Source organism: Enhygromyxa salina (assembly GCF_002994635.1).
In the GTDB taxonomy this organism is placed as follows: Bacteria; Myxococcota_A; Polyangia; order Nannocystales; family Nannocystaceae; genus Plesiocystis; species Plesiocystis salina_B.
Genome location: NZ_PVNL01000059.1, coordinates 1 through 57,671, shown reverse-complemented (window position 1 = coordinate 57,671; position 57,671 = coordinate 1). Strand labels below are relative to the sequence as shown.

Genomic DNA, 57,671 nt, shown 5'->3' with positions numbered 1-57,671 from the left:
GGCAGATCGTGTTCGGCTTCGAGGTCGGACCCGCGACGTTCATGCGCTCGGTGATGACCGTCCAAGCGGAGAGCCTGCTGATGGGCGGCTCGCTCGAGGAGGGCACGCTGATCTATCCCATGGCGGCCGGTGACATCGTCGCCGCCACACGAGACGGACTCGGGCGCGCGCTCGCTGGCATCGCCGAGCCGCAGGGATTGCTGCTGTTCAACTGCGCCGGCCGGATGTTGGAAGCTGGGGCGCGAGGGCTCGTAGCGCAGCTTGGGGCCGCGATGCTGCCGATTCCGGGCGCTGGCTTCACCACTTACGGTGAGCAATTTGGCGCGGTACAGATCAACCATACGCTGACAGGCTTGGTGCTCGGACAAGCGACATGACTGAAGGTCCCGATGAGCAGATCCGTGCCTTGCAGGAGCAGCTCCGTGCAGCGCAGGAGGTGATCGAGGCGCTCTCGGCCCGCATGGCCCGGGACGCTCAGCATCGCGACCCCGACGCGCTCCCGCTCCACAAGGCGATCGCCTCGCTCGAGAACACCGTCGAGCTGCGGACCCGCGAGCTCGCCCGGTCCGAGGCCCACTACCGCGCGCTGTTCGATCACGGGCCCAACCTCGCGTTCATCATCGACGACCTCGGGATCATCACCAGCGCCAACGCGATCGCAGCCCGACTCCTGGACGGCGAGCTGCTCGGGATGCCGCTGATCGAGCTGTTCGAGGGGTCGGCCCGCGACGTGGTCGAAGATCTGCTGACCGCGGACGCGGGCGAGGCAGATGAGATCGAGATGGTCGGTGGTCGCGTCGTCGACATCACCGTCGCGCCGGTGCCGGGGTTCGGCCACACGCAGGTGATCGTTCGGGATGTCAGCGCGCGTGTCGAGCTTGGCCGCCAGCTTCAGCACGCCCGCCGCCTGGCGGCGATCGGAGACCTCGCGGCTGGGGTCGCCCACGAGATCAACAACCCGCTCGCGGTCTTGCAGCTCGGCCTCACCGATCTCTCGCAGCGGGTCCCGGACGCCGCTCGGGCGGCGATCGACGAGCTGCTCGGCCACACCCGACGGATCGCCCGCATCGTCACCAACCTGCGTGCCTTCGCCGCGCCCGAGACCCCCGAGCGGACCCGCGTCGAGGTGCTCGGCGTCGTCGAGGCCGCGCGGCAGCTCGCGGGTGTCAGCGGCGAGCCGCTCGAGCTGACGTGCACGGTCGAGTCGCCCACGCTCAGCGTGATCGCCGACCGTGCCCAGCTCGAACTCGTCATGGTCAACTTGTTGGGCAACTCGGCGCGGGCGATCGCCGGCGGCGGAACCATCGAGGTCAGGGCCCGGGCCGTCGACCAGCGCGTGCTCATTCAGATCCTCGACGAGGGGCCCCCGATCCCCGATGACGTGCTCGAGCAGATGTTCACGCCGTTTGTCAGCGGCGGTGGTGAGCGGGTGGGCACCGGGCTCGGCCTGGCGATCAGCTGGGGGCTGATGCAGGACAACGAAGGCTGCGTGCGGGCGTTCAATCGGGCCGAGGGCGGCGTGTGCTTCGAGCTCGAGCTCCCGCTCGCGCCGGCTCTCGAGCCCCCGGCGCCAGCCCACCCACCGGACGAGCCGCCCAAGCTGCGGATCCTGTGTGTCGAGGACGAGCCCAGCTTGCTGCGGAGTCTGGTCCGGCTGCTCGGGCTGTCCGGTCACGTGGCGGTTGGGGTCGAGACCGCCGAGCTGGGGCTCGAGCTGCTCGCGAGCGAGCCCTTCGACCTGGTGATCAGCGACGTCCGGCTGCCCGGGATGAGCGGCGACGAGCTGCGGCGGCTGGTGCTCGAGCGCTACCCGGCGCTGCGCAAGCGCGTGCTGTTGATGAGCGGGTACTTTCCCGAGCGCGAGGACGCGTCGCCGTTCTTGCAAAAGCCGTTCAGCTTGCGACAGCTGACCGCGGCGATCGAGGCGATCCTCGCGGACTGAAGAGTGAGCGAGACGCTCGCGTGAGGTCGACCGTGGGGCTGGAGCCGGTCGGAGACTCGGGCCGAAAACTCGGGTGTGAACCGATCTCGGCCGCCCGAGACTACCCCCGCGAACCCCCTCTGAGAGCTTATCCATGCAAGATCGACGCACTTTGGCCTCCCCCTCTGTCTCCAAGCCCCGCCTCGCGGCCGCCGCGCTCAGCGCGCTGGGTCTGCTGACCCTCCCCGGGCTCGGCTGTGCCAGCGACGGCGGCGACTTCGACAGCTTCGGCGGTGAGACCGGCGGCTCCTCGCTGGGATCCGGGGTCGGCCAAGGCGGCGCGCAAGACTTTGGTCTGTTCCGCGAGATCCTGCTCGAAGGTGGGATCCCCGGGCCGGAGACGATCGACGACATGGGCTTCTTCGCCGAGCACCAGATCGAGATGCCTGCGCCCAACTGCGGCGAGAACGTGTGCATTCACGGGATGCTTGGCGTGATGGGCAACATGATCTCGGGCTCGAACTGCACGGTCGTGCTGGTCGGCATGAACACCCCGATCGACGCCGACTCGGTCGAGCGCCCGCCGCTGAACCTGGCGATCGCCGTGGACCTGTCGGGCTCGATGGCCGGTGAGCCGCTGCATCGGGTCCGCGAGGGCCTGCTGCGCATGCGCAACAGCCTGCAGCCCGAGGATCGCGTGAGCCTGATCGGGTTTGGCGACGACGCCGAGCTGATCGTCGAGCACGTCGCTGGCGACTCCGTCGAGCTCGCCACGGCGATCGCCGGGCTCGAGACCAAGGGCTCGACCAACGTCTACGCCGGCCTGCGCTCGGCGTTCGAGACCGTCGAGGCTCACGCGCAAGACGGCTACCAAAACCGCGTGGTGCTGGTCTCGGACGGGATGGCGACCGTCGGCATCACCAGCTCCGACAAGATCGAGGGGCTCGCGTCCTCGTGGGGCGACCTCGGGTTTGGGCTGACTACGATCGGTCTGGGCTCCGACTTTGACGTCGACTTGATGCGCACGCTCGCCGAGGTCGGGAGCGGCTCATTCTATTACATCGAGGACTACGCCGCGGTCGAAGAGGTGTTCGAAGAAGAGGTCCAGGCGTTCGTGATCCCGCTCGCCGAGGACGTGACGATCGACGCGACCGTGTTCGAGGGCTACGACCTGCGCAGGATCTACGGGACCAAGCAGGCCGACGTGTGGGGCAACCACGGTCACATGGACATTCCGATCCTGCAGATCGCTCACCGCATGAGCGACGACGACAACGAGAACGGTCGCCGCGGCGGTGGCGGAGCGATGATCCTCGAGCTCACGCCGACCGGTGACGACCCCGGCGAGGTCGGCCGCATCGAGTTCGAGTACCAGGTGCCCGGCAGCGACGAGATCGTCGAGCAAGTCGTCGAGATCACCTCACCGCTGGGCCCGTGGGAGACGCCCGCCGACGGGTGGTTCACCAACGACAGCGTCGAGAAGGGCTTCGTGATGTTGAATCTGTACGTCGCGTTCGAGATGGCGGCGACCCGCGCCTCGGTCGGGGATGATGCGGGCGCCCTGTCGATCCTGCGCCCGCTGGCGCTGAGCGTAGAGGCATGGCTGGCGGCGACGCCCGACGCCGACATCGAGGATGATCTGTTCTACGTGTACCGGTTCATCGAGAACATTGAAGCGCGCGGGAGCGTGACCAACTCACCCAACCCGGTCCCCCCGGAGCCGTGGCCGGCCGACTAGACCATATGATTGACCGGCCCACAGACGTTCCCCGCGGTGAGCGACAGCGGGATCGGGTCGAACCAGGAGGCCGAGGCCTGGCTGATCGAGCACCTCTGAGCGGGCTGGTCTCCGCCCGACCAGGCTCGCCCGCGCCGTGGTAGCGTGGCGTCTTGGTGTGAGCATGGCCGATCCGACCCACGATCCTCCCGCCACACGGCGCGTGCTCCCGGCTCGCGCGCTGCTCAGCCCCGCGTGGCTGCTCGCGCTCGCCGTGCTGATCACCAACGACCACTGGCTCAAGGGCGCGGACGTGATCCCCGCGTGGCTCACTGGCAAGCTCAGCGACTTCGCGGGGATGTTGGTCGCGCCCGTGCTGCTCGCCGCGCTGCTGCGGGTGCGGACTCGCGGGGCGCTCGCGGCCTGCCACGTCGCGGTGGGCCTGGTGTTCGCGGCGATCCAGCTGTCGCCTGCGTGCGCGGGCCTGTGGTCCGGGTTGATGGGTCTCGTCGGGTTCCCGTGGGTGATCACCTGCGATCCCACCGACCTGCTCGCGCTGCCCTTGCTCGGGCTCTCGTGGCAGCTGCTGGTCCCGCACATGGACCCCGAGCGCTCGCCGCTGCGACCGTTGCAGCGCAGCGCCGTCGCGGGCTTGTGCGCGCTGGGGCTGTGGTCGTCGGTCGCGACCACCGAGGGCGACGGCTGGGACGACGAAGGGGACGGCGGCTGGGACGGCAACTTCGAGAACGTCTACGGGCACGTCTATCTCAACAACACCAACGACACCCAGCTCGCGCTCCACATTCGCTACCGCCGCGGCGGCGTCACCCTCGACTGCGACGCGGTCGCGCAGGATCCCGGGCGGCTGCTGACGGCGGCCGCGTTTGGCGAGGCCGAGCACTGGCTGTTGCCGGCCCGCGCCAACGTTGGCGTCGAGCTCGACGGCCCGGGCTGCGACGCGGCCTGGATCGCGGGTGAGAGCATCGACCCGGTGATCTTGTTCATCGACCACGGCGCCAACAAGTACATCCCACGCTGGTATCCAGGCCAGATCGGGACTCAGGACGAGCTCCACACCGAGGGCCTCGGCGTCCAATTCGAGCCGGGCGAGCGCGCCCAGTGGATCGGCGGCGACGACATCCGGTTCACGCCGCGCACCGACGCGCCCGAGCAGCCTGCCAGCTGCGAGGCCCCGGCGACCGAGAGCCGGATCGAGTGGTCCGTCGAGGTGCCCGAGCTGCCGGCCGAGCTGCTGTCGGTCGAGGCCGGACTCGACGGCTGCTTCGAGCTCGAGCTGCGAGAGGTCGACCTCGTCGACCAGGAGCTCACGCCCGCTGGTGATCCCTACTTTTGGTACGTGTGCGCGCCCCCTCAGGCCATGCCCTTCGTGGTTGGAGACTTCATCTCGGCCGAGGCCAAGACGGGCGCCCAGGGTACCCGCGAGCTGACCCTGGTCCTGCTCGACGCCGGCGATTTGCAGCCGGCGAGGGACGTGAACGGCGTGTGGCTCCTCGATGTTCGGCTGCTGCGTGGCGGCAATGATCCCGCGTTCGTGGGGCCCGCCGTGGGCCGCGAGCTCGAGGCCCTGCCCGCGCCCAGCTGTCCCTGGCAGCTGCACGCCGGCTGCGCGACTGCAGAGCGCCACGTGCAGCTGCGGGTGGTCGGGGCCCAAAATCCCGTGCAGCCCGGGGTGCCCGTGAGCTTCTCCGACCCGGCGGGCCCTGGCGCCCGCGTGCACACCATGATCGTCAGCTACACCCGCGAGCGCGCCGTGGTCGACAGCGGCTGCGCGGATGGGGCCACGACGTTGAGTCACGACATCGACGTCGCCGTGATCGATGAGCCGCTGCTGTAGGCCGCTCGACATCGGGGCGGGCTTCACACAAACTCGCCGAGTGCGCGCGCTCGAGATTTTGCTGGTCAGCTGCCTGGCGACGGCGTGCAGCTTTGACTCGGTCGGCCATGGCGACGGCGAGCCCGGCGACGAGAGCGACGCTGCGACGACGACCGAATCATCCGGCGACGGTGATCCCGGCGATGGTGATCCCGGCGACGGCGACGGTGAGCCCGGCGACGGCGACGGTGATCCCGGCGACGGCGACGGGGACGGCGACGGTGAGCCCGGCGACGGCGACGGCGACGGCGACGGCGAAACGGGCGACGGCGACGGCGAAACGGGCGACGGCGACGGCGACGGCGACGGCGACGTGTGCGAGGGCGTCCCCAACTGCGAGATCGTCGACGCACTCCCGATCCAGGGTGGCGTCCTCAATCCCAGCCCCGGCGGGCCCGACGTGAGCCCGTGGAGCGACGTCGGCGGGACCCCGCTCATGGGCACCGCGGGCGGCGACACCCTCAACGGCACCGCGATGAACGACAGCATTGAAGGTCTGGCCGGCATCGACTCGATTTTCGGGTTCGGCGGCGACGACGAGATCTTCGCTGGCGACGACGACGACACGGTCCAGGCGGGCGACGGCAATGATCGCGTGCTCGGCCAGACCGGCGACGACGACCTGTTTGGGCAAAACCACGCCGACTACCTCGACGGCGGAACCGGCGACGACACCCTGACCGGCGGCGCCGACGATGACGTGCTCTACGGCAGCGTCGGCAACGACACGCTGGTCGGCAACACGGGCGCAGACTGGCTGTTCGGCGACGACGACGACGACACCCTCTACGGCGGAGCGGATCCCGATCGTCTGTTTGGCGGGAGCGGGATGGATCACCTGTACGGCGAGGCCGGCGACGATCTAATCGTCGGCGGCGAGGGCAACGACACCCTGTCTGGCGGGCCCGACTCGGACACCTACGTGTGGCGAGCGGGCGACGGCAACGACACGATCTCGAGCGACATCAGCGGCGACGACGTGATCTGGATCGGCAGCTACGGAGCCGCCGACGTGGTCCAGGCGCGGGTTGGGCAGGATCTGTGGATTGTGTGGCCCAACACTCGGCTGACGGTGACGGCGTATTTCTCGGGCCAGAACCTGGTCGAGCAGATCCAGACCGAGCTGCCGTAGTCGACACGCCGACGCGCTCAGTTGCAGACCGAGCCGACGTCCCCGCAGCAGTCGCCATAGTTGGCGCACTGCGCATCGCACCAGCAGCCGCTCGCGGCCTGGCCACCGCAGCTGCCCGAGCAGCTCTGGGCCGGCTTGCACTCCGCGAGCACGTCGGCGCAGCAGTCACCGTAGTTGCTGCACTGGTCGTCACACCAACAGCCGCCGGCCGCCTGGCCACCGCAGGCGCCGTCGCAGCTGTTCACGACGGGGTTGGGCTCCGGCTCCGGCTCTGGCTCTGGCTCCGGCTCTGGCTCTGGATCGCCAGCGTCGATCGGCGCCCCGCAGGTCGCCGAGGCGCCCGACAGCGGCCCCGCGTTGCAGCTAGGCCAGCTCCCACCCGCGGTCGCGGCGTCCTCTGGGAACCCCGTGCAGCCCGGACCGGGCGACCAGTTGCCCTGGGCGTCGTGGCACGGCGTCAGGTCCAGACCCGAGTCCTGCTCGAACCACGGCATCCCGCGGTGCATCAGCGAGTAGTACCCACCGGTCCCACAGGCCCCGCCGTACGACGTGATGCCAAACACCCGCCAGCTGCCGTCGGGGAGCTCGATGAACACCGGGCCGCCCGAGTCTCCCTGACACGAGTCTTTACCGTCGCCGCCGACGAACGCCTCGTTGTTGCTCGTGATCTTGTTGAGCTGGGTGTAGACCTCACGCTTGATCCCGTAAGGCCCGTTGTCGGCGTTGCCAAACCCGACCACGGCGACGGGCGCCCCGGGCTGGAGGATGTCGGTCTCGCAGCCCATCAAGGGCGGCACGATCGGGAAATTCGTGACTGGCGTGACGAGCTTGCAATACGCAAAATCGACGCCCTTCCCGACGCCCGTGTAGCCCGGGTAGATCTTGCAGTAATCGGTGCCAACATAGAAACCGTCGTTGTTGCCCGAGAGGTCATTGCCGAACCGAATCGAGCTGTAATTGGACCCGCAGTGGGCCGCATAGGCCACAATTTCGGGGTGGATCAGCGTGCCCGTGCACGAGCCGCCCAATGACACGGTCGTGGGCCAGCCACACGACACCACCGGGCCGCCGCCGTAGATCCGCTCCTCGTGCTCGGTCTCGCTCGGCTCGTCGTCGGCCTGGCCGGCGATCCCATCACCGCGTGTGGGCCGGCCGTCGTCCTCGAGATCGCAGCCCGGCACCGCCACCGCCAAGAGGGCCGTCAGCGACACTACGTTGCCGAATGTGTAGGTGCGCGTACCCAAATGTGCGTGTTTTCCGTTCACGCCCACCAGCATAGGGTACTCCGGCACGAATAGGTGGTTGAAGTGCACACCAGAGCAAATAAGTGCTCGCTATCTGAAAATGGGTTGTTGTGCCCACGCCCGATTTCGGGGACAGGTGTCATTCTTGCGATCTAGCTCGCAGTATACACAATCGTGCTCATAATCGCGCATGAAATCAGCTCAGTGTTCATGACTGGTATTTCAGTCGACGATCTCGGGCGGGGCATCACCCCACACGAGAGCGGTCCCGCGCGCGTGCGCGACGACCTACTACGCGTGGCGCCGCGCGATCCGGGAGCACGGCCTGCATCCCAGCGACTAGCCGTCAATTTGAGCCTGCAGCTGATCACGCAGCCCGAGTAGATCCGCGCGCAGCCAGTCCACCGCGGTCTGCCACTGCGCGTAGTCCAGGTCCGGGTCCTCCTGGACCGCCGCGTCGATCTGGTTGGCGTAGAAGTCCACGCGGCTGTCCAGCTCGTCCTGCGTATACAGCGTGTTCAGCAGCTCTTGGGCAGCCGCCGTCCACTCGTCGTGCCGCTGCGTGACGATGCGCCGAATGAAGTCGTCACACATCGCCGGGTAGCGCGACACCCCGCCAAAGGTGGGAATCCCAGCGCAGCTCTGGGGCACCTCGTTCCATGCTGGAGCGCCGTAATTCGTGACGATCGGATTCGGGTAATCAAAGGTGTGGTCGAGGTCCCACGGGATCAACCACACCCGGTCCGCGAGGCCCTCTTCGTACCAATAATAGTTGTGATTCCCCGCCGGCAGCCCGTACAGGCCAACGATGCCGTCCCAGTTCTCGATCGCCCGATCAACCGCGATGTAGCGCATCAACGCGTCGGCGTCCATCCACTGCTCGATCACGCCGTTGAAGCCCGCGTCGCCGCCTGCCGCCAGCGCCGACGCGAACGTGACCATCTTCGCCGCGCTCGGGTCTTGGTCTTCGTTGGTCTTCAGCGCGCCGAGGTACGGACCCTCCCACTGGTGAATCGGCCAGATCTCTTTATAGACGTTGCCGTCGCCGTCACTGGGGAAGCGATCGTCCGTGAAGCGGCCGTCGATCTGCTCGACGACGATGAACAGCCCCACCAGCTCGCCGTTGATCAGCAAGCGCGCGTGCACGGCTCGCGGCGCGATCACGCCATTGTCGAGAAACAGGTTGTAGCCAAGCCGATCGTGCAGCTTTGAGGTGTCGCCCCCACCCGCGCCCGACATCGCGTGGAAGTTCAGGCGCTTGAGACCGTAGAACAGCGGCCCCTCGCTGTACTCGGTGAACTTGAGCTTCATCGAGATCTTGGGGCAGACCTGATTGCCCTGGCCGTCAAAACACCAGTACAGGCTGCCGTAGCCGCCCTTGTAGCGCACGCCGATCGGACCCCAGGTCTGGCCCTCGAAGTGGAGCTGGGCGGGGACGTAGATCTCGGCGGTTGGGTCCTCGTTGAGTAGCGCCCAGTTGGGCGGTGAGATCTCGAGTTCGTACGTGCGCAGCTCGTTCTGGTCGAATACGTAGGTGGCGTCTGAATCGCCGTCGCCGTCGCCCGGGTCTCCGTCGCCGTCGCCCGGGTCTCCGTCGCCACCGGTGTCGGTCTCCCCGTGCGTGCCAGGTGCTGCCGGGCCGCAGCCGAGCGCGACCACCAGACCCACGATGAGGTATTGCGTGCGCACGAACCACGCTACCACACTCGCCCGAACGCGACCGCGATTCGCACCGCCACGTCACGCGGCAGTCCATCTGGGCTCACTCGCGCGTTCGCTCGGCCTCGCAATTCATGCGTCCTCGAACAGCGCCGAGACATCGGTCACCTCGCGGGCCCGATCCGCCCAGCGCTCGAGAACCGCGATGTCCTCGCATGCGCGAAGGCGTGCTTCGCTGTCCGCCTCACAGGCGACGCCGCGGACGTCGAGCAACGCGAAAATCAACTCGACGAGGGTCACGCGTCGACCTTCCTGCCGACCTTCCTGCCGACCTTCCTGCCGACCGGTCTCCAAGCCGTGCCTACAGCCGCGCAAGTAGGTCCCGCTGTTTTTCTCAATCTGCCAGATCTCGTGCTTCTCTTCCATGTTCAGCTCCTGTTCTATCGCTGCCCGCTCTCGCTCTGACAACGCAGCTAGTATCGTACCAATATACGAATGCCTTCGCTTCTCGGGAAGGCCCATGCACGCGCGCACTCCATTTTGCGCGGCCTCGCTGTCACCCGCGTGTCCGTGCAGGGCCCCAACCAGCACACCTGCGGTTGGCCACCGCATCATCTCCTCGAGACTGAGGCGCGGCACGGTGTCCACGTCGAGCAGCAGGCCGTCGATCCGAGGTGGTGGACCCACTTTCCAGTCACGAATCGCCGCCGACATGCGGCGGCAGTACGAGACGAACACCATCCAGGTCTGAAGCTCGTAGCTGTCGGCCAGGACGGCTTGATAGTACGGGAACCGCCATCGCTTGATGCGCTGGTACGCCCCCTGCGCCTCGACACCAATGACGATGCCGCGCTTGGGGACCTCGACCTCGTGAACCAGCACGAGGTCGGGGTAGCGCACGATGACCTTGTCGGGATCCTCGGGATCTTCGCGCTCGACTTCGCCCTGCCGGGGAGTTGGTGTCCCAGCTACGGGCCGCTCGACACCGAGAAGATCGAACGCGAGCCAAGGGTCGTGGCGGAACAGCTCGATGGTTCCTTGATGAAGCTTACCCAGCACATCTACGATGTCGGCCCCCGCAGATGTGCTTTGCAGCTGCTGCGTTAATTTTTTGCCGCGATGTTCGCGCCGCTTGGAGTGCGAGACCGTCGCACCGGCCAGACGCGCCCTACGGCCCGGTCCACTCGATCGCCGCGCTCTTGCAGACCGGCTCGCACCCGGCCCCATTCGGCCGGTGCTCGGTGTACACAAACGCCGCGCTGGCATCGACGATCGTCTGGTCAGCGTGGGTATGAACCACGTGAACCTTCGCGGGCTGCCCGTGGAACGACAGCTGCCACTGAAACTGACCCGGGATGGGGTCCTCCGTGTAGCCGACCGCCCCGTCCATCGTCATCTCGCGACCCTGCATCGCCGGACCGAAGCGGAGCTCGACCCCGTCGGAGCACTTGCCATACGCGGCCTCGGTCTCGCTGGTGAACTCGACCGTGCAGGTCTTCGCCTCGCCGTCGACCTCGATCGCAAACGCGTGCGAGCCGAGCGCGCCTCCGGCCGCCGTCAGCTGGGTCGTGATCTCGGCCAGGTCGGCGCAGCCCATCGACGTGCACATCCGCGGCTCGCCCTTGTCCGTGTCCGAGCTCCCCGCGTCGGGTCCGCTCGAGGTGTGCTGACAGCCGAGTCCGGTCAACGAGCCAAACAACGCAAGCGTGAGCGCGGACCGAGAGCGAGCGGACGAGTGGGGCATCGGGACATGATAGCCCAAGCGCATCCCGTCAGCTCTAGCGCGTCGCGTCGCCGGTCTCGATCGGCTCGAGTCGCCCGGTCGCGTACAGCAGCTTGATGTTGGCCCGCCGCAGGTCGATCTTCGCGTTGATGTTGCGCAGCGTCGCGTCGACCCGCTCGTACTCGGCGTCGAGGATGTCCGTCGTGGTCGCGTCGCCAACTTGATAGAGATCCACGGCGACTTGGTAGCCCTCGGCCGCGGACTCGGTCGCGCGCTCGACGTACTCGAGCTCCGCCATCACGCTGATCCGCTCGGCGTGGGCGGCCGCGACCTCGAGCGCGAGCCCGCGGCGGAGGGCCTCGCGCTGAGCGTCGAGCCCACGCTTGTTGGCGTCGAGCTCCTTGATCTTCATCTTGCTGTTGATCGCGTCGTTCATCACGAACGTCAGCGAGACCCCAGCCGTCCACGAGCCGTTGAACACGGCCTCGAGCGGGAAGAAGCGCTGGTTGGGGTTGGCGTAGGTGGCCTCGGCGAACCCATCCAAGCGCGGGTAGTAGCCGGCCCGCGTGGTCTTGATGCCGTACTCGAGCGCCTCGGTCGACGACTCGAACGCGCGCATTTCATAGCGCTGGTCCTCGGCCTCCTGAATCATGCGCTGCAGATCCGCGGCGTCCGCCAGCGGCGGCTCGGGGGTCAGCAGCTGCTCGCCGATCTGGTAGCGCTCGAATTCCGACTCGCCCATCTGCAGCGCCAGCGCCTGCTCGGCGAGCAGCCGAAAGTTCTCGGCGCGGATCGTCGCGGCGGTCAAGGTTGCGACCGCGGCGTCGAGCCGCATGACGTCGGCCTTGCTGGCGACCCCGGCCTCGAACGCCGCCTCGGCGTCGAGCAGCCGGGCCTGCGTGCGGGTCAGCGACTCCTGCAGCGCGACGGTGCTGGCGATCGTCCGCACCCAGTCGTAGTAGGCCAAGCGCGCGTCCTTTTGCGTGGTCAGGCGCTCGGCGGTGCTCGCAAGCTCGGCGGCTCGAATCTGGGCCTTGCCGGCCTTCTTGGCGGTCGGCAGCCGGGCGATGTAGTCGGAGATCGGCACGCCGATCTGGGCCTGCAAGGTGAACGCGTTGAGCGGGGGCGTGGGCAGATCGAACTCGAACGGAACCGCACCGACCGGCTGCCCCATCTGATCGACGACGCAGTTGAGCGGCGCGAGGTCACCACACGGCCCAAACCCGAGCAGGCCCTCGTTCTGGGCGCCAACGATGAAGCCACCCGCGCCCGTGTCGAAGTTGAGCCGCGCCTGCGAGAGCCGGGTGTACGTGGCGCTGGCCTCGACGTGGGGGATGAACTGATAGAGCGTCTGATCCAGGCGGGCCTCGGCGGCGGCGACCTCGGCCTGCTTGGCGGCCAGGCCAGGCGAGCGCTCGACGCTGCGCCTGGCGACCTCATCGGCGGTCAGCCCACCCGCGACCGGCTGCAGCGCGGCGACGATCGGATCATCAAACTCGGCCACCGGGGCGGCGGCCGGGCCCTCGACCGCGCTGGGCCCATCGAGGGTGTCGGCGGGCGGACCCGCAGGTGGTGCGACCGGCGGGTCGACCTTGGGCGGCGGGGCGGCGGCGAGCGGCGGCGCAGCCCAAGCCAGGCTTGGCGCGCCCGCGCCAGCGAGTGACGCGAGCAGGATCAACAGGCCACACGAACGGTTCATCACGGGCTCCATGAAAATCAACGATCACTCGAGCGAGCGCGGTCGCCTCACTCGGACGGCGCGTCGCTCGACGCGGGCGCGTCGGCCTGCTCTGGTTGCCCAGGTTCTCCGCTGCCGAACAAGCCCCAGACCCCAGACAGCCGGGCGACCATGCGCTCCGAGATGAGATACACCGAAGGGATCACGACCAGCGTCAGCAAGGTCGAGGTGATCATTCCGCCGATCACACACACGGCCATTGGCGCCCGGGTCTCGCCGCCCTCGGACAGCGCGAGCGCGATCGGCAGCATCCCAAACACGGTCGCCGCCGCGGTCATGAAGATCGGCCGCAGCCGCACGCGCCCGGCCTTGCTCAGCGCGTCCTCGAGGCTCGCGCCTTGCTTGCGCTCCTCGTTGGCGAAGTCCACGAGCAAGATCGCGGCCTTGGTGACCAGCCCCATCAGCATGATCACGCCGATGAAGCTGAAGATGTTGAGCGTCATGCCCGACACCCAGATCCCACCGAACGCCCCGATCACCGACAGCGGCAGCGAGACCATGATCACCAGCGGCTGCGTGAGGCTGTCGAACTGGGCGGCGAGGATCATGTAGACGAGGATCGCGGCGAGCCCGAGCACGGCGAGCATCGCCGCGAACGACTCTTCCATCATCTCGGCGTTGCCGATCCACCCGGTGTCGAGCTCGGGCGGGACCACCTCCGCGGCCTTCTGCTCGACGATCTCCATGGCCTCGGCGAGCGGCAGCCCGTCGAGGTCGGCGAGCACGACGATCTGCCGCTGGCGAGCCTGGCGCTCGATCTCGCTGGGTCCGGTGCTCTCGACGATGTGGACGACGTTGGCGAGATCGACCAGCTGCCCGGTCGTCGAGCGGATCGTGATGCCGTCGAGGCTGCGCAGCGCGTCGCGGTGGCGCCTGGGTAGCTGCACGACGATGTCATAGACGTCGCCGCCATCCTTGAGCGTGCCGATTGGATCCGCGGCCATCAGGCTGCGCAGGCTCGCGGCGATCTGGGCGACGGGGACCCCGAGGTCGGCGGCGCGCTCACGGTCGATCTCGATCGCCAGCTCGGGCTTGCCGCCTGTGTAGGTGGTGTCGACGTCGACGAAGCCCTCGATCCCGCCGATGTGCTCGGCGAGCTCGTCGGCGGCCCGGACCATCTTGTCCATGTCGCTGCCGCGGATCGTGAACTGGATCTGCTGCTGGCGGAAGCCCTCGCCGCCGAACGGGTCGATCATCTCGACGCCGACCTCGATGTCTTGCTCGGTGAGATCGGCGAGCCGCTCGCGGACCCAGGCCATGCCCTCGGCCTGCGACCAGCTGCGTGCCCGCGCGCCCTCGAGCGCGACGTTGATCCGCGCCTGGCTGACCTGGGCCGAGCCCGCGCCGATCGTGGTGAAGGTGTCGCGGACCCCCGGCAGGTGCTCGCGGACGTCGTGGGCGACGGCCTCGGCGATCTCGCTGGTGGCCTCGAGCGAGGTCCCGGTCGGCATCTCGATCGAGATCGCAAACTCGCCGCGATCCTCGGCCGGTATGAACTCGCCCGGGACCTGGCTGACGACCACGACCGAGAGCGCGAGCGTGCCGAGGGCCGCGCCGACCGTAACCCACGGCCATCGCAGCGCCTTGCGGACCAGCCACACGTAGGCGTTCTCGAACCCCTCGAACGCGCGATCAAACGCCCGCGCGAGCACGAACTTGCGGTGCGCGACCCCGCTCGCGCTGTGGCTCTGCTTCATGAACCGCGCCGACATCATGGGCGTGAGCGTGAAGCTGACGAGCATCGAGATCAGCACCGCGACGCTCACGGTGATCCCAAACTCGTAGAAGAACCGCCCGATGATCCCGGACATGTACGCGACCGGCACGAACACGGCGACGATCGACAGCGTGGTCGCGATGACCGCGAACGCGATCTCGTTGGTGGCCTCGCGCGCGGCCTGCATGCGCGGCTTGCCGAGCTCCTCGTTGTGCCGATAGATGTTCTCGATCACCACGATCGCGTCGTCGACCAAGATCCCAATCGACAGCGACATCGCCAACATCGTGATGTTGTTGAGCGTGAAGCCCAGGAAGTCCATGACAGCGAAGGTCCCGATCACCGAGGTCGGGATCGCCAGCGCCGAGATCAAGGTCGCGCGCCAGTCGTGCAGGAACACGAAGATGATCAACACGGTGAGCCCGGCGCCGACCAGCAGATCGACCTGCACGTCCTCGATCGCCTTGCGGATGAACGTGGAGTTATCGTTGGGGATCGCGTAGGTGACCCCGAGCTTCTCCAGCTGCGGGCCGAGCTCGATCATCTCTTCGCGGAGCCGATCGGCGATCTCGACGGTGTTGGCCCCGGACTTCTTGCGCACGACCAGGGCCATGCCCGACTGGCCGTTCAAGAAGCTGGCCGAGCGCGCCTCCTCCATGTCGTCGACGACCTCGGCGACGTCGCCGATCCGAACCGCCGCCCCGCCGACACCGGTGATCACGATGTCGGTGATCTCGGCGACGGAGTGGACCTCCCCGCGGGTCGTGACCGTGAACTCGCGAGTGCCCTGGGTGACGTGTCCGGCCGGCAGGTCGAGGCTCTGGGAGCGCAGCGCCTGGGCGACGTCGTCGACGGCGAGCCCGTAGCCGACGAGATCCGCGGGGTCGACCTCGATCCGGATCTGTCGCTCGCGGCCACCAATGATGTCGATGCTGCCGACCCCGGGGATCTGCTGCAGCTGCTGCTTGACCACCTTGTCGGCGATCCGGGTGAGCTCGGAGGTCGGCAGGTTCGAGGCCAGCGCGACCGAGGCGATCGGCGCCGAGCCCGTGTCGAAGCGCTGGATGACCGGCGGATCGATGCCCGGCGGCAGGTCGCGCTCGATCGCCGAGATCTTGTCCTTGACCTCCTGCAGCGCCTGTTCTGACTGGACCTCGAGCTCGAACTCGACGACGACGACGGTCACGCCCTCGAGGTTGCGCGAGGTCATGCGCTTGATCCCGGCGACGCCCTGGATCGCCTCTTCGATCGGCTCGGCGATCTTGCTCTCCATCGTCATCGGGTCGGCGCCCGGGTAGACGACGGTGGCGGTCACGACCGGGAAGTCGATCGCCGGATACAGATCCACGCCGAGCCGCGGGTACGCGAACAGCCCGAACACGACCAGGGCCATGATCAACATGGCCGCGAACACGGGGCGCTTGACCGATACGTCGACGAGCTTCATGGCGTGGTCCCTCTGCTTATCCGGCCCGGTTTTCTTGCGCGGCGATCATCGCCGTCGGGCTCTTGGCGTCCTGCTCGGGCGCCTGTTCAGCCGGCGCGGGGCTCGGCTTGGGCGCCTGGATCTCGACCTCGACCGACATCCCCGACTTGATGCGCAGATCCGGGTTGGCGACGTCGATGATCAGCTCGATCGTCCGCGAGCGTGGATCGACGGTGTCGCCGATCCGGGTGAGCGGGACCTCGAGGCGCTGGTCGAGGGCCGGGAAGTACACGCCGAGCGGGCTGCCGATGTCGATCTCGCGCAGCTTGAGCTCGGGCACGCGGACCCGCACCTCGACGGTGGAGATGTCGTCGATGACCAGCACGATCGTCGGCGGCATCATTGTCGCGACCTCGCCGACGTTCTTGTACTTCGCGGTCACGACCCCCGAGATCGGGCTCTCGACGCTGAGGTCGCTGGTCCGTGAGCGCGCCAGCGCGGTCCCGGCCTTGGCCTGCTTGACGCCGGCCTTGGCGGCCTCGACCCCCGCTTGCGCGCGCTCGAGGTTGGCGCTGCCGACCGTGCCGCGCTCGGCCAGCTTGCGGGTCCGCTCGGCCTCGCGCTCGGCCTCGGCGAGCTGCAGCTCCGCCGACGCGACCACCGACTGGGCCTGCGACACGGCCAGCTGGACCGAGGAGCCCTCGATCCGAAACAGCCGCTGGCCGGCCTCAACGGTGTCACCCTCTTCGACGGCGATGCTGGAGATCACGCCGGTCATGCCCGGCGCGAGCTCGACGTGGTGCTTGGCGCGGACCGTGCCGACCCAGCGGTGGGTCGAGCTCGCGTCGGCGTTGGCGGCTGCCGCCGCGTCGACCGGAGCCGTGATCTCGGCCCGTGGCGGCGCGGTCTCGCCGGTCGCAGCAGGCAGCGCCTCCCCTTCTTGTTGCTGATCGCAGCCGCTCAGCAAGACCAACCCAAGCGCCAGCGGTGCCAGCAATCCAATCTTTTTCATGTGCGTCATCGCGGTGTCGCCCCGTTCAAGAAGAGTTCCATAATCGTGTCCGTCCTCGTGCGCAATCCGGGCTGGCAGCCGCCGACGATCCACTCGGTGATCGCCCCGTGGATGAGCCCGCCAAACACCCACGCGAGGGTCTCGGCAGAGAAGTCAGGGCGCATGCGCTCGCCCGCCTCGGCGATCGAGCCTGCGAGCAGCCCCAGGAGCTGCTGACGAAACTCCTCGTCGCCAGCGTCGTTGGCCCGCTTGAGGTCCATCGGATTGGCGCCCAGCTGCATGTACATCGTGAACAGCATGCCGTGCTCCTCGAGGAACTCGAACATCACCTTCACGACCTCGCGCATGCGCGCCAGCGGATCTTCGACGCTGGCTTTTTCGGCCAGCGCTGCGGCCAGGCACGCGCGGCCGTCGTCCAGGATCGACTCGAAGATCTCTTCTTTGCTCGAGAAGTAGTTGTAGAGCGTGCCCGTGGCGACCCCGGCCTCGGTCGCAATGTCGGCGATCTTGGTCTCGTGAAACCCGGTCCGCCCGAAGATCCGCATCGCCGCCTCGACGATCGCTTCGCGGTAGACAGCGCGGCTCTCCTCTCGCACGGATCGGCGGCTGCGCTTGGATGGTTGTGCACTGGCCATGAGCGTTTGCGCGCGCGTGTGACACAAGCCACAAACAGCGTTTCGCGGCTCGGTTCATGATATGAATCCGAGTTCATGTCAAGGATGCGATCGGTGAAGATCTCGTTATGCTCGTGATTTCATATAGTTATATCAAACTCACGCGTTCTACGCAGCCCGTTCTAGACGCAGAGATCGGATCCGGTTCACGCGCACGAACCCAGCTTCACGCGCGATCGGACACGTCGAGCAGCGTCTGCGTGTAGCTGAGCACGTCGACGTAGCTGATGATCCCGACCAGCTCTTCGGTCGTGCGATCGACGACCGGCACCGCGCCGATCTTGTACTCGATCATCACGGCGATCACATCGCTGATGCTCTCGGCGCTGTCGACCGTGATCATGTCGCTGTTCATCGCCTCGCTGACCGGCGTGTCGAGGATGTCGTTGGCGCGGTCGCGATCGGCTTCGTCGAGGTACTCGATCTCGAGCATCACCGGGATCCGATACTCTCGCAGGTCGCGGTCGCTGAGGATCCCGACCAGCGTGGTGCCGTCGACGACGGGCAGGTGGCGGATGTCGCTGTCCTCAATCAGACGGATCGCATCACGGACCGTCGTGTCCGGCTTCACGGTGAGCACAGAGCGCGTCATGATGGCTTCGGCGGTCATGCGGCCCGCATAGCACGGCGTGAGCGGGTTCGGATCAGCCGGGAAACCGCGTCGCAAGAGTTGCGGCTGCGACAGGCCGACTTCGGCGCGGCCGGCTACTACGGCAGCGGCTCGCCGCCGGACACGTCGTACTCGATCAGGTTGGGATCCGCGGCGATGTCCGCCTCGTTCCACAGCATCGGCCGCCACTGCTTTTGCGAGAACAGCTCGGTCTGATCCTGATACCAGCCCGAGTCGACCTCGCTCGACTGCGAGTAGCTGAGCAGCGCGCGCCCGCGGGGGCCGTCGTCGGTGAACTCCATGCACATGATGAAGCTGGTCCCGTAGTTGACCTGGTAGCCGTCCTTGGTCAGATCGGTCTGATCCCACACGACCTCGGCGCGGGGGACCTCCGCGGTCAGGTCGCTGCGCAGCTGCGAGTGGGTGATCAGGTTGGTGATGCCCTCGGACGCGTTGCCGCCGTGGATCGGGACCGACTGCCCGCCCTTGCGGGTGAACTGTGCCTCGCCGAGCGGCGCGTCGAGGGCGACCCCGGCCTCGTCGAGGCGCTGCACGGCGCGGGCGAGCGCGTCGAGCGGAGCGTCGCCGTCGGCGAGGGTGTGGGGCGTGTCGACGGGATCGCCGACGTCAAACCCGGTGGCGAACAGGGTGCCAGCATCCTTGAACGCGGCGGCGTCGAAGTCACCGAGCACCTCGCGCCAGATCACGGCGCCGACGCTGTCCAGGTCGAGCTTGCCGTCCCAGGTTGCGAGCAGATCACAGGCTTCGGCGATATCGACGACCTCGCCGCCGCCGATGTCCCACAGATCGACGCCAGTGCAGCGCGCGACCAGATCATCGCGCAGCAGCTGCGCCGTGTAGCCGCCGTTGGCCAGCGCGGCCGTGGTCAGCTCGTCGAGATCGAGCTTGCCGTCGGCGCCCGCGAACCCGTAGCCCGCGTCGGGGTCGAGCAGATCGAGCAGCGTGCGGGCGTTCATCCGCGTCCGCATGCTCCGCGCCGTGCCCTCGAACCCGTGCAGCGGCGAGTAGCCGGTCAGCGGCGCCAGCGGGTTGCTGAGCCAGTGGCTGTCGTTGGCGTTGAAGACGAAGTCGCTGCGCTCGAGCTGCGGCATGTTGGCGGGCGCGATCAACCCGGGGCTGCGCGCGCCGGGATCCGCTTGCCACTCGTCGCGGCTGTCGCTGCCGTCGAGCAACCAGATGTCCTGATCCGCGAGGGCCTTGGTGAAGCCCGAGACCTTGCGCTCGGTCCAGGCGTCGATCGCCGCCTGCGAGAGGTTGGGCGTGGGGGTCGAGTCCATGTACCAGGCCCGCCCGTCGGCCGAGGCGGCCATGGTGTTGACCCACGGGATCCCGGCGACCTCCGTGTGGACCTGCTGAAACTCGCCCAGGCTGGTGCTCATGTTCATGCGCAGGAACTGCTCGATGAGCACGAAGTTGTCGATGTTGGCGTCGCGGTAGCTGAGCGCGAGCGCAGAGGTCCAGTAGAACGGCTCGAGCGCGGCCATGGGCCCGTAGTGAGTCCGCCACATCGTGCGGGTTTCCTGCGTGATCGTGCCGTCGTCCTCCATGACGTCGATCGTGAATTGCTCCGCCAGCATGTCGCGGACCTCGCCGTCGTAGTAGTACTTGGTCGGCTCGCCGGGCGGTGAGGTGATCTGGTAGAGCGTGAGCCGGTGGCCGTCGGACACGGTGTGGGTCCAGGCCACGTGCTCGTTGAAGCCGATCAGCACGCCCGGGACCCCGAGCAGGCCGACGCCGTAGACCTCGAACTCGCCCGGGATCCGCAGGTGGCTCTCCCACAGCTGCAGCTCGCCCTCCCAGGGAAAGTGCGGATTGCCCATGACCATGCCCCGACCGCTGGCGGTGACGTCGCTGCCGAACGCCCAGCCGTTGCTGCCGAGCTCGCCGCGGTGCGACGTGAGCGTGGAGAAGTGCGGGGCCGGGTCGGCAGGCGCGGCGCCACCGGGTGGCTGGGCCGAGCCGACCGCGGTGATCGCCTGGCGGCTGCTCGCGAGCAGGCCAAGGTCGATGTAATAGGCGAACAGATCAATGTGATCGAGCTCGGTGGGCACCCAGGCCTGGCCGTCACAGTCGCCGCCGATCTTTCCTTCGGCCAGCGCCTGATTGTAGCCTGCCGCGTAGCCCAGGATCCCGTCTTGCACGGTCTCGTCGAGCTCCGGGAATTGCTGCTGCGCGAGCTCGTAGACGTGCAGCTGCAGATACGCGAAGTCTGTATAGATGTTGACGTTGGCCTCGCCGGCGCCGAACCACCGCGCGCGTTCACTGCGGACCTTGATGATCTGATCCGCGAGCAGGCAGCCTTTGTCCTCGGTGAACGCATAGGCCTGGCCGAACGCGAGGCTGCCCCAGTTGTCCGCGGTGACGTGGGCGACACCGTGAGTCGTGCGGCGAATGTTGGCGGCGTAGCGCGCGTCGTCGCTGCTGGTCTCGCCCGTGCCGGTCTCCGCGGTCTCGCCAGCGTCGGCGGGCGCGTCGTCGCTGCAGGCGAGCGGGAGCAACAACAGCGCGAGCGCGCAGGGAAGACGGCGAGACAAGCGAAGCATCGGCGAACGGTAGAGTCGCGTGGATCGGCGGTCAACGGGCCGCGTCGAGCTCGGCATGGCACGCACGCGCTCTGCCTGGGCGCACGCAGCCGTGGGTGCGCTCGCCAGTGCTAATGCTGCGGCGCTGGAGATCACCGCGATTGTCGCAGGGGCTGCTCCTCACGATCAGCCTGGGGCGCGGCGGCGTGTCTGGACGATCGCTTGTAACGACGATGACGAGTTCGGCACGCCATGTCCGACCGACGACGACGGCATCGGCCAGGGCGAGCGTGGTCGCGGAGCCACGACGGTTCACCAAACAAACAGTGTTAGGAACAGCGGTCGGCTGACGGCTCGCTACGCGCTACCGGAACGCGCATACGCAACATCGCCGCGGTTGCCGAAGCCGCGCCACCGACCCCCTCGCTTCTCCCGTACGCCCTGAACCATTGTCTGCTAGCGTGTTCATGTGTTCGATGACAGCTTGACGGCAGGACGCCTCGAGCAACCGGCGCGACCCGACGGCCCCACGGTCACGCTTGGCGACAGCTACGAAGATCTGCGCGACGCGAGCCGCCACCGCCAGCTCGCGGTCGGCGAGCGCTTCGCGGGCTTCGAGGTTCGCGGGATCTTGGGCCACGGGGCGATGGGCGTGGTGTACGACGCATGGGACCCGGCCGCCGAGCGCCGCGTCGCCCTCAAGCTGCTGCGCTCGCCGAGCCGCCGCGCCGCCGAGCGAGTGCTGCGAGACGCCCGCGCCCTCGCGCGCCTGGGTCACCCCGCGGTCGTGAGGATCTGGGCAGCCGACGTCCACCGTGGCGCGCTGTACCTGGCGATGGAGCTGGTCGAGGGCAAGGATCTGCGCGAGTGGATGCAGACCCCGCGTCCGTGGGGCGAGGTGCTGCCCGTGCTGATCAGCGCCGGACAGGGGCTCGCGGCCGCCCATGCGGCTGGTGTGATCCACCGTGACTTCAAGCCCGAGAATGTGCTGGTCGGCTGGGACGGGCAGGTCCGGGTGCTCGACTTTGGCCTCGCAAGGATCTCGAGCGCGCACGCGGACCTGCTCGACGCTGGGGCGCATGCCGAGCCGGCCGAGCACGACGACCAGAGTGAAGACAGCGTCGGCGATGCAGCGGGTGAGGCCGGCTGCGGGGCCGGGCCACTCAGCGGCAGCTTCGCGGCGCTGCCGATCGACGCCGACGAGCGACCCGCCCCCGACGAGGCCGAGGCCCTGGCCCGGGTCCGGTACTTCGCGCCCGAGCAGCACATGCACGCGCGGGCCGACGAACGCTCGGACCAATTCGCGTTTTGTCTGACCCTGTTCGAGGCGATCCACGGCCAGCACCCGTTCCAGGCTCAGACCGCGCAGCAGCTGGCCCAGCGGGTCCGCGAGGGTGAGGTCACCCTGCCCGCCAAGGCCCCGCGCTGGCTCAACCGGGTGCTGCTCCGGGGTCTGTCCGTCGCGCCCGACGATCGCTTCGCAACCATGGAAGATCTGCTCGACGCGCTCGAGCGACACCCCTCGCGTCGGCGTCGGCACAAGCGGGTGGCCGCGATCGGGGCCATCGCGGTCACAGCCGTCGCGCTCGGGATCATGATCCCTCGGGCCGGGGCCGTCGACGCCTGCGCCAACGTCGAGCGTGAGCTCGACGCGACGCTCGGACCCGCGGCCCGAGACCAGCTCGCCGCTCGGTTCGCGCAGCTCGATCAACCGGGGGCAGCGGCGGGTGAGCGCGTCGTCGCGGAGCTCGGCGCGTGGGCCAAGCAGTGGGTCGAGGCACGCCAGGCGATCTGTCAGAGCCGCCACTCGCACCACGAGCCGACGGCGCTCGATCTACGCCGCGCGACCTGCCTGAGCGGTCAGCTGGCCCAGGTCAGCGCGCTCACGACCGCGCTCACGCACGCCGAGGACCGAGCGCTGAGGAACGCCGCGCGGACCCTCGCGGCGCTGCCCGAGCCACACGCGTGCACGGGCGATGATCCCCCGGACGCTCGGGCTCACGCCGAGGCTGCGACGCCCCTCGTCACCGAGCTCGAGCAGCTGCGCTGGCTGACGCTCGCGGGCGGCGACAGCCAGACGCGCGGGCGCGCGGAGGATCTCGTCGCCAAGCTGCGCGCGCTCCCGGCCCGCCGCGCGAGCGGGTCCCTGCTCGCCGAGTCGCTGATCTCGCTCGCGATCGCCGAGCGTGACGAAGACGCGCTGGTCGACGCCGAAGCCCACCTGCGAGAGGCCGCGAGGGTGTCGGAGCGGGTTGGGGCGGATCGTGTCCGGGCTCGGGCGATGGTCGAGCTGGGCTGGACCTTGGGTTCGGGTCTGAATTCGGGCCTGAATTCAGGTCTGGGTGCTGGCGTGGGTGCTGGTCTGGGATCCGGCCACGAGTCAGGCTCGAGGGCGACCGAGGCCATCGCCGTCCTCGAGCACACCGAGGCGCTGCTCGAGCGCATCGGCGATCCCACGTTCGAGCGTCAGCGCCAGCGCCAGGCGCTGGCCAAGGCGTTGCTGGCCGCGGGTCAGGCCGCCCGCGCGCGCGAGCTGTTTGAAGGGCTGCTCGCCGAGATGCAAGAGCGGGGCTTCGACGAGATCACCCGCGCCAGCGTGTCGCTCAGTCTCAGCCGCGTGGCCGCGTTCGAGGGTGACCTCACGCTCTCGCTGCGCCACGCCCAAGCCGCGCTGACCAGCTACGAGCGGCACGGCGAGCACCACAGTCCGCTGCTCGCCGAGGCCCTGCGCGAGGTCGCCCGGGCGCAGACGGCCCTCGGGCGCCACGAGGCCGCGGGCGCCAGCTTGACCCGCGCGGTCGAGCTGCGCCGCCAGCTGCTCGACTCGCAGCCGACCGCCGCGGCGCAGCGACACCTCGCCGAGCTGCTCATCGAGCTTGCGACCGTGCACAGCAAGCTCGGCGAGCGAGGACACGCCGCCCAGGGCTATCGCGAGGCGCTCGCGTTGATCCCCGAGCACGACTTTTCCAATCGCGCCCTGATCTTGCTGGAGCTCGGCGCGGATCATCAACGCGCCGCTCGCTGGCAGCAGGCGCTCGCGAACTATCAAGAGTCGCTGCGCCTGGCGGAGCGCGTGCACCCGATGGACAGCTCGCAAGTCGTGAGCGCGCGGCTCGGGGTCGGAAACGCGCTGCTCAACCTCGAGCGTCCGGCCCAAGCCCGTGAACCATTGCAGCGTTCCCTCGCCGATTGGCCGGCCACAATGGCGGGTACGGCACAAGCTGCACAATTGCGGTTCGACCTGGCCCAGACCCTCGCCGCCCTCGATGGCTGGGCGACGCCAGTCGAGACGCTCGCCCACGACGCCCACGCGATCTACATGCGCCTGGGCCTGACCGAGCGAGCCGCCGCCGTCGAGGCGTGGCGCGCCATGCATCGCCCCCCGCCAATGACGCCCTGAACGTCGTTCGCCGGGTCCTTTCGAGCCACTCGCGACCACGCGCATTATTGCTCAATCCATCGCGACGGCGCGCGTACAACTAGCCGCTGCATCGACCGAGCGGCCCGCCGCGAGACGAGCGACCATGCCGTGCAGGATATGAGAGTGGTTGAAAGACCACCCAAGACTACCCAATTGTAACATGCGAGTGCGTCAGCGAACGAACGCGAAGCGGCCGCCTATGGCAGAGTACCGAGTGCCCGAAGGGGTCTAACGCAATGGAGTTTGCTCCGCGCAGTGTTGAAGAGAGCGTCGCAGAAATGTCGGACGCGGGGGGCACCATGCTCGACGGCACGGTCGTCGACGTGTCCTCGACATTGATCACGCTCGGTCGAGCTCACGCCAATTTGGGCACGCGGTCGCTGTCCATGAACCGGATGGGGACCGACGACGCGGAGCTCTCGGCGGTGTCACTCAGCGAGTCCTCGCGCCGCTACGAGCACCTGCGGCTGCTCGGGCGCGGCGGCATGGGCCAGGTCGATCAAGTCTGGGATCACGACCTGATGCGCAAGCTCGCGGTCAAGCGGCTGCACCCCGATCGCGCCAACAGCAGCCCGGCGTTGCGACAATTCTTGTGGGAGGCGCGGGTCACCGCGCACCTCGATCACCCCAACATCGTGCCAGTCCACGACCTCAGCCTCGATGATCAGGGTGATCTCTACTTCACGATGAAGTTCGTGCACGGGACCTCGCTCGACGAGCTACTCGGTGCGCTCGCGCGGGTCGAGCAGGCCAACGCCGAGGGCACCGATCCAACCGCGGTGGACGAGGTGATCACCGCCGAGCACCTCACCGCGCTCCGGCGGGTCCGGCTGTTCATCGATCTGTGCCAGGCGATCGCGTATGCGCATGAGCGCGGGGTCCTGCACCGCGATCTCAAGCCCGCCAATGTGATGATCGGCCAGTACGGCGAGGTCCTGATCATGGACTGGGGCCTGGCCTATCCGCTCCCGGGGCCGGCCGGTGAGGGCCTGCGCGAGCTGCTGCCCGACCCGCTCATGGATCGCAAGCCGGCCTCGCCGCACCGCCCCACGGGCACGCCGCGCTACATGTCGCCGGAGCAAGTCCGCGCCCAGCCGCTCGATCGGCGATCCGACATCTACTCGCTCGGCGTGATCCTCTACGAGCTGCTGTGCCTGCGGTCGCCCTACTCCGCGACCGACTTCACCCGCTTGCTGTTGCAGGTGGCCGAGGGCGACGTGCAGCCGCTGACCGAGACCGGCCCGAGCGTGCCCGACTCGCTGATCAACGTGGTCAACCGGGCGATGGCCCCCAACCCCGACGATCGCTACCCGACGGTTCGCGCGCTGACCGACGACATCGAGGCCGTGCTCGACGCGTTCTCGCCGACCCTGGGCGCGGGCCAGAGCGGGTTTGGGGAGGTCATCATCGTGCCCCGGGCGATCACGCGGCCGGCCCCGCAAGCGGCCGAGCCAGAGCCAGAGCCAGAGCCAGAGCCAGAGCCAGAGCCAGAGCCAGCGGCCACCCCCGAGACCGAGCCCGAGCCAGCGCCAGAGCCAGTGGCCACGTCCGAGCCCGAGCCGGCGCCGATCCGCACCCAGCACATCGTCCTCACGCTGTGCGCCGGGATCGTCGGCGGCCTGACGATCGCAGGCTCGACAAACGCCCTGGCGGATCCGACCACGGGGACGCTGCTGGCCCTGACCCTGCTCGCGCTCGGGTTGCTGTTCTGGCCGCTGCGCGCCGCGATCTCGCGCTGAAAGACTCCCTCCCAGGCCGGCGTTGGGCGGCGACCCGCTCTCGCGGTCCCCGCCGATCGAAGCCTCCGCCATGTCCGAACCATCCCGCCCCCGCGTGATCCTCAAGGCCCTGCCCATGCTCCTCGTTGGAGTCGTCGGCGGGGTCTTTTGTTGCCAGAGCTCCCCAAACCCCGGCACCCCCGGCACCGGGGCCGAGCAGGCTGATCCAGACCCCAGCGGTCCCGGGGACGCCGTCGCGGGCAAGATCACCAAGATCCGCGGCAGCCGCGGGGTCGGCTCGCCAGATCTGCCCGAGGGCGCGTTCCTGGGCGAGGGCGCGACGGTCCACGCGGGGCAGTGGCTCGAGCTCCCGCGAGGGACCCGGGTCGAGCTCGAGCTGAGCGGCGGCCAGCGCCTGCGTGTGGACGAAGACAGCCGCCTGCGACTCCCGGGTGCGCGCGGCCCAGACCAGCCCGAGCAGATCGAGCTCACGCGTGGCCGCCTGGTCGTGCTCACCGACGCTGCCCCGCTCGAGGTCCTCGCGGCGGACGACCGCCTGCTCGTCGAGCGTGGCGAGGTCGAGCTGCACCACGCCGGAGACACCCGCCACTTTGGCGTGGTCCAGGGTCGGGCCCGGCTGCACACGGCCGGGCGCGAGGTTCCGCTGGGGCCGGGCGCGAGCATCTCGACGCCCGCGGCCCCGACCGCGCGACCGCTGACCCCACCCGACGAGACCCTGCTCGCGGCCGCGCTGATCCCCACCTTGAGCTTGACCCCGCTGCACGAGACCGCGTGGACGGCAGCGTTCGAGCGCAGCGCCCAGATCGTCGACGACATCCCCGAGGGCGTCGGCAGCCTGGTCGCGCGGCGGGCCGGCTCCCAGGTCGAGCGGCAGTCGCTGCGCCTGACCGAGCAGACCGTCAACGTCACGATCTCGGGGCGGATCGCGCGGACCGAGATCGAGCAGGCCTTCCACAACGACTCGGGCCAGACCCTCGAGGGCATCTATCAGTTTCCGATGCCGTCCGACGCGTCGATCTCGGATCTTCAGCTGCTGGTCGGCGACACCTGGATGCGCGGCGAGATGCTCGAGAAGCAGCGCGCGCGGCAGATCTTCCGGCAGATCGTCGACGCGACCGTGCCCCGCGATCCCGCGCTGTTGCAGTGGGAGCAGGGCAGCGTGTTCAAGCTCAACATCTTCCCGATCCCCGGCAAGGGTGAGCGGCGCATCAAGATCGCCTACACGCAGGTGCTGCCCGCGGTCGGCGAGGCGCTGCGCTACCGCTATCCAATGGGCGGCTCCGGGGCGACCGCGACGGAGATCGGCGACTTCACGTTCAACGTGAAGATCGACGAGGCCGGGCTCGACGCGGCGGCGCTGGCCAAGGTCACCACGCCGATGGCCGAGCTCGCGCGCGAGCACAGCGGCGGGCAGCTGGCGCTGTCGATGCACGAGCGCGACTACCAGCCCACCCACGAGCTCGGCGTCGATCTGCCGCTGCCGGGCGAGGAGCAGCGCCGGGTGATGGCCGCGACCCACCGCGACCGCGACGGCCAGGGCTACTTCATGCTCACGCTGCGGCCCGATCTCGAGCTCGGAGCCACGCGCAAGCCCGTCCACTACGCGTTCGTGCTCGACCGCAGCCACGGGACCACGCCCGAGCTGTGGTCGGCGGCGCAGGGCATGACCGAGGCCATGCTCGCGACCCTCGAGCCCGATGATCGGTTCACGATCCTCGCGTGTGACACGGCCTGCGATCAGCTCGAGGGCGGGATGCGGGCGATGTCGGGCGCGAGCTCGCGAGACTCGCTCGCGGAGGTCGACCGGTTCTTGAACCGTCAGCGGCTCGCGGGCGCCAGCGACATCGGCAACATGCTCGAGCGCGCGGGCGCCTCGCTCGGCGAGCTCGAGCAGCGCAACCAGCCAGAGCCGGCCGAGCAGGTCGAGCAGGTCGTGGTCTATCTGGGCGACGGCGTGCCGACCTCCGGGGCGCTCACGCCCGACGAGCTCGGAGCCCTCGCCCGCGAGCAGCTCGGCCACCTGCGCGTGCAGGCGGTCGCCCTGGGTGCGCGCTCGGATCTGCTGGTGCTCGACAACCTCGTGCGCCAGAGCGGCGGCGATCTGATCCAGACTGACGCCCGCGATGACCTGCAAAAGATCGCCCGCGAGCTGCGGCTGCGGGCCCAGGTCCCGGTCGCCCGCGACCTCGCGCTCGAGCTCCCGCCGGGTCTGACCGACGTCTACCCGAAGGCGATCCCGGCGCTCCGACCCGGCGACTCGCTGACCTTGGTCGGTAAGCTCGCCGACGGTGACGCTTCGATGCTGCGCGGCGACGTTCGGCTCCACAACACCCAGGGCCGCGACTCCGCGACCGCGATCGACGAGCGCTTCCAGGTCATGCTCGACGCGGAGTACTCCAAGCCCGGCGCCGCTGGTTCCCCTCAGCCGGGGCGCGGCGGGGTCGTTCACGCCCACCTCCCCCGCACCTGGGCCCAACACGAGATCACCCACCTCACCCAGACCGAGGGCGCGGCCGCGGCCGATCGCATCGTCGAGCTGTCGCGCGAGTACAACGTGCTGTCGCGCTTCACCGCCCTGTTGGTGCTCGAGAACGACCGCATGTTTCGGGAGTTCAACGTCGCTCGCAAGGCCGAGGACAAGGACAGCTGGAGCGACGAGCCAGCTGGCGGTGCCGAGGCCGAGCCCACGTCCGAGCCTGAGCCCGAAGCTGCCGTGCCAGCCGAGCCCGCCAAGGAAGCCAAGCCGACAGACTCGAAGGACGCCGCGGCTGCCGAGTCCAAGCCCAAACCCAAACCCAGCCCCACACCCAACGCCGCGCCCGCGCCCGCGCCCGACTTTGCCGACGAGGATCCCTTCGATGACCGCAGCTTCGGCCCGGCACCAGGCGGCGACTTTGAAGCCGAGGAGGCGGAGGGCGACAGCATCGACGGGCTGATCGGCGGCGGGTCCAGTGCGTCGGGCTCGAGCTCGGGCAAGGGCGGCGGCGGCTTCGCTCCGGCCCCGCCACCCAAGAGTGACGAGAAGAAGTCCAAGTCCAAGTCCAAGTCCGCGAGCCAGCCCAACCGGCGTGCCAGCAATGACTCATGGAACGGCGGCGGGTTGCCGGATCCCCACAACCAGCAGTGGGAAAAGCAGTCGCGTTGGCGTCCCCCGCAGATGTCGCTGCGCACCGCGGGCGGCCCAAGTGGCGGCGATCTGGACGTCATCGCCGAGCTTCAGCGCACCCGCGACGCCGATCCCGGCAGCCGCAAGGCCCACCGTGATCTCGTGCGTCGGGCGATCCGCGACCGGCATCCGCAGGCGCTCGCGTTCGCGGCAGCTTGGGCGGCCGCCGATCCTGATCACTCGCCCGCGCTGCTGACCCTCGCCGACGAGATCGCGGCGGCGGGTGATCCCCTGGCGCTGCGCGCCTACGCCAGCGCCGTCGAGGTCGAGCCGTTCTCGACCAAGCTGCACGGGCGCATGGCCGACGCGCTGACCCTCGCGGGTGACTTCGAGCGGGCCTGCTCCCACCGTCGCGCGCTGGTCAGCATCGATCCGGCCAACGGCGAGTTCGCGGCCGCGTACGTCGAGTGTCTGGCCGCCGCGGGCCGGACCACCGAGGCTCGCGCGGCGCTCGGCCGCGCCCGCACCAGCGTCAACTCGACCAAGGCCAAGCAGGCGCTGAGCCAGGCCGAGCGCGCGATCGATGCCCCTGTCGTGCAGGATCCAACGAGCCGCCTCCACGGCAACGCGGATCTCCGCGCCGAGCTGCGCTGGACCGCCGCCGAGAACCTGGACCTCGCGTTCATCGATCGTCGCGGGCGCAGGCTCTCGGTCCTGCGTCCGGAGTCCGTGCGCATCCGCGAGGAGCGAGACGGGGCGGAGCGGGTCGAGATCATGACGCTGCGCGAGGTCAACGGCACGGTCTTCATCGAGGTCACGCGACCGGAGTCCAACAGCGAGTCGCCGGTCCGTGCCAAGCTGACGATCAAGACCGCGACTGGGCGGCAGAGCTTCACGCTGTCGCTCGAGCCGGGGACCAAGCGGGTCGCCCTCACTCAGTGGGATAACTGATCGGGCGGATTGCGACGGAGCTCGAGGAACGGGGCCAATCGGCGCTCTAGTAGGCCTTCGTGCTGGTCCTGTCCTCGAGCCTCAGGCCGTCCCGGCCTCCGCGGCGGTGACGATTCCATTGGCGATCATCGCCTGGACCAGCTGGTCCGCGTCACGTCCCAGCATCTGCTGAACCACGCGAGCAAGATCCGCGGTGGTCTTGTCAACGGCGAAGGGCTGGCCGCGCAAGCCGGCGGCGAGGGTCATCGCCGTCAGCACGCTGCGCATCACCGTCTGGCGGAGCGAGCCGCCGAGCACCAGGGCGCGAACGGTCTGGGTGATGTCGTAGATCCGCTCGTGATGGCGCAGCATGAGCTCGGCGGTCTGCTTGCTCGGCGGCGGGCAGTCGGGTCCGATCACGAACACGAACACCAGCGGAATGCCGACAACACGGTGCTGCCGCTCGACCTCGACCGCGAGGCCCCGGGCGCCCGCGTCGGTGGGGTCGCGCCAGCGAACCACGAACAGCTCTCTGTCGACGAACAGCTCGTAGGGGGCGCGGGCGGACATCGGGGGAGTGTCCGATCGAACCGCGCTTCCACCAAGGCTCAAGATCGCGCCAAGATCGCGCCTCAGAGCGGGCGCAGGCACTTCAACAACAGGTCGTCATGGATCTCGGTGAGCGTGCGCAGGTCGATCCACAGCTGATCTTCTCGCGCCCGCCCGACCAGCGGTGGGTCCCCACGACGCAGCCGGGCCGCCACCTGGTGGGCCTTTCCGGGCGCGACCAGGGCTACGCTGGGGATCAGCTGGCCCGGCAGCGAGCCGCCGCCGATCGTGGCCTCGGTGTCCTGCACGCGATCCAGTGGCCAACCGAGGGCTTGGCACAGGCGCACGCCGCGTGTGCGGAGTTGCGCTTGGTCAATTGCGAGCATGTCGTGCAGGGGCAAGCGCGGCGAGCTGGCGCTGGCGTGGGCGATCGCGGTCGCGTGCAGGGCCGCGAGCGCCAGCTTGCCGCACCGCAGCGCGCGGGCCAGCGGGTGGCGACGACAGCGTGCGATCGCGTCGGCCGAGCCGGCGAGGATCCCCGCCTGCGGACCGCCGAGCAGCTTGTCGCCGGAGAAGCTGACGATCGTCGCGCCCTGCATGAGGTAGTCGCTCACGGTTGGCTCGCCGGGGGGCTGTCCCAGCGACCCGCTCCCGAGGTCGGCGATCAGCGCCACGCCGTGCGAGCCCGCGACCTCGGCGAGCTCCGCGAGCTGTGGCTCGTGCACGAACCCGGCCTGGACGAAGTTGCTCTGGTGCGCCCACAGCAGCGCCGCGGCGGGCCGGCCTCGCAGCGCGGCCACGTAGTCGCGCACGTGGGTGCGGTTGGTGCTGCCGATCGAGATCACCGGGACCCCGCCGGCCGCGGCCATCTCGGCCACGCGAAAGCTGTCGCCGATCTCGACGTGCTGCCCGCGCGAGAGCACGACCCCACCGGTCGGACCGCCACCCGCGAGGGCCGTGCACGCGAGCAGCAGCGCCGCCGCGCCGTTGTTGACGACGAGCGCGTCCTCGGCCTCGAACAGCGCCGCCAGCAGCGGCGAGAGCACCGCCAGCCGACTGCCGCGCTTCCCGTCGTCGAGGTCGAGCTCCAGATCGCAGGTTCCAGCCGCATCATTGACGGCGACCCGGGCCGCCGCCGACAGCGGCGCGCGACCGAGGTTGGTGTGCAGCAGCACGCCCGTGCCGTTGAGCACGGGCCGAGGGTGGACCTGCAGCCAGCGATCCAGCTGCGCCCGCGCGACGGCGGCGAGCGCATCGAGCTCGGCGACCGGCGGGCTGGGGTCGCGGGCGGCGTCGAGCGCCGCGACGACCCGAGCCCGCTCGGCTGCGATCGCGTCGACGACCACCCGCCGCACCAACGCGTGGCGCAGCCCGAGCTCGGTCAGCCGCGGGTGCTCGAGCACGCGGTCGACCCCCGGGAGCTTGCGCAGGTGGAGCGCGCGGAGATCCTGGGTCATCCCAGCACCAACAGCGCGGTCAGCAGCAGCGTGAAGGTCAAGGTCGCCACGATCGGCACGAGCAGCGAGGGCCGCCGCTTGACCGCCAGTTTCGCGGGGTTGGTCGCGGGCTTGGGACGGCGGACGGTGAGCTCGCCGCTGCGCGCGAGCAACCGGTCGACCCGCGCACCATGATGCTCGAAGCGCAGCCGCATTTCTCCGAAGGTCACGCGCGATCCATGCTCGAGGCTGGCCTGCGAGACACTCCGCCCGTCGACGATGAAGCCGTTCTTGCTGCCGAGATCGCGGATCATTGCGCCATCGGGCGTGACCACCAGCTCGGCGTGGCGACGCGAGACGTCGACATGGTCGAGCGTCACGTCGACTCCGACGCCGCGCCCGAGCACGTGATCCCCAAGCGAGAGGTCGTGGGCCCGGTCGTTTCGACCCTCGCCCAACTCGATCAGGCGCGCGACGAACTCCGACACGGGCGCAGTGTAGCGAAGCGTCGCGCGATCCGTGAATTCTCGGCGGGATCGATCAGTCCGACAGCTCGGGGGCCGGCACCCAGCGATCCTCGATGCGGCAGCTGACGCGACCCGCGAAGCTCCGCGCGAGCGCCCGGCCGTGTCCTCCCTGGCGTGCGCGACAGGCTTTGAGGGCGGCGCGGACCAACGCGCGCGGCGGTGGCTCGCAACGATCGGGCTGGGCATCGTTCGGTGCATCGCGCGGTCCAATCTCGACGCCGCCGCGCTCGAGCTGGTCCGCGAGCGCGCGAGTGAGTGGATCGGCGTCGGCGTCGGCGGTGGCCGGCTGGCGGTCGGGCGGATCGGGCGGATCGGGCTGGTCGGGCTGGTCGGGCTGGTCGGGCGGGTCGGGCTTCGGAGGAAATCGAGCGTCGAGGCGGCTGAGCCGGCGGACCTCCAGCAGCTCGAGCAGCCGGACCCAGGTCAGGCCCGAGTCGGTCGCCCGGTACAGGCACGCGCTCGCGGGGCGGCTGGGATCGGCGACCAACAGCGACGGTGAGCGCACGGTGCCGATCGCCACCCAGTCGAACGTGGGAGGCGCCACCTGTCGCCGCGTGAGGGCCCCGTCGAGCAATAGCCCGGCCGAGATCGCGACGGCCAGCAAGCACGCGAGTCGAGGCGGCAGCCAGTCGCGCGGCGGATCCTCGGCCGGCAGCGCGCGTCGCAGCCCGAGCCCGAGCAGCGCGGCGCCACACAGGGCGCCCGGACCCGCAGCCGGGAGCCGGCACAGCAGCGCGCTCAGGTCGAGGATCGGCGCCGCGAACAGCCGCGCGAACGCCAGCCCCAGCGCGCCGAGCAGGCCCGGGGCCACGCTCGCCACCAGGGCGGCCGGCATCATGAGCCCAAACAAGGGCAGCGCGATCGCGTTGCCGACCAGCCCATGCAGCGGCGCGACGTCGAAGTACAGCACGCTCAGCGGCGCGGTCACCCAGGTGATCCGCCAGCTCATGGCCAGCACGCCGAGCTCGCGCGGCGCCGTGACGATCGCCGTCATCGCGGCGAGCGACAGCGCAAACCCGGGATCGAGCAGCCAGCTGGGCTGCCAGATCAACATGGCCGCCGCGACACACGCGAGCGCGGTCGGGCCGTGGGAGGGTCGGCCCACGACCGTGCCGAGCTCGACGGCGGTCAGCATGGCCGCCGCGCGGACGGCCGACGCCGCGCCGCCCGTGAGCCCGACGTAGGCCCACAGGGGCACCCACGCGAGCACGCACGCGTGACTGGGCGAGACGCCGAGCACCACCGCCACCCGGCGCGCGAGGACCTGCAGCCACAGGGCCGCGACCGCGATGTGGAGCCCGCTGACGGCGATCAAGTGACCCAGCCCAGCGGCCCGAAGATCGTCGCGCAGCTGGGGTGGCAACGCCGAGCGCAGCCCCAGCCCAGCCGCGACGACCAAGCTCGCCGCCGCGTCGCCGCGCGTGGATGACCACGCGCGCTGACGCAGCTGCGCGACCCCCCGCCAGTACCCGTCGATCAGCCGACGCGCGCCGGTACGCGGCGGCGCGGGGCGCTGCCAGATCACCGGACCTCGGCCCAGATCGAACGCTGGCTCGCCCGCGCGCGCGCGGCTGTCGAGCGCGGTTCGCCAGGTTCGCGTCAGGGCCTCGGCCGAGATCGCGACTCGTTCGCCGCTGGACCGGGGGCACGCGTCGGGTGGCGCGACCACGTTGATCGTCGCTGGCCCAGCGCCCAACTCAGCGCCCGCGGGACCCCGCAGCTGCAGCCGGCAGCGCGGCCCGGGCTCGCTGGCTCCGACCACCTCGAAGCTCCGCATCGACCCCGACCAGCCCCGCTCGGCGACCCGCGCTGGCGGCCCGGCTCCGACGCTCGCACCGCGCAAGAGTCCGGTGCAAATGATCAGTCCGGCGAGCACGGCCGCCCGCGCGTCGTCACGATTGCCCCGAGCCCGACAGCGGAGCAGCACCGATACGAACACCCCGCCGAGCACCAGCGGCACCAGCGGGGGCCCGATTCGCGCACACACCCAACCAGCCGCGATCGCGGCGATACAGCCCAGCGCCACCAGTATGCTCCGCATGACCGGGCTATCGGCCCGCGCGAGCCCTGTTTGCACGTCTTTGCAGGGCCGCCGCGGCCCGAGGCCCGGAGTCCGCGAGCGCTGACGCACCCGGCGAAACGCCAGAACGGCACCAGAGTGGCTCTAGCGCACAAAACGCCATCGAGGTGCCCGCGCTTGTTCCACTTCGGCCCCGGAAACCCTACACTCGGCGACGGTCGTGCTTTTCACGAAGATCTGGACAGCCGTTCTCGCCATCCTGGCCACTGCGTGCCTTGCTGGGATGTATCTGCTCTCGACCGGTTCGGCCGGCGGCTTCACGGAGGCCGATGAGACCGCTGTGCGAGCGGTGACCGAGGCGGGCATGGCGGCGCTCGCGTCGGACATCAATTCGTCCACGGTCTCGCTTGGGCCGTCGCTGCTCAGCGACACGCGCTTGCGCGAAGCCCTCGACGGACCGGCGGTGCCGGTCGTCGACGACGACGGCCTCGAGGGCCCCTCGCTGCAGCAGGTGTTCGTGCAGGTCGCCAACGAGAGCCTGCTCAACGAGTACCCGCGCATGAGCATGGCGATCGTCGACAAGAGCGGCAACGTCCTGGCCCGCACGGGCCTCGCGCCAGAGCTGTTCGACGAGCTCGTGAAGATGGGGGCCATGGAGTCCGCGCTCGACAGCGAAGAGCCCGAGCTGCTGTCGGCGACGCTGGCCGGCAAGCTCCACGCGGTCAAGCTCTCGCGCCCGCTCGCCGACGCGGCGCAGCGACGGCTGGTCACGATCCGCGCCGTCGAGCTCGGCGGCGGCTCATTCTTCCGCGGCGTCGTCGGCACCCGCAACCCCGCGGGCCTGGTCCGCGACGGTGAGGTGCTCGGTGACGCGATCGGTGGCGCCAAGCACGAGGAGCTGGTGGCCTTCGTCACCCAGCACATGGACAGCATCCCGCCCGAAGGCGCGAGCGGCGTGTTCATGGTCAACAGCGGCAGCAACGCGCGCCTGGGCTCGGCCGCGCGGGTCCCCGGCCCGGCTGGCAAGGGCAAGAGCGGGACCCTGTTCGTGGTGCTGTCCAGCAACACCCTGGGCTCCACGCAGCAAGACATGGCGACCGCGCTTCAGGTCGCGCTCGACAGCGGCGGCCTCGAGCAGCTCAACTGGCTGCTGGTTGGCGGGCTGTTGGTGATCAGCCTCGGCCTGACCATGTACCTGCCCCACATCGAGTACAACACGCCGCTTCGTCGGCTCGCCAAAGAGTTCAACGGGATCACGGAAGGCCGGCAACACGAGGTCTACCACGACACCTACGGGGGTGAGCTCGGGCTCCTGGCCCGGTCGGCCGCGACCGCCATGGAGGCCCTGCGGGTCTCGTGGGAGAACGAGCTGCTGGACTCCGACGCCCAGCTCTCAGACGGTAGCAGCGCGCCCCGCCGCACCCGCAGCACTCGCAGCCTCCGCGCCGCACCCCGCCGCGCTCGCAGCCAGGCCCACGAGAGCCTCAGCGCGTCGCACGACGACGCCGATGACTCGCTGCCCCTCGCCGCCAGCGACGACCACCGGCCCGCGCCGTCGCGGACGGTCCACCACGAGCCCGACGCGATCGATCTGCCAGGCGCCAGCGCCCCGCCGCTCGCTCCTCCGGCCCCCCCGCCAAAACAAGCCGCGCCAGCCCCGGCCTTCAGCGATGAGGTCGACCCGCCTGCGCTCGCGCTCGATGGCGACTCGGTCAGCTTCGCCGGCCTCGACGTCGAAGGCGACGGCGACAGCGACGATCGCGAGAGCTACTACCGACGCATCTACGACGAGTTCGTCGAGACCAAGGGCGCGTGCGGCGAGCCGGTCGAGGGCTTCACCTACGAGAAGTTCGCCAAGAAGCTGCGCAAGCAGAGCGAGACCTTGATGAGCCGCGCCGAGGTCACCGACGTCCAGTTCAGCGTCTACGTCAAAGACGGCAAGGCCGCCCTGCGGGCCAAGGTCGTCAAGGCCTAGAGCTCGGTCTGGATGGCCTCGATCTGGTTGAGGCCAGAGTAGAAGCCGACCAGGCGAATGCTGCCCGACGGGGTCACCAGCACGTAGTCGCTGCCAGCCTTCAGCGGCATCAGATCGCTGGGCCCGACGCCCCCGAGCCACAGCACGTCGTTGCCGCCGTCGTCACCGTCGATCACGTCGTCGCCGTCGCCGCTGCGCCAGATATAGACATCGTCATCGAGCCCGCCCGCGAGCAGGTCGGCGCCCTCACCACCCACGAGCACGTCGGAGCCGTCGCCACCGTACAAGCTGTCGTCGCCGGCCTCGCCCCACAGGGTGTCGTTGCCGAGATCACCATCGAGCACGTCACCGTCGGCGCCACCGAACAGGCGGTCGTCACCGATCTCCCCGTAGAGCTCATCGACCTGCGCGTCGCCGAACAGGACGTCCGCCTCACCGCCGCCGTAGAGCTTGTCGTCGCCGGCCCCACCGTAGATGAGGTCGAGGCCGTTGAACCCCTCGCAGATGTCGATGCCTGGCCCGCCCTCGAGCTGATCGTTGCCATCGCCACCGTTGAGCGAGTCGTTGCCGCCGCCACCGAGCAGCAGATCATCACCGACCAAGCCCTCGAGCTGGTCGTTGCCGCCTAGGGCATCGAGGATGTCCGCGAGCTCGGTGCCCATGAGGTTCTCGCTGCCCTCGGTGCCGACCACCGACATCCCGCCCATCCCAACCGCGGCCCAGGGTGCGAGATCGACGTTCATGTCGGGCACGATCGTGCTCGAGATCCCACCGGTGATCGGGATGTCATCGGTGGCGTCTTCGCAGGACATCTCCGCACAAGGATCGCTGCTGTCATCCTCGCCGTCGGGCCCGGTCGTCGAGTCGGAGGCCGAGCCATGATTGCCGCTGCCGAACGACGACGAGTAGCTCATGGACTCCTCACCGGCGCCTGCGCTGCAGGCGAACGCGAGCGTCACCGCGAACAAGGGGGTAATCCGAGCCGATATCATCGCGCGACAGTGAACGAGCGCGCGCCGTTTGTCGAGATGCGATCCGATTTGCCGCTCGCGCCAGCTGAGCCGCCCACGCGCGCGAATCACTTGGCTCGCGCATGTCGCTGGATTCTAGCGCCGCTGTTTGCATGCTTGGCTGTTAGAGTTGGCGGGTGCGAGCTGGGGACGAGACCGCCCACGCGAGGGCCTTGCTGCTGGACGCTCGCTGCCCGGCGTGCGCGGAGCCCCTCGGTCCCCGATCGCTGTTTGGGGCGGCGCCGTGCTCGTGGTGCGACGCGCCCATCGACGCGCGACTGACCGGTGTGACCCTGGCAACCGATGTCCAGGGGCGTGGCCGTCGGCAGCTGATCGGGATCGCGGTCGCCGTTGGGCTCGCGCACTTGCTGCTCGGGTGGGTCCCGCTGATCGGCGCGCTGGTGCTGCTGGTCGCGGCGGCGTGGATCCGCGTGGGGATCCTGCAACCAACCACCGCAATGCTGTCCCCGCGACGTCGGGTTCTGACCCGCTGGACCGCGCGTCTGGTCATGGCCGCGGCGCTGGCTGTGACGGTGATCCTGACCGAAGCGCTGACCTTGATCCCCGTGCTCGGGCTGCCGGCCAAGGCGGTGATCGGCGCGGGCGAGGTTGCGATCGCGGCGTGGGCCGTGACGGTCTACGTGCACTGGCAGCTGCGCCGTGAGGCCGCGTCCCGACCGATCGCCAGCTGGGAGTGGGTCGTGCTGGTGCTGTGCTTCGCGGGCCTGGTCGCCTCGGTGATCTTGCTCGCGCTCGCGTTCGCGGCCCTCGCCTCGGCGTTCGACGCTGCGCTGGGGTGGCTGTCATGATCGCCGAGGTCATCGCCCGGCTTGTCTCGACCAGCGCGCTGGCGGGCACCCGCGCGAGCCTGACGCTGCTGTGCCTGGGTCTCGCGGCCCGGTTCGAGCTCATGGCCGCGCCGCATCCATGGATGACCAGCAACGTCGGGCTGGGGATCTTGCTGGCCTTGGTGATCGTCGAAGAGCTGGCCGAGCAAGACGAAGATCTGCAGGCGCTGTTCGATGTGTTCGCCTACGCGCTGCGCGGCGGGGCCGGGGCGCTGGCGGCGGGGACGATTCAGGCCTCGGCGACCGATGTCGGGGTCGAGCTGCCGCAGTGGGGCGCCGCGCTGGTCGGCGCGGGGCTGGCGGTCGGCACCCATCACCTGCGGGCCCGCCTGCATCAACAGTTGCAGGGAACCGGTGAGGGCGTGCTCAGCCCGCGGACCTGGCTGACCTGGCTCGAGCTGGGCGGGGTGTTGGGGTTGATGGTGGCGGTGCTGCTCGCACCGATCGTCGCGCTTGGGTTTGTCGTGGTCGCGAGTGTGATGGGGGTCGCCGCGATCGCGGCCAAGCGTGCGGCGGAGGACCGAGTGTGGCGGCGCGCCTGCGAGGGCTGCGGGGCGCGGGTGCGCGTCGAAGCGCGTCGGTGTCCGGGGTGTCGGGGGGCCGTGCAGGTCGTTCGGTGGCGGGAGTGACGAAGGTTCGACGCCTGGAGTCCCATGAGCCCGGTGCGCGCGCTCGAGTGACAGCCGCGCAACGCCAACGCCCACGCGTTCGCGCCCGCTTCGATCCCATCCCCTAAGACGCGGCCGGGGTCGTGGAGTAGCATCCCGATGTGCCCGACCCGCACGAGGGCCCCAGCGAGGTCGCGTCAGACAGCGCCGAGGAGCATCAGACCGACGCGCCGCCCGAGCCGGAGCAAGCATCGGCGCTCGAGATCGATACGTCGCCAGAGTCAGCGCCTGACGTCGACCCGCCAGCGCCGGAGCCCAGCATCGACCACGATCTGCTGACCGATGCTGCGCCACCGCCAGCACCCGACGTCGACTCGCCGCCCGAACCGGACCCCAAGCCGGGCGCTACGCCCTCGGCCCCGCCCAGGCACCACGCGGCCGTCCGGCTGATCCGACCCAACGGCGCGGTGATCCTCCTGGGCCTGCTCTGCGCGCTCGCGGTCATCGAGTCGATCGCCGCGTTCCTCGAGTACCGCGAGCGCATCGCCGAACACGACTGGGAGGCCGTCGCCGCGGTGCTCGCCGAGCACGCTGCCGACCCCACCGAGCCCGTGATCGTCGCCAGCGAGTGGCTGGGCCCGAGCGCGCGGATGCGGCTGCCCCAGACCCGCAGCTGGGACGCGCTGGCCTATCCCGATCTACGCAGCTTCGAGCGGTTTTGGCTGCTCACCCACAAGCGCGAGCGCCCGTGGCGTGGCCCGCTTCGCGCCGAGCTCGAGGGGCTGCCGCGACCCGAGCTGCTCAGCGTCCACGACGTCGGCGAGCTGACACTGCAACACTACCGCCAAGACACCAGGGTCGAGCGATTCTCCCTGCTCGAGTCCGTACAGTCGATCACGACCGCCAAGGGTCGCTGTCGCGGTGGACCCACCACGTGGACCTGCAAAGAGGGCCGGGTCTCGCTGCGGACCGTCGAGATCGACTACCACCCCCGGCGCTGCCTGGCCGTCGAGCTCAGCGACGGCGCGACGGCCAAGGTCGACCTCGGCAAGCTCGAGCTCGGAGATCACATTCGCGGGCACGTGGGCTTCGCCGACTTCAACGGGCGGCTGCGGTCCGACCCCACCGCCCGCATCGAGCTGTGGATCGACGGAGCCGTCGCCGCGCGCTGGGTGTTCACCGACGATCAAGGCTGGGCCGCGTTCGCGCTCGCGACCACCCCAGGCAAGCGCCAGCTCGAGCTGCGCGCCATGTCCACGGTCGCGGGCACGTGGCAGCGCAACGGTCACCGCGACTCGCCGACCGACTCGCTGTGCGTCGAGCTGCGTGGGTTTGACGAAGGGGTCGCGACACCATGAACGCCTCGACTCCGCCCACGGACGAGACCCCGACGCCTCGCCTGCCCGCGCGGATCCTGCAGCGGCTCCGCTCGCCGCGGCTGGTCGCGGCGCTGCTCGGCGTGCTCACGGTGATGGTGTTGCTGCGCGGTGAGGGGCAGATCGGCTACGTACGCGATGAGGGCGTGTACCTCGAGGCGTCGCGGCACTACGCCGCCTGGGTGGTGCGCTGGCTCGACGAGGGCGGCGAGGCCAACACCCCCGAGATCCGCGATCGCTACTTTGGCATCAACCACGAGCACCCCGCGCTGATGAAGCTCGCGGGGGGGATCTCGGCGCGGACCTTCGCCGAGCCACCCGCGCCCGAGGTCCTCGCCGAGATCAGCCAGATCAAGAACCCCCGCAAGCGAGCCTGGCGAAGCGAGCTCGCGGCGGTCGAGGGCGGCAAGCTGCACTGGATGCGCGAGGGCGCGGCCATGCGGCTGCCCGCGATCTTGCTGGCCGGGCTCGCGGTCACGCTGTTGTTCGCAACCGGACACCGACTCGGCGGCGGCTACCTCGGCGGCCTGATCGCGGCCGGCTACTTCATCTTGCTCCCGCGCGTGGCCTTCCACGCCAGCTTGCACGCATTCGACGTGCCGATCGCCACGATGACCTTGCTGGTCGCGCTGGTCTGGCTGCGGGCGCTCAGCGACTGGCGCTGGGGCCTGGCGATCGGCCCGCTGCTGGGCGTGGCGATCGCCGTCAAGCACAACGCCCTGTTCCTGGGCCCGCTCCTGGCCCTGCACCTGTGGGTGTGCCTGGCCCTGCGCTGGCGTCACGAGGGCCAGCGCCCCCGCCTGGCCCAGGTCGTGCCGCTGCCGCTGATCAGCATGGCCGTGCTCGGGCCGCTGGTTGCCCTGTTGCTGTGGCCATGGATGTGGGACGACACCTTCGCCCGGCTGAGCGAGTACGTCGCGTTCCACAGCGAGCACAGCTACTACAACATGGAGTTCCTCGGGCAGAACTACAACCGCCCGCCACTGCCGATCAGCTACCCGTTCGTGATGACCTGGGCCACGGTCCCGAGCGCGCTGCTGCTGTTGACCTCGATCGGGTTGCTGCTGACGATGCGGACCATTCGCACCCCTCGCGCGCTGCGGCACCTGGGTCGGTTTGGTGACAACCGCGGGCGCATCCGTCGACGGCGATCCAGCGAGGATCCGCAGCCCCGCTGGGTCGCCCCGCTGCCCAGCTTTGACGGCCGCGAAGAGCCTACGCTGTACGTGGGCCTGGCCGCGTTTCCGCTGCTGCTGATCGCCCTGCCCTGGGTCCCGATCTTTGGCGGCACCAAGCACTGGCTGACCGCGTACCCGTTCATGGCGTTGCTGGCCGCGATGGCGTGGGGCCGGCTGTGGTGGCGGGCTCGGACGCTGCTGCGTGCGTGGCCCAAGCTGCTGCGATGGGCGCCCCCGGTCGTGCTGATCGCGGTGCTGGCCCCCAGCACATGGGCAACCCTTCACGGGCATCCGTTCAACCTCTCGCAGTACGCTCCGCTCGCTGGCGGTGCGCGAGGGGCCGCCGCGACCGGGCTCAACCGCGGGTACTGGGGTCACGCGATCGTGCCGCTGCTCGACTCGGACGTCCTCGCGGCCGAGCGCGTGTACCTGCACGACGTCCACCAGCTCGCGGTCGAGCAGTATCGCCGAGAGGGGCGCTGGCCCGGCTGGCAGCCCAACGGCCTCGGCCGCGCCGACGCGGCGCTGCTGTTCCCCGAAAAACACATGCTCAGCGACGAGATCGAGATCTGGGATCGGTTTGGGACCGTGCAGCCAGCGATGGTCCTGACCCTCGATGATGTGCCCGTGACCATCGTCTACCAGCGACCGCAGTAGCGTGAGCGCGCGCGGTCGCTCGCGCCAAGCTCCGCTTTCTTGCCCTGGATCGCATGCCGATCGGCCACCAGGCGCTGTAGCGTTGCTCAGGCTCCGCTACAGACACCCAACGCAGACCTCGAGGTGGCCGCGCTCCTCGACCGGGGTCTCGGGGTTGCCGTAGTCTTCGGGGCCATTGACGTAGGTCACGTCCTCGCAGCCCTCGCTGATCAGCGCGACGCGAATCCCGGCGCCCGAGATCGCCGGATCCCCGGGGAAGTTGATCTCGGCCCGCTCCGCCCAGCTCAGCTGCGCAGAGTTGGGATCGAGCTGGCAGTCGGCGAACGCCGAGCAGTCGATGCCCGCGCTGCAGCCGGTCTCGCCTGGCCCCAGGCTGGCCCGGTTCTCGAGGATGACCGAGTACCAGTGATCCGCGCTGCCCACGTCGACGGTCACATTCGACGCCTGGCCCGCGGCATTTTGCACGCTCACGTTGGTCGGCTCGGCGCAGCCGCAGCCCGGCGCATACCCCTGCATCACGCACTCGTCATTGTTCGGACAGCCAGCATAGTGATCGATCTGCGGGTCGACGCGGATCGCCACATTGCCGGAGTCTAGATCCACGCTCAGCGAGCCCGCGAGCCCATCGACGACGACGTCGCTGCGATCCGGGTAGTCCTCGGCCTCTTGCAGATTGTCGGAGGTCACGAGCTCGAGCGCGCCGTCCCAGCCGGCCGGGATCGTCACGCGAAAGTTGGCACCGTCGCGCAGCGGTTGGAGCAGACCGTCGTAGTAGGCCCGGACGTAGCAAGTGGTCGTCCCCGCAGCCCAGCACGCGCTGTTGGGGCTCAACGTAGTCGGCGGCGCCGGGATCGACACCGCGTACAGCCACGGCTGCATGCGCTCGAACGCGCCCTCTGCCCCGCCCGCCGCGGCGATCGTGAACCGCTGCATCTCGATCGTGATCTCCGTCGTGCCCTCGACGTAGATGACCTCGATGTCGCCGCGGTTGGCGAAGTTGTCGCTCGACACACGATCGCCGATCGACAGCAGCTCGATGATGTCGGCCGGACCGGCGCCAACCGTCTGCCACTCGTCGACCCAAGCCAGGCGACCGCCCGGCTCACCGGTGTCCGATGAATCGGACTGGGTCTCGGTGTCAGCCGTGGTGTCCGAGGTCGTCTCGTTCGCGTCGCCGCTGCCCTCGACCTCGCCGCTGCTGCACCCGGCCGAAGCCGCGACCAGCGTCGTGAACAGAGCCAAGCTCGACCACTTGCGCTTCAACTGGAGGGCATACATCTCGCCCAGACTACGGAAGATCCGCGCGGGGCTTACAACAGCGCGAGACCTGTCGACGCAGCCTGCAAAAATGCACCTTGCTCACGTCCAACGGCCGCGCGACACTGCGCACTCCATGGACAAGACCTACCCCTCCGCCAGCGCCGCCATCGAGGGCATGCGCGACGGTATCACCCTGATGTCCGGTGGCTTTGGCCTGTGCGGCAACCCGGAGAACCTGATCAAGGCCGTGCACGCCGCTGGTCACCAGGATCTCGACATCATCTCCAACAACTGTGGCATCGACGGCGTCGGCCTAGGTGTGCTGCTCGACGCCGGGCGCGTGCGCAGCATGACCGGGTCGTACGTGGGCGAGAACAAGACCTTCGAGCGGCTGTTCTTGTCGGGCCAGCTGAAGGTCACCCTGGTCCCCCAGGGCACGCTGGCCGAGCGCATTCGGGCCGGCGGCGCGGGGATCGGCGGGTTCTATACGCCCACCGGCTACGGCACGCCGGTCGCCGAGGGCAAGGAAGTCCGCGAGATCGACGGCCGCTGGTACGTGCTCGAAGCCCCGCTGCGGGCCGACTTCTCGCTGATCAAGGCCTGGAAGGGCGACCGCCACGGCAACCTGATCTATCGCCACACCGCCAACAACTTCAACCAGGCCATGGCCACCGCCGGGGCGATCACCGTCGCCGAGGTCGAAGAGCTCGTCGAGCCCGGCGAGCTCGATCCCAATTTCGTGCACACACCTGGCATCTTCGTCGACCGCATCATCGTCGGCGAGTCCTACGACAAGCAGATCGAATTCCGCACCACGAGGGAGGCCTGACCATGGCGATGACCCGCGAACAGATCGTCATGCGCGTGGCCAAAGAGCTGCGCGACGGCTACTACGTCAACCTCGGCATCGGCATGCCCACGCTGGTCGCCAACTACGTGCCCGAGGGCATGCAGGTCGTGCTGCACAGCGAGAACGGCCTGCTCGGGATCGGCCCGTTCCCGACCGAGGACGAGGTCGACGCCGATCTCATCAACGCCGGCAAGCAGACCGTCACCGCGATCCCGGGCGCCAGCTACTTTGGCAGCCACGACAGCTTCGCCATGATCCGCGGCGGCCACCTGGATCTGTGCGTGCTCGGGGCCATGGAGGTCAGCGAGCACGGCGACCTCGCCAACTGGATGATCCCCGGCAAGAAGGTCAAGGGCATGGGCGGCGCGATGGACCTCGTCGCGGGCGCCAAGCGAGTGATCGTGACCATGGATCACGTCGCCAAGTCGGGTGAGCACAAGCTGTTGAAGCAGTGCAAGCTGCCGCTCACTGGCAAGCGCGTGGTTCACGAGCTCGTCACGGATCTCGGCTACTTCAAGCTCGGGCCCGAGGGCTGCACGCTCGTCGAGATCGCGCCGGGGGTGACCGTGGAGGAGATCCGCGAGAAGTCCGAGTGCGCGATCAAGCTGGCTTCGGGTGAGCTTCCGGTGATCTCGGTCTGAGCGTCACTGGGGTGGCTTGGCGTTGCGCCGCATAGGCGCAGCGCTGAGCTCGACATCGCCCATGCAGCTGCTGAGCGTTCGCATCGCGGCGCCGCGTGCCCGGGCCCCCCTCCACGTCCACTTGCTCGCGTCGGCGATGGCTTCTACGAGTCCGGTGGCGGTCGCGCCGAGCATCACGGTGGCGTAGCCGCGGTCACGAACCTTGCGCTCGCTTCGACGAGCAGCGCGGCGCCGCGAAGATATACGAACGACCACGATCGAGCTGCTACCATACCCAGAATGTCGAGGCCCGACGCAACCGACGGCCAGTCGCCGCCGCCCCGCATGAGCACCGCGGCGCGTGCCGAGGCGATGCCGGTCGAGGATGTCATCCAGCTCGCGTCCGAAGGTCGCCTGCGCATGCCGGGCTTTCAGCGCGCTTTCAGGTGGGAACCCGAGGATCGTCGGGCCCTACTCGACAGCATCTACCGCGGCTACCCGGTCGGCACGTTGCTCCTGTGGAAGAACCCGCCATCCGCCACGGAGACGGGACGACCGCTGGGCGTGACGGGCGTTGCGAAGGTCCAGGGAGACCGATATCTCGTCGTCGACGGGCAGCAGCGGCTGACCACGCTCTGGGAGGGGCTCGGCCGCGCGCCCGCGCCAGGCGAGATGGCGCTCGTGTTCGACATCGAGCGCGAGGAAGTCGTCAGCCGCCCGCTCACGTCCGACGAGATAGCGGGTCGGCCATCGCCGCGTGGGGAGGGTGACGACGGCGAGCGCCTGCCACAGGTGCCGCTGCACCTGGTGCTCGACGCGGCGGTGCTGTCCGCGTGGGTCGCGGCGTGGATGTCGATCGAGGACAAGCGCCGCTACTTCGAGCTCGGCAAGCGCATTCGGGAGCACAAGCTGGGCCTCTATGTCGTCGAGCACGCCGACATCCAAACGCTCCGGCACGTGTTCGACCGCGTCAATTCGACGGGCAAGTCCATGCGCCGCGAAGAAGTGTTTGACGCGCTGATCGGGTCGCAGATCGCCCAGGATGGCAACACTGGGCTCGCGCTCGTCAACGCGCAGCTCGCCGATCTCGGGTTTGGGGCGATCGAGCCAACCACGATCCTCAAGGCCTTCGAAGCGATCCGGGGCGACAAGGTCGGCAAGCTCGACCCGCGGAAGCTCAACGTCGTCGACGCCGAGGCCGATCTCATCCGTACCGCCAGGGCCCTGCGTGCGACTGTGAATTTCCTACGCGCCATCGCCCACGTCCCCCATGTGGCGGTCCGCCCCTACGAGCTGCCCATCGTCGTGTTGGCGCGCTTCTTCGCGCTCCATGACCACCCCAGCGAACGGAGCCTGATCCTGCTGCGTCGTTGGCTGTGGCGCGGCTCTCTCGGCGAGCGCCTCGGTGGCGCCTCGAGTTCGATGCAGCAGCACGTGGACGACGTGACCGAGGACGAGGCCGAGTCCGTTCAGGCGCTGCTGCGACGCACGGGCTCACCCGAGGGCCTCGCGCTCGACGACGCCGAGTGGGGTAGGACGATCGCGGCCAGCATGGCGAGCGCGCGCGGGAAGGCGATGATTTGCGCGCTCCTCGCCCAGATTCCGCGTAGCCTCGTGACCGGGGAGCGGCTGAACGTGAGCGTCCTGTTTCGCAACGGAGTGACCGACGCCGTGCGACCGATCCTGCATGGATCGACTAGCGGAGTCCATCGCGGGCGCGGAGTCATCAACAAGCTGCTGCACCCATCGGGGTCCGCCGCGAGGACCCTCATCCTCGAGTGCACCGACGAAGCCGCGCTCTTCTCCCACGGGATCGACGCTGAAGCGCGCCAGGGGCTTCGCCGGGGCGATCCCGAGACATTCTATGCACACCGCGGTGAGTTGCTGCGGCGCTCGACCGAGGCCTTCTTCGCCCACCACACCGAGCTAGATCGTGACGACGCTCCTCCGATCGTTGCGCTCACGAGGCGCAGCGCGTGAGCGCTCGTGTGCTGTTAGGCGACGTCGTCGTGGGGGAGCTTCGTCCGGACACCGCCTCTAGCCAGACGACGCTCGAGTTCGACGCTTCGTACGCCGCGTCCGCCTCGCGTCCCGTGCTCGGCCGATGGTTCGAGGACCATCTGATCGAGCCACCGCGCGCGTTTCGTGGCGCGCCGCTGCCCAACTACTTTCGAAACCTGCTCCCAGAGGGAGCGCTGCGCAAGATCGTCGAGCGGCGCCTCGGGACGTCGGCGATCCCCGAGTATGCCATGCTCCTTCGGCTCGGTGAGAACCTCTCCGGCGCCGTGCGGGTCATCAGCGATGAGTTTGACCTTCACCCTCTCGAGGCCGGTGAGCGCCAGCGACGGGATGCGAACGACCCGTTTCGATTCGCGCTCACGGGCGTGCAGCCGAAGCTCGCGCTGTCCGAGGTCGGCGACAGACTGACGATGCCGGTCGAGGGCGCCGACGGGCACTGGATAGCGAAGTTTGGCAGCCCTGCGTATCAACGCCTGGTGGACAACGAGCTCGCAATGCTGGATTGGGCGCAGCGTTGCGGACTCGACGTGCCCGAGCATCGCGTGGTTCGTGCGTCCGAGATCGAGGACATCCCGGCGGACTTCGACGCCGACCAAGATGTCCTGATCGTTCGGCGCTTCGATCGGGAGGGGGACCGACGGATCCACCAAGAGGACTTCGCACAGGTCTTCAACCTCCCGCCGGAGGAGCGGTATGCGTGGGAGGTCATGGAGCTTGGGTGGAGCCACTACGGGAGCATTGGTGCTGTCATCTGTGCGCTCTGTGGCGAGGACGATTTTCGACGATACATGCGGCGCCTCGCGTTCATGGTGCTGTCGGGCAACGCTGACGCGCACCTCAAGAACTGGTCGCTCCTCTATCCCGATGGCGTGAGCGCACGGCTCGCTCCGGTATACGATGTGGTCTCGACGGTCGTGTACCCGTCACTCCCCACACACTCTGCGCTGCGGTGGTTGGAGCCACTAGAACCCACATTGGAGCCGCCCATGCAGCTAGTCGACGTGACGTTGGATGATCTGCTGGGCGTCGTATCCCAATCGCCGGCCGACTTTTCGCAGGTGATGGATGACCTCGAGGCGTTCGTCCGCGACGCCCGAGAAGCGTGGCCCGCCATCGCAGCAGCTGCGCCGCCCGTGGTGCGGGACCGCGTCACAGCTCATCTCGCCGCGTCAGCTCTCTGATAGGGACCGCCTGATCGCCTTTACTGGGGTCGCCGCTCCAACTAAGGGACCGGAGAGGTTGTGACGGCGCTGGTCGGCAGCCAACAACTCGCGAGCACTCGCCTGCTTGGGTGCGGTAGTAGGCGCGAGGCTCGGAGGCCTGCCCGACCGGCTGTCCTTCGAGCGCAAAGCAGCGTCCGGTGCCGGCACTCGTCGTGCACGCGTTGGCCTCGACCGCCAAGGTGTCGTGCCAGCGGCACCCGAGCGCCTCGCAGCTCGTGGCATTCTGCTCGGCGAGACACGCCTCGGAGGTTGGCCCCGTGGCTCCGGTCTCCGTACTCTCCCCGCTCTCGGTCTCGGGCTCATTGGCGCAGGCACTCATGACCATGAGCGCCGTTGCCACGATCGTCACACCTGTGTAGCCAAGTCGATGTCGGACGATCATGGTTTGCATCCTCTCGATGGCGTCGGGCTCCGGGTCGCCGTCGCCCGCTTGCCCTACCCCCCGAGCACGAGCACGTACTCGCCCATCAGCGCGGCCATGTCCATGACCTCGGGATCATCGAGCTGCAGCGCCGCAGCGTCGAGCCACTCGGACATCGCCTCGGCCGCGGCCAGGGCCTCGATCGGCTGGGCCTGCTGCCACGGCCCGCCCAGCACGGTGCCCAGTCTGCGAGGCGCCAGGTGTCGACGGCGGTCGCGTGCTGCTTCATGGTCACGGTCAGCGTGGACGTCGGGTCGGGATCCCGACCGACACCAACGAGAACGTCGAGGTGCTCGAGCTGCTGCTGCGTCGCTACGCATGCCAGCGCTGCAAAGCGATCATCGTGGTCGGCCCGCGTGGTCTGCTGCGAGGCCGGCACTACAGCGCGATGGCGATCGCGCTGGCACTTTGGCTGTGGGCGGTCTACCACCGCAGCGACGCCACGAGGTCGGCATCAACTCTACCTCGTCCGCGATGCTGTCTCCGCGCAGACGCGGCGATGCAGGCTTTCAGCGCCAACCAGTCTCTTGCAGGGTGGTGGCTTCGCTGAGTCACCACGAGCACACACTGAGCCGTGCGTGCTCTGCCGCGCAGGCAGCGAAACGGTCCCAAGCGCTCGCGCTCTCAACGCCGCGAAGCCGCTTGCCTGGGCGGCGTACGCCGAGCCGACTCCGGGTTGCGGCCGCGTTCGACCTGTTCGCCTCTCTGCTTGACCCTTCGAACTCCACGATGCGAGCGTCACAGCGCCAGGCCTCAAGCGGTCGAAGTTCGCCGAGTTCGACGATACCCTCGTCCGCCCACAAACGCCACCGCGCCCAGAAGGGAGAGCAGTCCAAACCACGGCGATCGAGAGTCGCCAGCTTGACAGTCGCAACCGTTGGAACCGTCATCGAGTCCACCGCCATCAGTCTCGCCGGACCCGCTCCCGCCAGATTCTCCTCCCCCTGGTTCGACTACACAATTGCTGCAACCGTCACCCGGCGAACTGTTTCCATCATCGCATTGCTCCGACCCCTGAACGATCTGATTCCCACACTCTACCCGTCGAGCCTGAAACAACCGCTGATCCGGGAAATTCGGGCTTCCCCACAGCCCAATTCCGAGCGCCCACTCATTTCGGGGATTGCCGTAGAACTCAGCCCCGTCCGGCATGAGACCTGGATAGCCGCCTATCAGGAATCGCCGTTCCCCCATTCGCCCTATGAGCTCTTGACCATCGTCGAGCAAGGTCAGACTGCCGAAAGTGTTGGCAGTGTTGAGAAGTTCCGTCGACAACAGCGTCACGGCCGGCGCGCGAGAGTCAACTTCAATCTCGGCAACGCCGAAATCAGGCCCACCAAAGGTGGACGTGGAAAACGGAATCAGGCATCGCGCCCCATCGCAAAGCACGCCTCCCACATCGAAAGCCTGTAGACCTTCAAGTACGACGAGAGAGCCCAACGGCTCTCCATTTCCATCGAATAGGACAACCGACACTTCAGTCTCGACGGGTGTCAATGTGGTCACAACGAACGCATCGATGGAGGACGCGTATCCCGCCGCGAGGCGGTTGACCCTGAACTCACCGGGATGGTCAACGTACGCCCAATTGAGAACATTCGTCGAGCGGATTGCCGTACGCAATGTCAGTTGACTGTTACTCAGAGATTCATTGGCCATCCACGCGATGAACAGTCGTTCATTTGTCCCGTCGCCACCGATGGTCACTGCTGGCAGAGACCATGTGACCCCGCTGGGGCCCGGATCGACCACCATGTCCGGCAGATCGGGGCTCAAGTCCCCGCCGACGGTCATCAACCGATGGATGACCCGTCCGTCAGGAGCTGTTGTCACCAACGCCTGAACCTCGCTGGGCGGTCGGTGAGACACTACCGCCGTGCGTGACACGTCCATTTTAATCACGGAGGTTGCCGCAGAGTCCGGTGGATAGTCCGGATAACTTGCGTCTTTCCACCACGCGATTTCAAACGTTCCCCCCGCCGCGCCGTAGAGGTGTTCAAGTCCTCCCAGATCATCTCGTCGCCAGGATCGCGTTGCCGCAAAGCTCGCGGGCACTGCAGTCTGCATCACGCCGGTTGTACCATCCACCAAGCCCCCGTGGACATTCCCGCCGGCCTCACAGGTTGCCTTACTCCTGTTTGCGTGAAAAAGGCCCAGCACGTGTCCGGTTTCGTGCAGCAGCACCTGGCCCAAATCAGCGTAAATTGACATCGACCAAAGGGACTCGTTTACCCCCTCGCACTGTGTTGGCAAAACCATGATCCAGCCCAAGGGGTCAGTATCAGGCGGCATGTTACCTATCCCCCGAACGGTGGAACTCGCGCACGCCTTTCCTCCTTCGGCGCACGGCGTCCCCAGCTTCGCGCTTGCACAGGACATACTCGTTATCGTAATTCCTGCGGGAAAATCCTGAATCGGATTCGGCGCAACGGGATCCCACGCCTCATTTGTAAAGCCGGCGAAATAGAGCTTTGGAGATCGGTTAGATTCGTTGTGCCTGGCGACAACCTCAATCACGAGTCTGGCGATATCATCCTGCGTTTGCCCGGTGTACCCAACGCTGTTCTTCCCAGATATGTTCACCCACACGGGGATTCGGAGGCCTGGGAACCTCTTCGACCAAAATGATATCATATCTCGCGATGTGGCACACCAAGCCTGAGCGCCTCTTTCCAAGACGCACATTGTGCTCAGTACGGCAGCAACTCCCAACACCAAACCAGTGCGCTGCATTTGTCTATTCGTTCCTTTCCATGTATGGGTGTCCAACTACATGGCGATCAAGCACGATCGCAACAGCGACGACTCTCCGGGCGTCAGCGCCTTGCTCGCAACGCGCACCCGACCATCAAGCCCGCGTACGACAACCTCGTGGAGATACCGATCGTAACCCAGAGCCTCCCGCTCGTCATGGTGCCAGGCCAGCGCGCCCAAGCGTCCAAAGCTGCCGATCCAACCCGTCACCGTGGGTTCGGCTGTGCCGTACCATCCCGCAACTGCGAGAATGCCTTCATCAAGGCTTACCATGCCACCGAACTCAGCTGCGTCAGCGACACCTTCGCTCGACCATCGCCAACCGGACTCTGCGCGCACCTCCGCCAACCATATTTGCGAGAAGACGAATGCCGAAACCGGGACATGAACACCTCCGACATACCATTGGCCGCCCGTATCGGCACCGATACCCAGGGCTCGCCGTGCGGAGGTAGGATTGGGGTCAGGAGTGATGCTGGTTCGTGCTGTTTCAATGCCCTGGAGGTCGTACTCGACAACCAGTATATCGGTTGTGGCAACGATCGGCAGTTCGTCGTCGAAATTGGGACTCGTGCTGATGGTGACCGCGACAGCGATCGAGGTTTGACTTCGGCCAATCACCCGGATTTCGTCGTCGTATCCAAAGAAATCCTCGTTCAGTAGATTGTCCATCTCGTTGGTCGTCGGATTGAAGATCGCTAGCCAGGCATCACCTTGACTCGCACCCGCAACCCATACGCCCGCATCGGTCGACTCGATGGCGGAGGCGTCGATGGGTGAGCCTGCACCTTGATCGAGATCCACGGAGTTGACGACGCTCCCCGTCTGATCGATGTGCAATAGCCAATTTCCGGTCGCCAACGCCCATGCGCCGCCGTCTTCATCCACCGCGAGATCGAGAACCGTGACATCGCTAGTGCCGGGAAGTGTGACTTCGGTGAACCAAGTCGGCCCCGCCGCACTCTCGTAGCGGGCGACCCAACCTCGGTAGTTCTCCTCGACGTGCATCGACCCTGCCGCCAAGAAGGCTCCATCTGGAAGCGGCAACAGGTCGCTAACTTCGTTGCGATCGCTGCCCGCGAGCAGTTCTACACATTCGAGAGCCACACCCGATGGAATACACGCGGAGCTACATCCGTCTCCTCCGATTTGATTTCCGTCATCGCAGAGTTCGCCTTTGTCCACTATGTTGTCACCGCACGCGTCGACGCTGCCGTTCTCGGCGGCCGACCCCGGCCCACAAGACAGACTCGAGATTGTTAGCGTGCCGAGACCAGCTGCGATGGAGATTCGTCCACTGGACGAGAATCCTCTGCGGCTTTGATACATTCGCGTTGTGTATCATGCCTCGAATTTCGAGTCAACGGCAAAGGGATGCCCGAACCTGGCTGCGCCTGCGCAACGGTTGCGCCTGCATAGCGACAGGCGAGCAGATTGGCTGCGCGCAACTTGGCTGTCTACCCAGCTCTTGCCGAAGCAGCTTCATCACCCGCTTGACGTGCCGCTTACGCGCCTCGAGATCCCGTTGCGCTCGCTCTCCGGCAAGCGCTCGACCCATGACAAAGGCGCTCGAGGTGCGTGAGCGCCTGCCCCTTGCCACCGACCTCGAGCAGCCGCGAGCGAGGTCATCATGCGCCTCGATCGCAAGCTCGATCTCGCCGTCGCGGAGGGCCAACTACGCATGCCGGGCTTTCAGCGCGCGTTCAGGTGGGAAGCCAAGGACCGTTGGGCCCTGCTCGACAGCATCTACCGCGGCTACCCCGTCGGCACGTTGCTCCTGTGGAAGAACCCGCCATCCGCCACGGAAGCGGGGCGACCGCTGGGCGTGATGGGCGTTGCGAAGCCCCAGGGAGACCGATACCTCGTCGTCGACGGGCAGCAGCGGCTGACGACGCTCTGGAGGGGCTCGGCCGTGCGCCCGCGCCACGCGCTCTCGCACGTGTTCGACCGCGTCAACTCGACGGGCAAGTCCATGCGCCGCGAAGAGGTGTTCGACGCGCTGATCGGCTCGCAGATCGCCCCGGATGGCAACACTGGCCTCGCGCTCGTCAACGCGCAGCTCGCCGATCTCGAGTTCGGTGCGATCGAGCCGACCACGATCCTCAAGGCCTTTGAAGCCATCCGGGGCGACAAGGTCGGCAAGCTCGACCCGCGGACACTCAACGTCGCCGCGGCCGAGGCCGATCTCATCCGCACCGCCAGCGCCCTGCGTGCGGCCGTGACCTTCCTACGCGCCACCGCCCACGAGGTTGTGGATCGTGGAAGCACAGATAGTCACGGAAACTGGAGAGCGCGCCAACGAGGCCAGACAGAACCCCGCCTGACCCAGCGCCCGCTCCAGCGCCACGACGATGCCCCTACCCGCCGAGCACGAGCACGTACTCGCCCATCAGCGCGGCCATGTCCATGACCTCGGGATCATCGAGCTGCAGCGCCGCAGCGTCGAGCCACTCGGACATCGCCTCGGCCGCGGCCAGGGCCTCGATCGGCTGGGCCTGCTGCCACAGCGCACCGATCACGATGATCGCCTTGGCGAAGCTCACGACCACGTCGGCCTTGTACAGCTGCGCCGCGTCCTGCTTGACGAGCGCCCCGAGCTCGAGGGTCAGCGAGTCGCTCATCGGCGCGAGGGTCAGCGGATCGAGATAGTCGACGTGGGCCTCGATCGTGTCGCTCGCGTCGACCGAGTCGGGATCACACGCGCCAATGATCTGATGAAAGCTCATTGCGTCGTTTGGCGCGAGGTGCTGGGGCTCGACCTCGGCGGGATCGGAGGAGTACTCCTCGCCGTGGAAGCTCTTGATCCCGAAGTACCAGGGCAAGGTCACCCGCATGCGGACGTCACGAGCGACGACCGCGACATTGGACAAGAAGCGCTCGCCAAACTGCAGCTCGGCCTCGGCCGGCGCGTCAATGAACACGTAGGCGCCCTTGCCCGCGTCGGTGACCGTGTCCATGAGGCTGTCGTTGTAGCCGGACGCGTCCCCGACACCGACACCGACCATGTAGATCCCGTTGCCGTCCTCGGCCTCGGCGGCGCTGGCGATCAGCTCGAGATCGGTCACACCCGCGTTGGCGCCACCGTCACTCATGAGCACGACCCGGTTGATGCCATTGGCGATGTAGGTGGCCTGCGCGAGGCCATAGGCCTTGACCAGTCCACCATGCAGATCCGTCGAACCACCAGACGTGAGCCCTGCGATCGCCGCGACAAGGGCTGGATCATCCGGCCCCGTCACGGCGTGCTTGTCCAACACCACCGTCTGCGAGGAGCTCCACTCGACCAGGGAGATCACGTCGCCAACACGCAGCTGGTGGGCCAGCGCGACCATCGAGTCCTTGACGAGATCGAGCCGCTCGCCGCCCATCGAGCCCGAGGTGTCGAGCGAGAACACCAGGTTGAGCGGAGGGCGGTCCTCTTGACGGAGCTGTTGGCCGGCCGCGTAGAGCAGCAGCGTGAACTCTCCCTGCTCGGCGTCGGTCCGGCGCATCTCGATCCCGACCTCGGCCGCCTTGTCGACCGGGTTGCTTTCAACGATCGTGTAGTAGTTGAGGAATTCGTAGATCCGCACGCGGTCGGGGGACACGATCTGGCCGTCGTGAATCAGGCGACGAACGACCGCGGGCGAGGCCTGTGAGTTGCTGTCGTCGTTGCTCATGTAGAGCACGATCGGGTCCGTGGTGTCGGGGCAGACGGGCACTTGCTCGTCCGCCAGTGGCACGCTCTGCGGCTCGAACGGAGGATCGGTGCCATCCGGCGCGCCCGATTCATCGGTTCCGGTGTCGGTTCCCGTGTCGGTGCCTCCGCCAGGCTCGATGCACAGGGCGATCGAGCCATCAAAGTCGATCAGGCACTCGCTCCCGTCAGGACAGATCGGCGAGTCGGGTGTGCCCATGCAAAATTGCGCACAGCTGCCGATCAGGCTGCCCATCTGATCGCTCACGTCCCAGCAGTAGTTCGCCTGATCGCAGTCGTCGGTCGCCTCTGTAAAGCCCGCGTAGTCGCACATGTCCCCGGTCATCCCGGCGCCGGTGATCGGCACACACTTGTTGGCGTCGAACGAACCACCCGTGCTGGCATAGGCCACGCACTTCTCACCCTCGGGGCAGTCCTGCGCGAACGGGTCGCACTGGCTGCTGCTGGAGAAATCGCCCGCCGGGGTGAAGCCCAGGCTGCTCGCGCCACCGGTGTCGTCGCCATCGGTGTCGCCTCCGCCGCCGTTGCCGTTGCCGCCGGGTTGCGGGATGGGCGCCTCTGGCCACTCGGCGTCACCCCAGGTCAGGGCGACTTTTGGCTTGGAAGCGTCGCTCTTGCACGCTGGGAGGGTCAGGAGGCAGGCGGCGACGAGCGTGAGCAGACTGAGGCGGCGCATTGCGCAAAACTACCAAAACATTTATTTCTTTCAAAGACAATTTGCGCTCAGCGCTGTTTATGCGGGTCCGATCACGTGCTCGTCGGCAAATCGCGGCGGTTTGTACACTCGGGCCCTGGCTCTGGCTCGCCCAGGCTCGACCGGACCTGGTCACCGAGACGGCTTGGTACAGGAACTATGACTACAGCCGGCTCAGGGCCCGTAGAGCGAGTTCGGGAACCGCTCGGCGAACGCCTCCCAGCAGCTGTCGGCCTCGTCATCGTCGAGCGCCTGACAGCCGATCGCCCCGAACGGCTCGGCGAACATCCCGTCGGTGAAGCGCTCGACATACTCCAGGCGCAGCGCCTCGCGTTCGTCGGGTCCGACCATCGTCCGCAGCTGCTCGAACGCGCGCTCGGTCACCCAGTCGTCGCGACCGAGATCCACGAGCCGGCGAAACAACACCTGGGCCTCGTCCGGCTTGGTGGCGCGCAACGCCAGCGCGCGACCGAACATCTCGTCGTACGCGAGCGGATCCACGTAGGTCTGAGGATCCGCTCCGTCGGCGCCGACGACCGTGTCTGTCGGCGCGCTCGGCATGTCAGGTGGCGCGAGCTCCTGTTCGGTGTTCGCCATCTTCGCGGCCAGGGTGTGGGCCGCTGAGCTGACCTCGACCCCCTCCGCCCCGAGCAGGCCGCCCGTGACCCGCACCTTGCCCTGAAACACCTCGACCTCGGGCACCGCGTCCGTGTGGGTCACGCGATAGCGCGCCCCCGCGATCGCAACAACGTCGTAGCGACCTGCGTGCACGATCCACTGCGCGCCCTCGACCCGCTTGACGTGGAGGCTGATCGAGCCAGCCGACAGCGCGATCTCGGCGCCCTTGCTGTCGCTGCGGACCAGCTTGGCGACCGCATCTTTCGACGGCTCGACCCGAGTGCCGTGCTCGAGCGCGGCGAAGCTGCCAGGCTCGAGCAGCGGCGGTCCCTGGTCGGCCGGCTCGGCAGCCTCAGCTTTGGCCTTGCCGCGCTGGCGCTCGTCGAGCGCGGCGAGCCGATCGTTCATGCGCACCTGCGAGATCGAGAGCAGCACCACGGCCGCGCAGGCGAGCGCCGCCACCCCCCACGCCAGGCCCGGTCGGCCGCGACGCGGGCTCGAGCCAGACGCGGCCAGCTCCGCCTCGGCCAGACCCGCGTTGGTCTCCCCTTCCGGCTCGGTGATCCCCGACTCCAACTCCGCCGCGCGCCCAAAGGGTTGAAGGCAGCCGGGATCGCCGCCGCCTTCGCCGCAGCCGGGGTGGTCGCCTTTGGCGTGATGACACGCGCCGCGGATGCCGGCCTCGCGCAGAAATGGTCGGACGACCGATCGATCCCAACGGTCCATCTGGTGCCGGCGACCGCATCGTCGGCCTCCAGCGCGTTGACGCTGCCGGGAACGATGGAGGCCTGGGAAGCGGCCAAGCTTTATGCCCGCGCGCCCGGTTATGTGAAGGCATGGTACCGCGATATCGGCGCGATGGTTCCTGCCGGAGCTCCGCTCGGCCTTGTCGACACGCCGGAGCTGGACGAGCAGATTCTGCAGGCCCGTGCCGATCTCACCAGCGCGCGGCGGTGTCCCGGGACAGCGTGGTCGCCGCACGCGCGCTGGAACGACCTCCTGACTACGAACTCAGTATCGAGACAGGAAGCCGACGAGAAGAATGGCGACCTCGCCGTCAAGCGTGCCGCGGTACAGGCAGCACAGGCTAATCTCGGCCGATTGCTTGCGCAAAAGGCTTTCGCC

41 protein-coding genes and 1 pseudogene (1 of these 42 running past the window's edge) are annotated in these 57,671 nt (G+C 68.3%); 20 read left to right on the top strand and 22 right to left on the bottom strand.

Annotated elements, in window-relative coordinates; translation table 11 throughout:
- The 5 genes from ENSA7_RS16420 to ENSA7_RS42280 form a co-directional block, all read left to right on the top strand.
- Positions 1 to 377, top strand: the end of a protein-coding gene (locus tag ENSA7_RS16420; RefSeq protein ID WP_106090239.1) for an FIST signal transduction protein. It extends 769 nt beyond the left edge of the window; only the last 377 of its 1,146 coding nucleotides appear in the window; the start codon falls outside the window, past its left edge; the stop codon is at positions 375 to 377.
- Positions 374 to 1,942, top strand: coding sequence for a hybrid sensor histidine kinase/response regulator (locus ENSA7_RS16415; RefSeq protein ID WP_106090238.1), 1,569 nt, complete (start codon positions 374 to 376; stop codon positions 1,940 to 1,942). The genes ENSA7_RS16420 and ENSA7_RS16415 overlap by 4 nt, the downstream gene beginning before the upstream one ends.
- 133 nt (positions 1,943 to 2,075) lie before the next feature.
- Positions 2,076 to 3,659, top strand: coding sequence for a vWA domain-containing protein (locus ENSA7_RS16410; RefSeq protein WP_106090237.1), 1,584 nt, complete (start codon positions 2,076 to 2,078; stop codon positions 3,657 to 3,659).
- 163 nt (positions 3,660 to 3,822) lie between these two features.
- Complete coding sequence (locus ENSA7_RS16405; RefSeq protein WP_106090236.1) at positions 3,823 to 5,493, top strand: hypothetical protein; 1,671 nt, start codon at positions 3,823 to 3,825, stop codon at positions 5,491 to 5,493.
- A gap of 40 nt (positions 5,494 to 5,533) precedes the next feature.
- A complete protein-coding gene (locus tag ENSA7_RS42280) occupies positions 5,534 to 6,664 on the top strand; it encodes a calcium-binding protein (RefSeq protein WP_146157764.1) in 1,131 nt (376 codons plus the stop codon).
- A gap of 17 nt (positions 6,665 to 6,681) precedes the next feature.
- On the opposite strand, the gene ENSA7_RS16395 is transcribed toward ENSA7_RS42280, so the two are convergent.
- The 10 genes from ENSA7_RS16395 to ENSA7_RS16345 form a co-directional block, all read right to left on the bottom strand.
- Entirely contained in the window at positions 6,682 to 7,929 is a 1,248-nt protein-coding gene (locus ENSA7_RS16395; protein WP_181233802.1) for a trypsin-like serine protease, read from the bottom strand.
- Positions 7,930 to 8,247: 318 nt separating this feature from the next.
- On the bottom strand, positions 8,248 to 9,597 hold the full coding sequence (locus tag ENSA7_RS16390) for a CotH kinase family protein (RefSeq protein WP_106090234.1): 1,350 nt from the start codon (positions 9,595 to 9,597) through the stop codon (positions 8,248 to 8,250).
- Positions 9,598 to 9,699: 102 nt separating this feature from the next.
- Positions 9,700 to 10,794 carry a hypothetical protein gene (locus ENSA7_RS16385; protein WP_146157762.1) on the bottom strand — a complete coding sequence of 365 codons (1,095 nt, stop codon included), beginning with the start codon at positions 10,792 to 10,794 and terminating at the stop codon, positions 9,700 to 9,702.
- Positions 10,736 to 11,311, bottom strand: coding sequence for a hypothetical protein (locus tag ENSA7_RS16375; RefSeq protein ID WP_146157761.1), 576 nt, complete (start codon positions 11,309 to 11,311; stop codon positions 10,736 to 10,738). Before ENSA7_RS16375 ends, ENSA7_RS16385 begins: the two co-directional genes overlap by 59 nt.
- 34 nt (positions 11,312 to 11,345) lie before the next feature.
- Positions 11,346 to 12,989 carry a TolC family protein gene (locus ENSA7_RS16370; protein ID WP_181233801.1) on the bottom strand — a complete coding sequence of 548 codons (1,644 nt, stop codon included), beginning with the start codon at positions 12,987 to 12,989 and terminating at the stop codon, positions 11,346 to 11,348.
- 47 nt (positions 12,990 to 13,036) lie between these two features.
- Complete coding sequence (locus ENSA7_RS16365; RefSeq protein WP_106090229.1) at positions 13,037 to 16,192, bottom strand: efflux RND transporter permease subunit; 3,156 nt, start codon at positions 16,190 to 16,192, stop codon at positions 13,037 to 13,039.
- Positions 16,193 to 16,208: 16 nt separating this feature from the next.
- Positions 16,209 to 17,183 (bottom strand): efflux RND transporter periplasmic adaptor subunit, encoded by a 975-nt coding sequence (locus ENSA7_RS16360; protein ID WP_181233800.1) that lies wholly within the window; start codon positions 17,181 to 17,183, stop codon positions 16,209 to 16,211.
- A gap of 5 nt (positions 17,184 to 17,188) precedes the next feature.
- Positions 17,189 to 17,779: a TetR/AcrR family transcriptional regulator gene (locus tag ENSA7_RS16355; protein WP_181233799.1), complete on the bottom strand. Its 591-nt coding sequence runs from the start codon at positions 17,777 to 17,779 to the stop codon at positions 17,189 to 17,191.
- A 244-nt stretch (positions 17,780 to 18,023) separates the two neighbouring features.
- A complete protein-coding gene (locus tag ENSA7_RS16350; RefSeq protein ID WP_106090226.1) occupies positions 18,024 to 18,467 on the bottom strand; it encodes a CBS domain-containing protein in 444 nt (147 codons plus the stop codon).
- A 98-nt stretch (positions 18,468 to 18,565) separates the two neighbouring features.
- On the bottom strand, positions 18,566 to 21,031 hold the full coding sequence (locus ENSA7_RS16345; protein ID WP_181233798.1) for a penicillin acylase family protein: 2,466 nt from the start codon (positions 21,029 to 21,031) through the stop codon (positions 18,566 to 18,568).
- A 463-nt stretch (positions 21,032 to 21,494) separates the two neighbouring features.
- Here ENSA7_RS16345 and ENSA7_RS45770 point away from each other — a divergent pair, with 463 nt between their 5' ends.
- The 3 genes from ENSA7_RS45770 (at position 21,495) to ENSA7_RS16330 (ending at position 30,227) form a co-directional block, all read left to right on the top strand.
- Positions 21,495 to 24,410 carry a protein kinase domain-containing protein gene (locus ENSA7_RS45770; protein ID WP_146157760.1) on the top strand — a complete coding sequence of 972 codons (2,916 nt, stop codon included), beginning with the start codon at positions 21,495 to 21,497 and terminating at the stop codon, positions 24,408 to 24,410.
- 299 nt (positions 24,411 to 24,709) lie between these two features.
- Positions 24,710 to 26,170: a serine/threonine-protein kinase gene (locus ENSA7_RS16335; protein ID WP_181233797.1), complete on the top strand. Its 1,461-nt coding sequence runs from the start codon at positions 24,710 to 24,712 to the stop codon at positions 26,168 to 26,170.
- A gap of 70 nt (positions 26,171 to 26,240) precedes the next feature.
- Positions 26,241 to 30,227, top strand: coding sequence for a VIT domain-containing protein (locus tag ENSA7_RS16330; protein ID WP_146157759.1), 3,987 nt, complete (start codon positions 26,241 to 26,243; stop codon positions 30,225 to 30,227).
- 81 nt (positions 30,228 to 30,308) lie between these two features.
- On the opposite strand, the gene ENSA7_RS16325 is transcribed toward ENSA7_RS16330, so the two are convergent.
- The 4 genes from ENSA7_RS16325 to ENSA7_RS16310 all read right to left on the bottom strand — a co-directional run bounded on the left by ENSA7_RS16325 (position 30,309) and on the right by ENSA7_RS16310 (position 34,759).
- Positions 30,309 to 30,776: a hypothetical protein gene (locus tag ENSA7_RS16325; protein WP_106090221.1), complete on the bottom strand. Its 468-nt coding sequence runs from the start codon at positions 30,774 to 30,776 to the stop codon at positions 30,309 to 30,311.
- A 62-nt stretch (positions 30,777 to 30,838) separates the two neighbouring features.
- Positions 30,839 to 32,212, bottom strand: coding sequence for an L-seryl-tRNA(Sec) selenium transferase (gene selA / locus ENSA7_RS16320; protein WP_106090220.1), 1,374 nt, complete (start codon positions 32,210 to 32,212; stop codon positions 30,839 to 30,841).
- On the bottom strand, positions 32,209 to 32,679 hold the full coding sequence (locus tag ENSA7_RS16315; protein WP_181233796.1) for an FHA domain-containing protein: 471 nt from the start codon (positions 32,677 to 32,679) through the stop codon (positions 32,209 to 32,211). Before ENSA7_RS16315 ends, selA begins: the two co-directional genes overlap by 4 nt.
- A 52-nt stretch (positions 32,680 to 32,731) precedes the next feature.
- Positions 32,732 to 34,759, bottom strand: coding sequence for a ComEC/Rec2 family competence protein (locus ENSA7_RS16310; RefSeq protein ID WP_106090218.1), 2,028 nt, complete (start codon positions 34,757 to 34,759; stop codon positions 32,732 to 32,734).
- 199 nt (positions 34,760 to 34,958) lie between these two features.
- Between ENSA7_RS16310 and ENSA7_RS16305 the strand changes: the two genes are divergently transcribed.
- Entirely contained in the window at positions 34,959 to 36,713 is a 1,755-nt protein-coding gene (locus tag ENSA7_RS16305; RefSeq protein WP_280524011.1) for an MXAN_5187 family protein, read from the top strand.
- Here ENSA7_RS16305 and ENSA7_RS42275 read toward each other — a convergent pair.
- Complete coding sequence (locus ENSA7_RS42275) at positions 36,710 to 37,672, bottom strand: calcium-binding protein (protein WP_219907971.1); 963 nt, start codon at positions 37,670 to 37,672, stop codon at positions 36,710 to 36,712. The two genes, ENSA7_RS16305 and ENSA7_RS42275, sit on opposite strands and share 4 nt — an antisense overlap.
- Positions 37,673 to 38,010: 338 nt before the next feature.
- Between ENSA7_RS42275 and ENSA7_RS16295 the strand changes: the two genes are divergently transcribed.
- The 4 genes from ENSA7_RS16295 (at position 38,011) to ENSA7_RS16280 (ending at position 42,390) form a co-directional block, all read left to right on the top strand.
- Positions 38,011 to 38,532 (top strand): hypothetical protein, encoded by a 522-nt coding sequence (locus tag ENSA7_RS16295; protein ID WP_146157758.1) that lies wholly within the window; start codon positions 38,011 to 38,013, stop codon positions 38,530 to 38,532.
- A complete protein-coding gene (locus ENSA7_RS16290; protein ID WP_106090214.1) occupies positions 38,529 to 39,200 on the top strand; it encodes a DUF4126 family protein in 672 nt (223 codons plus the stop codon). Before ENSA7_RS16295 ends, ENSA7_RS16290 begins: the two co-directional genes overlap by 4 nt.
- A gap of 140 nt (positions 39,201 to 39,340) precedes the next feature.
- Positions 39,341 to 40,537, top strand: a complete 1,197-nt coding sequence (locus ENSA7_RS16285) for a hypothetical protein (protein ID WP_106090213.1) — start codon at positions 39,341 to 39,343, stop codon at positions 40,535 to 40,537.
- Positions 40,534 to 42,390: a phospholipid carrier-dependent glycosyltransferase gene (locus tag ENSA7_RS16280; protein ID WP_106090212.1), complete on the top strand. Its 1,857-nt coding sequence runs from the start codon at positions 40,534 to 40,536 to the stop codon at positions 42,388 to 42,390. The genes ENSA7_RS16285 and ENSA7_RS16280 overlap by 4 nt, the downstream gene beginning before the upstream one ends.
- A 96-nt stretch (positions 42,391 to 42,486) precedes the next feature.
- Here ENSA7_RS16280 and ENSA7_RS16275 read toward each other — a convergent pair whose 3' ends face one another.
- Positions 42,487 to 43,668, bottom strand: a complete 1,182-nt coding sequence (locus ENSA7_RS16275; protein ID WP_244923824.1) for a purine-nucleoside phosphorylase — start codon at positions 43,666 to 43,668, stop codon at positions 42,487 to 42,489.
- Positions 43,669 to 43,783: 115 nt separating this feature from the next.
- Here ENSA7_RS16275 and ENSA7_RS16270 point away from each other — a divergent pair, with 115 nt between their 5' ends.
- The 4 genes from ENSA7_RS16270 to ENSA7_RS16255 all read left to right on the top strand — a co-directional run bounded on the left by ENSA7_RS16270 (position 43,784) and on the right by ENSA7_RS16255 (position 48,320).
- Entirely contained in the window at positions 43,784 to 44,479 is a 696-nt protein-coding gene (locus tag ENSA7_RS16270) for a CoA transferase subunit A (protein WP_106090211.1), read from the top strand.
- Positions 44,480 to 44,481: 2 nt separating this feature from the next.
- Positions 44,482 to 45,141 (top strand): CoA transferase subunit B, encoded by a 660-nt coding sequence (locus ENSA7_RS16265; protein ID WP_106090210.1) that lies wholly within the window; start codon positions 44,482 to 44,484, stop codon positions 45,139 to 45,141.
- 279 nt (positions 45,142 to 45,420) lie between these two features.
- Entirely contained in the window at positions 45,421 to 47,100 is a 1,680-nt protein-coding gene (locus tag ENSA7_RS16260; RefSeq protein ID WP_106090209.1) for a DUF262 domain-containing protein, read from the top strand.
- Positions 47,097 to 48,320, top strand: coding sequence for a type II toxin-antitoxin system HipA family toxin (locus ENSA7_RS16255; protein WP_106090208.1), 1,224 nt, complete (start codon positions 47,097 to 47,099; stop codon positions 48,318 to 48,320). The genes ENSA7_RS16260 and ENSA7_RS16255 overlap by 4 nt, the downstream gene beginning before the upstream one ends.
- Positions 48,321 to 48,797: 477 nt before the next feature.
- On the opposite strand, the gene ENSA7_RS43725 is transcribed toward ENSA7_RS16255, so the two are convergent.
- Positions 48,798 to 48,959 (bottom strand): hypothetical protein, encoded by a 162-nt coding sequence (locus tag ENSA7_RS43725; protein ID WP_181233793.1) that lies wholly within the window; start codon positions 48,957 to 48,959, stop codon positions 48,798 to 48,800.
- A gap of 41 nt (positions 48,960 to 49,000) precedes the next feature.
- Here ENSA7_RS43725 and ENSA7_RS16245 point away from each other — a divergent pair, with 41 nt between their 5' ends.
- The gene (locus tag ENSA7_RS16245; RefSeq protein ID WP_106090206.1) at positions 49,001 to 49,333 is read left to right on the top strand and encodes a hypothetical protein; all 333 of its coding nucleotides are present in this window, start codon (positions 49,001 to 49,003) and stop codon (positions 49,331 to 49,333) included.
- Between the two features lie 203 nt (positions 49,334 to 49,536).
- Here the strand turns inward: ENSA7_RS16245 and ENSA7_RS16240 are convergent, their stop codons facing one another.
- The 3 genes and pseudogenes from ENSA7_RS16240 to ENSA7_RS46150 form a co-directional block, all read right to left on the bottom strand.
- Positions 49,537 to 51,372: a DUF4215 domain-containing protein gene (locus tag ENSA7_RS16240; RefSeq protein WP_244923823.1), complete on the bottom strand. Its 1,836-nt coding sequence runs from the start codon at positions 51,370 to 51,372 to the stop codon at positions 49,537 to 49,539.
- A gap of 180 nt (positions 51,373 to 51,552) precedes the next feature.
- Complete coding sequence (locus ENSA7_RS16235; protein ID WP_244923822.1) at positions 51,553 to 52,644, bottom strand: hypothetical protein; 1,092 nt, start codon at positions 52,642 to 52,644, stop codon at positions 51,553 to 51,555.
- Positions 52,645 to 52,668: 24 nt separating this feature from the next.
- A pseudogene (locus ENSA7_RS46150) lies at positions 52,669 to 52,866 on the bottom strand (hypothetical protein); the annotation flags it as partial.
- Positions 52,867 to 53,167: 301 nt separating this feature from the next.
- On the opposite strand from ENSA7_RS46150, the gene ENSA7_RS16230 reads away from it, so the two are divergent.
- Positions 53,168 to 53,947 (top strand): DUF262 domain-containing protein, encoded by a 780-nt coding sequence (locus ENSA7_RS16230; RefSeq protein WP_106090203.1) that lies wholly within the window; start codon positions 53,168 to 53,170, stop codon positions 53,945 to 53,947.
- On the opposite strand, the gene ENSA7_RS16225 is transcribed toward ENSA7_RS16230, so the two are convergent.
- Entirely contained in the window at positions 53,895 to 55,910 is a 2,016-nt protein-coding gene (locus ENSA7_RS16225) for a vWA domain-containing protein (protein ID WP_106090202.1), read from the bottom strand. The two genes, ENSA7_RS16230 and ENSA7_RS16225, sit on opposite strands and share 53 nt — an antisense overlap.
- Positions 55,911 to 56,102: 192 nt before the next feature.
- Complete coding sequence (locus tag ENSA7_RS16220; RefSeq protein ID WP_146157757.1) at positions 56,103 to 57,122, bottom strand: FecR domain-containing protein; 1,020 nt, start codon at positions 57,120 to 57,122, stop codon at positions 56,103 to 56,105.
- Positions 57,123 to 57,143: 21 nt separating this feature from the next.
- On the opposite strand from ENSA7_RS16220, the gene ENSA7_RS16215 reads away from it, so the two are divergent.
- A partial coding sequence (locus ENSA7_RS16215) for an efflux RND transporter periplasmic adaptor subunit (protein ID WP_219907970.1) occupies positions 57,144 to 57,671 on the top strand: 528 nt, incomplete at its 3' end.

Bases quoted from the DNA above. Each gene is read 5' to 3' on its own strand.
- ENSA7_RS16365 (WP_106090229.1), bottom strand. From the start codon at position 16,192: ATGAAGCTCGTCGACGTATCGGTCAAGCGCCCCGTGTTCGCGGCCATG.
- ENSA7_RS16265 (WP_106090210.1), top strand. From the start codon at position 44,482: ATGGCGATGACCCGCGAACAGATCGTCATGCGCGTGGCCAAAGAGCTG.
- ENSA7_RS16350 (WP_106090226.1), bottom strand. From the start codon at position 18,467: ATGACCGCCGAAGCCATCATGACGCGCTCTGTGCTCACCGTGAAGCCG.
- ENSA7_RS16310 (WP_106090218.1), bottom strand. From the start codon at position 34,759: ATGCGGAGCATACTGGTGGCGCTGGGCTGTATCGCCGCGATCGCGGCT.
- ENSA7_RS16360 (WP_181233800.1), bottom strand. From the start codon at position 17,183: ATGAAAAAGATTGGATTGCTGGCACCGCTGGCGCTTGGGTTGGTCTTG.
- ENSA7_RS16375 (WP_146157761.1), bottom strand. From the start codon at position 11,311: ATGCCCCACTCGTCCGCTCGCTCTCGGTCCGCGCTCACGCTTGCGTTG.
- ENSA7_RS16345 (WP_181233798.1), bottom strand. From the start codon at position 21,031: ATGCTTCGCTTGTCTCGCCGTCTTCCCTGCGCGCTCGCGCTGTTGTTG.
- ENSA7_RS16230 (WP_106090203.1), top strand. From the start codon at position 53,168: ATGCGCCTCGATCGCAAGCTCGATCTCGCCGTCGCGGAGGGCCAACTA.
- ENSA7_RS16410 (WP_106090237.1), top strand. From the start codon at position 2,076: ATGCAAGATCGACGCACTTTGGCCTCCCCCTCTGTCTCCAAGCCCCGC.
- ENSA7_RS16330 (WP_146157759.1), top strand. From the start codon at position 26,241: ATGTCCGAACCATCCCGCCCCCGCGTGATCCTCAAGGCCCTGCCCATG.
- ENSA7_RS16270 (WP_106090211.1), top strand. From the start codon at position 43,784: ATGGACAAGACCTACCCCTCCGCCAGCGCCGCCATCGAGGGCATGCGC.
- ENSA7_RS16280 (WP_106090212.1), top strand. From the start codon at position 40,534: ATGAACGCCTCGACTCCGCCCACGGACGAGACCCCGACGCCTCGCCTG.
- ENSA7_RS16415 (WP_106090238.1), top strand. From the start codon at position 374: ATGACTGAAGGTCCCGATGAGCAGATCCGTGCCTTGCAGGAGCAGCTC.
- ENSA7_RS16335 (WP_181233797.1), top strand. From the start codon at position 24,710: ATGTCGGACGCGGGGGGCACCATGCTCGACGGCACGGTCGTCGACGTG.
- ENSA7_RS16370 (WP_181233801.1), bottom strand. From the start codon at position 12,989: ATGAACCGTTCGTGTGGCCTGTTGATCCTGCTCGCGTCACTCGCTGGC.
- selA (WP_106090220.1), bottom strand. From the start codon at position 32,212: ATGACCCAGGATCTCCGCGCGCTCCACCTGCGCAAGCTCCCGGGGGTC.
- ENSA7_RS16225 (WP_106090202.1), bottom strand. From the start codon at position 55,910: ATGCGCCGCCTCAGTCTGCTCACGCTCGTCGCCGCCTGCCTCCTGACC.
- ENSA7_RS16325 (WP_106090221.1), bottom strand. From the start codon at position 30,776: ATGTCCGCCCGCGCCCCCTACGAGCTGTTCGTCGACAGAGAGCTGTTC.
- ENSA7_RS16260 (WP_106090209.1), top strand. From the start codon at position 45,421: ATGTCGAGGCCCGACGCAACCGACGGCCAGTCGCCGCCGCCCCGCATG.
- ENSA7_RS16385 (WP_146157762.1), bottom strand. From the start codon at position 10,794: ATGGGGCCGGGTGCGAGCCGGTCTGCAAGAGCGCGGCGATCGAGTGGA.
- ENSA7_RS16405 (WP_106090236.1), top strand. From the start codon at position 3,823: ATGGCCGATCCGACCCACGATCCTCCCGCCACACGGCGCGTGCTCCCG.
- ENSA7_RS16290 (WP_106090214.1), top strand. From the start codon at position 38,529: ATGATCGCCGAGGTCATCGCCCGGCTTGTCTCGACCAGCGCGCTGGCG.
- ENSA7_RS16275 (WP_244923824.1), bottom strand. From the start codon at position 43,668: ATGTATGCCCTCCAGTTGAAGCGCAAGTGGTCGAGCTTGGCTCTGTTC.